Here is a 57,671-nt window from a genome sequence, read left to right as displayed (position 1 = left end):
GACGTCGGCGCCGAGATCGGCGAGCGTGCGGGTACAGATCGGGCCGGCCCAGCCCATCGAGAAGTCGATGACGCGGATGCCCTCGAGCGGCAGGCGCCTCGATCCGCTCCGCTCCGGCAGCGGCACGCGCCGCAGCGTCTCAGCCTGTTGCAGCTCACCGATGGCGGGAACCTTGCCGCCGCGGCGCGGCGGCGTGCCGGTCAATCGCTGCATGGAGCCAGCGGAAAATCCCCTCTCCTCGCCGACAGTGACGGGAACGATCGCGCCGCGCGCCTGCCTCTCCTCATCGGCGATCAGCTCGGCGACTTCAGGCACCGGCACAATCGGGATCTTTCGCTTCAGCCCTTCGGCAAACCATTCCTGTGCGGTGCGCTGCCTCAGGCGCGGCAGGAACTTGGCTTCGATCGCCTCGACATGCTGCAACCGGTCGACACCGAGGAACAGCTTTGGATCGTCGCGCAGCTCGAGCAGTCCCAGCATCTCGCAGAACGAGCGCCATTGCGCTGGTGTCACTGTGGTGACGCCGAGCCAGCCCTGCCTGGTCTCGTAGATGCCGACCGGAAAGGTCGGCCAGAAGCGGTTGACGCCGATCCGCCGCATGACATCCCCGCGGGAGAACGACTCGAACATGATGTATTCGGTCACCGCGATAGTGGATTCGAAGATGCTCAGGCGGCTCGCGCGCCCGCATCCATCCTGCATCCGACCCAGCGCCGACGATGACGCAGCGATAAAGCCCCAGAGCCCGGCCAGAATGCCGGTCTGAAAATCCGGCGCGTGCATCGGCGCCCCTTCGATCGGGCCCACCAACTTGATCAGGCCGGTCAGCGCGCGAACGGTCGAGTCGGTTGCGGCAAAACCGGCGTAAGGACCGACATCGCCGAACCAGTCAGCCTCGAGATGGATCAGGCCGGGATGCTTCTCCTTGATGGCGGCGAGATCCAGGGGCGGACAATCCGCCGCATCGATATCGCGGCCGTCGAGCAGGATGTCACATGACTCGATCAGTTCCGTCAGGCGAGAGGATGCGCTGGTATCCCAGCGATCGAGCACGACGCTCGACTTGTTGAAGTTGAGGAACGCAAACCAGGCGCTCTCTCCCTTCGGCGTCAGCGGCGCAGCGCGGCGAAGTGGATCGCCCGCCGACGGCTCGACCTTCAGCACATTGGCGCCGAAATCGGCGAACAAACGCGCGCAATAGCTGATCGCAGCCGCGCTCCCGATCTCGACAATCCGCAGATGCGACAACGCGTCCATCACGTTTCCTTAAGACCCCGCGTGGCCAGCGCGAACGACGCACCGGCTCATTTTTTGTTGCGAACATCAAACCTTGCGGGCGCGATGATGCAAGCGGAAACTTCTCCCGCGTTGCGGAATTCGCTTTGATGTGCTTGCGTTTAGCGACAGTCGAGTTGCGCTTCGAACCAGTTTTCAAGCGAAGCCGAAAGCGGCTGCCACGCGGAAAGAAAGCCAGAGAATTTTGCCGCGCTGCCGCGATAGATCGCGCGCAATTCCTGCTCGATCGCCGGAAGATCGACGCCGGTGACACGGCCGTCGCTGACGATCGTGCGTCCATCGACCACGACGTCCTTGAGCAGTGACGCATTGCCGCGCGCGAACAAAAGATCGATCGGACTGACCGGCAGGATCTGATTGCGGTCGAGGCGGTCGAGATCAAGCGTGACGAAATCGGCCGGCGCACCCGGCGAAAGCCCGCCGCTTCCTGGCGCGCCTGTGGTGCGGCGACCGTTGCGGATGGCAAGCGCGAAGAATTCGGCCGGCGTCCAGGTCCGCTTGAAGCCAACGCCGCCGTGCATCATCTGCACCAGCCGCATCTCGCGCAGCACGTCATCGTCCTCATCGAGCGCGAGCCCATCGACACCGACGGTGACCGCGCAGCCGCATCTGTGCGCGGCAGCGATCGGCGCGAGGCCCGAACGAAGATGCATGTTGGAACTGAAATTGGTGACGATGCGCGCACCGGAGGCAGCGATCATTTCCAGCTCATCAGGCCGTGCATGGATGCAATGCGCCAGCGTCAGGCGTTCGGAGAGAAAGCCGATGTCGCGGAGATAGCGGACGATGCCATCAGGAAAATGCTGGTCCGCCCAGGCACGCTGGTAGATCGTCTCCAGCAGATGCATGTGAATGCGGCGGCCGGTCAGCGCCGAATTCTCGGCGACGGCCTCCAGCAGCGGCCTGGAACACCATTGCACACCGGCCGGGCCGAGCTGCACGTCGATCTTCGGGCCGGCAATCGCCGCAGCAATTGCTTCGGTCAGTTCGATATAGGCCTTCGGCGACATCGGCGCGCGGACGAACAGGTCCTCGATCGTCTTGCGATCGTCACCGGACAGATTTGAGAGCACCGGCTCGGCATCGCCATAGACGACCGGATTCTGGTCACGCACGGCGATTGCAAAGGCGATGCGGATGCCGACGTCGGAGGCTGCGCGCGCGATCTGCTTGGCTTCCTCCACCAGCGGCATGGTTCCGCTCGGGCGGGTGTAATGCACCATCATCGCGGCGCAGCCGGCGCGCGCCGAGCGCGCCAGCGCCGAAGCCGCGGTGAGATAGGGATCGACCGGCGAGCCCAGTGCGGAGCGCAGCAGCCAGCTCTCCAGGGGCATGCCGAGCGCGCCGAAGGACGATGCGGTCGGCCGCGCATGATCGTGGGCGTTGACGAACGCAGGAAGCACGAAGGAGCGCGGCCCCGCCGGCGGCGCTCCCTCGTCGATGGAGGCGATGATGCCGTTGTCGTGCCGGAGCACGACATCATCAAGCACGCCGCGGTCAAGACCGGCGAAGAGGCTATGTGCCGGAACTTCGTTCGCCATGACCGCAGACTAACTCAGTTCGTGATGTAGACCAACTCCCGCTCGGCCCGCGGCGGCAGGAACTCGCGGCTGAAGATTTCGGATGGTGTCGGCGTGCGCGTAAGCTGATAGCCTTCGACGATGATACCGATGGCGCGGGCCATGCGGTCGTCCTTGATGTCGCCGACGCCGATCTCCTTCATTTCCGGCGAAACGATCAGCTTGTCGAAGGAATATTGCAGGCGACGCTTCTCGACGTCGACATTGATCAAATTGTCGAAATTCACCGCGGCCTTCATGCCGGCATTCTGGTCCTTCGCAACCGCGATCAGCCCCTTGTTGACGGCGCGGACGAGGCCGGCGACGGCCTTCGGATTGGAGGCGAGCAGTTTGCGCGAGACCATCACGCCGTTGGAATAGAGATCCATGCCGTAATCGCCGAACGAGAACCATTTGAAGTCCTTGTCAGGATCCTGGCGGTTCAGGACGAGGTTGAAGTAGCTGGTGATGTTGAAGACGAGCGCAGCGTCGATGTCGCCCTTGATCAGCATCGGCTCCTGCAGGTTCGGCGCCATGTTGGAGATCTTGATCTTCTCGCCGTCGAGCCCGTTCTTGTGCACGAATACCGGGAGCAGCCGCGTGGTCGGCGTGCCCTGCGCGCCGCCGAGGGTGTGGCCTTCGAAATCCTTGATGGTCTTGATGCCGCTCGTGTTCTTCGCGACGATCGCGAACGGCGGCTGGTTCCACATCATGTAGACCATCACAGGTGCATCCTGCGGCTTGGTCGCGGCATTCTGGATGATGGCGTTGACGTCGCCGAAGCCGGCATCGTAGGCGCCGGACATGATGCGCGTCACGGTCGCGCCCGAGCCTTCGCCCTGGTCGATGACGACGCTGAGGCCTTCCTCTTTGAAGTAGCCATGGTCCTTGGCGTAGAAGAAGGCGGCATCCGAGCCTTGCGTCTTCCAGCCGAGCGTGAACTTGATCGTGGTTTCCTCAGCCGACGCCGTCCCTGCGAACAGGGCCAATCCCAACAGCGCGGCGCTCACTTTCTTCAGCATGACGACCTCATGAACGGTGGTTGATGAAACTCTTTCTCAGGTGGCAATCACGTCGTTCTTGCGCGTGGCCCAGCCCGTGACCTGGCCTTCGATCAGCGAGAACACGACGTAGAGCGCAACGCCGAGGCCGGCGAGCACGAACAGTCCGGCGAACACCAGCGGCACGTTGAAATTGGAGGACGCCGTCATCATCACATTGCCGATGCCGCGGTTGGAGGCGACGGTCTCCGAGAGCACCGCGCCGACGAAGGCGTAGGAGATCGCGACCTTCAGCGAGGCGAAGAAGAACGGCATGGTGCGGGGCAGACCGACATTCCAGAGGATGTCGAATTTGCTGGCGCCAAGCGCCTTCAGCACGTCCTCCAGTTCGGGTTCGGTGGTGGCAAGCCCGGTGGCGATGTTGACGACGATCGGGAAGAAGCAGATCGAGAGCGCGGTGAGAACCGCCGGCACAGTGCCGGAGCCGAACCAGAGCACGAAGATCGGCACCACCGCGACCTTCGGGATCGAGGAAAAGCCAATCAAGAGCGGATAGGCCGTGTCATAAGCTGTCTTCGAGACGCCGATGAAGGCGCCGAGCACGACACCGAGCGCCACGCCAAGCACGAAGCCCAACATCGTGGTCGCCAGCGTCTGGATGATATGCGGCCACAGCACCGGAAAGCGCTCGAACAGCGTCACGAAGACCTGCGACGGGCGCGGCAGCACGAGGTCCGACATGCCGGTCATCAGGCAGAACAGTTCCCAGGCGACGAAGAACAGCACGATCAGCACCGCGGACCACGCCTTCTGCCTGATATCGAGTGCCGTCATCTCAGGCCGCTCCTTCCTGCACCGCGCTGCGCGCGTCGACGATCATCGCGCGCAGCTTCTGGTTCAGCGCGACGAAATCCGGCTCGAACGTCATCGCCACCGTGCGCGGCCGGGCAAAGCCGACATGGCTGTCGTCGAGGATGCGGCCGGGACGCGCGCTCATCACGCAGATTCGGCTGGCGAGAAAGCCGGCCTCGCGCAGATCGTGGGTGACCAGCAGCACGGTCGGCTTATGCGTCATCCAGAGCCCTTGCAGGATCGACCACAACTCCTCGCGCGTGAACTGGTCGAGCGCGCCAAACGGCTCATCGAGCAGCAGGAGGCGCGGCTCATGGATCAGCGCGCGGCACAGGTTGGCGCGCTGGAGCATGCCGCCGGAGAGCTGCCAGGGAAAACGGCCGCCAAATCCCTTGAGGCCGACCTGCTCCAACAGCGCGTTGGCCTTGTCGCGGAATTCGGTCTTGCGCAATTTCCGGAATTGCGAGCGGAACGGCTCGACGATCTTCAGCGGCAGCATGATGTTCCGCTCGATCGTCATCCACGGCAGCATGGTCGGGTTCTGGAATGCCATGCCGACCCGCATCGCGCGCGCCGCCACCTCGCGGCCGCCGACAATGACGACGCCGGTCGTGGGCTGCACCAGGCCGCTGACCAAGCGCAGGATCGTCGATTTGCCGCAGCCGGACGGACCGACCAGCGCGACGAACTCGCCTTCACTGACGTGCAGCGTCGTCTTCGATAGCGCCGGCACCGCGCGGTCGCCGCGGCCGAACGTCACCGAAGCGTCGGATAGTTCAATGGCGATCGGTGCGTTGCCGGAGGGAACCGGCTCGCCCGAGAATTCGGAATTTGCTTGCATGCGCATCACGAGGGAAAGTGCATGCAAGCCAGATGCCAGCGGAGCATTGCCGCGGAATCAACGAGATCAGGTAAATCAGAAACGCCTAGGCGGATTCAAATTAGGCAATTCGCCCATCAAAGTGCATGCAATTCGTGCGCACACTTATTGGACGTCCATGCTAAGAATGCGACCGCAAGCACTTACGGGATCAACCAATGTCGCCGCGCGCGGCCAGCAAGACTGCTGAGACTTCCGACAAGGTCAGCGTGATCTGCCGCGCGCTCCGCCGCGCCATCATCGAGCAGGCGCTCGAACCGGGCGCGAAGCTGCCAGAGGATTCGCTCGGCGAGCGCTTCGGCGTGAGCCGCACCATCGCGCGCCATGCGCTCGGACAATTGGCGGCAGAAGGCCTCATCGAACTACGCCGCAATCGCATCGCCGTAGTGGCGACGCCGAGCTGGCAGGATGCGCGCGACGCCTTCGACGTCCGCATTCAGCTCGAGCGCCTCGTGGTGCGCCACCTCGCCGGCAAGCTCACGAAGGCGCAGATCGCGGAATTGAATGCGCATGTCGATGCCGAGGACCGCGCCCGTGGCGGCTCGGACCCGGTCTCGATCAGGCTCGCGACCGAATTCCACATCCTGCTCGCGCACATGACGAACAGCCCGATCCTGATCCGTTATGTCAGCGAGATCGCCTATCGCTGCTGCCTGACGCTGTCGCTGTTCAGCCGCCCGCATTCCTCGGAATGCGCCATCAACGAGCATCGCGCGATCATCGCGGCGCTGGTCAGGGGCGACGAGGAGAAGGTGATGAGCCTGATGCACAGCCATTTGGACTCGGTGGCGGGCCGTGCGCTGGTTGCTCCGGTCCCGCAGCGCGGCCGCGACCTGCTCGACATTCTTGCGCCCTACGCCGAAGAGGCCGAGGGCGGCCGCGTCGTCAAACTGCCGAAGGCGGCGCGCGGACGCTAGTGACGATGCGAACTGCCTTCGATCTCATCTTCCGCAATGCGCGCACGCGAAATGCGAGCACGCCGGTCGATATCGGCGTCGCCGGCGGCCTGATCGCCGCGATCGAGCCGCGCCTCGTCTGCGAGACGGCGGAAATCGATGTCGGCGGCAAGCTCGTGCTGTCAGGCTTCGTCGACACCCATATCCATCTCGACAAAGCGTGCCTGCTCGGCCGCTGCGCCCATGACCATGGCACCGTCAGCGAAGCCATCCGCGCCGTGGCGGCGATGAAGCGCGACTTCACCGTCGAGGACATCCATGCCCGCGGCGCGCGCGTGATCGAGCGTGCGATCACCTTCGGCACCACGCGGATGCGCACGCATGTCGAGATCGATCCGCGCATCGGCCTGCGCGGCTTCGAGGCGGTCAAGGCGTTGAAGCGTGATTATGACTGGGCGATTGATATTTCCCCGTGCGTGTTCCCGCAGGAAGGGCTGACCAACGATCCCGGCGCTGAGGAATTGCTGATCGCGGCGCTGCGCGACGGCGGCGAGGCGATCGGCGGCTGTCCCTATGTGGACACCGACCCGAACGCGCATATCGAGAGGATCTTCGATCTGGCGCAGGAGTTCGACGTCGACGTCGACCTGCATCTCGACTTCGACCTCGATCCATCCTGGTGGCACATGGAAGAAGTCTGCCGCCAGACCGAACGCCGGAACTATCAAGGTCGCGTCGCCATCGGCCATGCGACCAAACTATCGGCGCTGCCACCGGATCGGTTGAAGGCGGCGACCGAACGGCTGGCCAAGGCTGGCGTGGCGGTGACCGTGCTGCCCGCGACGGACCTCTATCTGTTGGGGCGGGACACGACGCACAATGCGCCGCGCGGGCTCACGGTGGCTCACAAGCTCGTCGCCGACGGCGTGCTCTGCTCGGTGGCGACCAACAATGTGCAGAATCCGTTCACGCCGTTCGGCGATGCCTCCCTGCTGCGGATGGCTAATTTCTACGCCAACATCGCCCATGCCGCTGTCACCGAGTTCGACGCCTGCCTCGATCTGGTGACGGACCTCCCTGCCCGCCTGATGAACCTGCGGGACTATGGCATCAGCGTCGGCAATCCCGCCGACATCATCGTGCTCGACACCGATAGCGGCCGTGGCGCAATTGCGGAATTGCCCGAGGTGCTCATGGGCTTCAAGAGCGGACGCCGGACCTTCGAGCGGCAGCGGCCGATGCTGTTTCCGCCAAGGAGCTAGTCGCGACCTGCCGATCTGGATTGCCGCTGATGTGATTGACGCGCCGGCCGTTCCATTGTTGTTATCGGTCTCAACGAAACAACGGCGCCGGGCAGGAAATCATGAGCAAATCGTCCAACATCAGAAGCATCGAAACGCTCGCCTGCGATGCCGGCTGGCGGAATTACCACTTCGTCAAGGTGACGACCGAAGACGGCATCGTCGGCTGGAGCGAGTTCGACGAAGGCTTCGGCGCGCCCGGCCTCACCGCCGCGATCGAGCGGCTGGCGACGCGGATCATCGGCAAGAACGCGCTGCAGCATGAACGCATCTACGCGGAACTGTTCTCCGCGACCCGGCCGGCCGCCGGCGGCGTGGTGGCGCTGGCGCTGGGCGCGATCGAGAACGCGCTGCTCGACGTCAAGGCAAAGGCGCTCGGCGTGCCTTGTTACGAGTTGCTCGGCGGCAAGATCCGCGACCGCATCCGGGTCTACTGGTCGCATTGCGCGACCTGGCGCATCAACCATCCCGACTGGTACAAGCCGGCCATCACCGATCTCGACGGCGTGAAGGCGATCGGCCGCGAGGTGCGCGAGAAGCGCTTCACCGCGATGAAGACCAACATCTTCGTGTATACCGACGGTAAGCCGCAGGGCTGGCGACCGGGCTTCGGCTCGCCGTTCGAGCCCGAGATCAATGTCGACCGCACCGTGCTGCGCAATCTCTGCATGCACCTGGAGGCGATCCGCGACGGCGCCGGATCCGATGTCGATCTGCTGCTCGACCTCAACTTCAACGCCAAGACTGAAGGCTATCTCAAGATCCTGCGGGCGATCGAGAAGATGGACATGTTCTGGGTCGAGATCGACACCTTCAACCCGCAGGCGCTCGGCTACATCCGCCGTCAGAGCCCGCATCCGATCTCCTCCTGCGAGACGCTATTGGGCCTGCGCGAGTTCCTGCCCTACTTCACCGAGCAGGCGATGGACGTCGCGATCATCGACACGCCCTGGAACGGTGTGTGGCAGTCGATGAAGATCGCGAACGCCGCCGAACATTTCGAGGTCAACGTCGCCCCGCATAATTTCTACGGCCACCTCTGCACCATGATGAACGCGCATTTCTCGGCGGCGGTGCCGAATCTGCGGATCATGGAAACCGATATCGACCGGCTCGCCTGGGACCATGAGCTGTTCACGCATGTGCCTGAAATCGTCGACGGCCACCTCGTGATTCCGGACCGGCCGGGCTGGGGCACCGAGCCGAACGAAGAAGGCCTGCGCGCGCATCCGCCAAAGAGCAAGGGCGGATTGCTGAATTACGGGCAGGCTGCCAGGAAGTAACTGTCGTCCCGGCTCAAGGCCGGGACGACAGCGAATGTGTGGCTTCGTTCGGGATCACTTATCCCCCGGCGCGTTAACGAATGCGCTTTCGATCACGTCGCCGATCGGTTGCCAGATGTTGCCGTCGAACTGCACCAGGCGCATCTGCTTGATCGGGCGGAAATCGGTCGGGCTGGTGTTGATCGCGATGCCAGGCAGCGCGACCGGGTTGAGATAGTTCTTCAAGGACGCGGCCTGGCGCATGATGTTCTCGCGCGACAGGTCATCGCCGCACTGGGTCAGCACCTGGACCATCGTCTCGGCCGCGGCGTAGCCGAAGATGGCGTAGCTGTCCTCCTTGTCGCCATCGGGAAAGTATTTGTCCATGAAGGCCGACCATGCCTTGATCGGCGGGTCCTCCTTCCATGCAGCATCGTCAGCGTCCTTCAGGAAGGATGTCGAGATCACGCCGAGCGCATTCTGCAGCCCTGCCGGCCGCAGCGCGCTGGCGATCGAGGCCGAGGCATTGTCGAGGATGAAGACCGGATGCCAATCCAGGTCCGCGGCAATGCGGATGGCGCGGGCGGCGATTGCCGGCGCTCCGTTGAACACCAATATGTCGGCCCCGGAATCCTTCAATATCTCGATCTGCACCTGGATCGAGGTATCGGAGGCATCAAAGGCGAGATCGGCGACGATCATGCCGGCGGTATCACCGAGTCCTTCCTGCAATCCCCTGAACAGGTCGCGCCCGAACTGATCGTTTTGCCAGAGCACGGCGATCTTGCTGTCGGGATAGGATGCCTGGATGTAATTCGCATAGATCCGGCCCTCGGCACGGAAGGTCGGCTGCCAGCCCATGCTCCACGGATATTTCTTCGGATTTGCCCATTCCTCATCGCCGGAAGCGACGAACAATTGCGGGATCTTCTTGTCGTTGAGATAGGCCCGGGTCGCCAGATTGCTCGGCGTGCCGAACGAGCCGAACATCAGCAGCACGTTCTCCTTCTCGACCAGTTCGCGCGTCTGCTGAAGTGCCGTGTGCGGATTGGAGCTGTCGTCGACAGAGATGAACTTGATCTTCCGTCCGTTGATGCCGCCGCGCTCGTTGACCATGTCGAAATAGGCGGCTTCCGCCCTGCCGATGGTCGCAAAGGCCGCCAGCGGTCCGGTGTAGGGCATGACGTTGCCGATGCGGATGTCGTTGGCCGCGGCGCCTCCTTCGGACGCTTGCTGTGCACTGGACGGCGCCCACGCAAGAAGCACCGCGGCGATGAGGGACAGTGACAGTCTTGCTCTTCTTCGTTGTGTCAACATTGCCTCAAACCTGCTCTGAAAGCACAGCCTGCAGCACCTTCACGAGAACACAACAATACCGCGCAAATATGATCAGAGAAGTGAAAATGGTGCATTGCGGCGATGAGCGCCGTTGCGGATCGTCAACGCAATGCAATATCCAGCCAGCCCAAGGCGTTGACGGACACGCGGTCGGCGGTGTCGATCAGCACCGTCGTGGTTTCGGCTTCGATGATCGCGGGACCGGTGAGCGACTGGCCGGGACGAAGATCATCCAGCCCATAGACCGGCACCTCGCGCCATCCGCCGAACCAGGCCTGGCGTCGGCTCCGTGGCGAGCACGGCTCTTCCGAGACCATCGCCTTCGGCCCTTCGGCGCGCCGTGCCACCTCGCCTACGGCCGCGACGCGGGCGTTGACGAACACGACTTCCTGGCCGGGTGAGGCATAGGTGTAGAGCTCCTCGTGGCGTCGGTGAAAGCGCTGCTCGATCTGGTCGACGACATCATTCGCGTCCAGATCGAGATCACCAAGCGGCACGTCGATCTCGAACACCTGCTCGCCATAGCGCATCTCGGCGGAGCGCTCGATGCTGACGGGACCCTTGAACCAGGAGCGGAGCCGACCGGCGGCCTGCTCTTCGAGCTGGGAATATAGTTCGCGCACTTCGCCGGCGGTGATGCGCGCACCGGCGCCATAGTGCGTGCGGCTGACCTCGTAGCGGAGATCGCTGGTCAGCATGCCCCAGGCCGACAGCACCGACGCCACCGTCGGCACGATGATGCGCCTGATCTCGAGTTCGCGCGCGACTTCCGCCGCGTGCAGGCCGGCGGCACCGCCAAAACTGAGCAGCGCGAATTTCCGGGGATCGACGCCGCGGCGCAGCGTCATCAGGCGGATGCCGTCGGCCATCTTCAGGTTGATCATCTTGTAGATGCCGGCGGCAGCCTCCAGCCGCGACAATTCCAGGGCGACCGCGATCCTGTCGATCGCCGCTTCCGAGGCCGCACGGTCGAGCGGACGCTTGCCGCCCATGAAAGCGCCGGCATCGAGGTAACCAAGGACGACGTTGGCATCCGTGACGGTGGCAGCCGTGCCGCCATTGCCGTAGCAGGCCGGGCCCGGCACCGAACCGGCGCTCTCCGGCCCTACCCGCAAGGTGCGGCTGCCATCGACGCTCGCGATCGAGCCGCCGCCGGCCGCGATGCTCGCAATGTCGAGGCTGCGTAGCGCGATGCGCTGGCCGGCCAGCATGCCGTCGGCCGAGAGCGAGGCCTGTCCGGCTGCGATCAGCGAGATATCGGTGCTGGTGCCGCCCATGTCGAACGGCACGAGATCCGGAATTCCCAGGAGGTCCGCGCAACGGCGACTGCCGGAAATGCCGCCGGCCGGCCCCGACAGCACGGTGCCCGCGGCAAGCCGCGAGGCTTCCTCGACCGGCGCCATGCCGCCATGCGACAGCACCACAAACAGCGTGCCCCTGAAGCCGGCCTCCATGAGCCGCTGCTCGAGACTTGTCAGGTAGCGCCGCACGATCGGCTCGACATAGGCGTTCACGATCGTGGTCGAGACGCGCTCATATTCCTTGATCTGCGGCAGCACATCGCTCGAGCGCGAGATATTGATCCCGGGCAGTTCTTTCGCGAGCCGCTCGACGGCCGCGAGCTCATGCGCGGGATTGAGATAGGAGTGCAGGAAGCAGACCGCGACCGAAGTAGCGCCCGAGCTTTTCACCGCAGAGATCGCGCCGCCGAGCGATGCGGCATCGAGCGGGATCGACGCGCTGCCATCTGCCTTTAGCCGCTCGCGCACCCCGAGGCGGCGCTCGCGCGGGACCAGCGGCTCCGGCGGCGGCGTCCGCAGATCGTAGCGATCAGGCTTCAATCCTTCGCGCATCTCGACGACGTCGCGATGGCCTTCGGTGGTGAGCAGCGCAACCCTGGCGCCTTTGCGCTCAAGCAGTGCGTTGGTCGCAACCGTCGTGCCATGAACCAGACGATCAGTATTCGCCAGCATGTCCGCACGCGAGACGTTCAGGCGCCGTGCCAGTTCTTCCAGGCCCGCCATCACGCCGATCGATTGATCCGACGGCGTGGATGGCGATTTCGCGAACACCGTGCGCCCCGCTTCATCCGTGGCGACCAGGTCCGTGTAGGTACCGCCGACGTCAACTCCGATCGTGTACATGGTCATGGCACGATCCGGTTGCCGCGAGCTGACTTCACCTCTCCCGCTTGCGGGAGAGGTCGGCGCACCCGGATCGGCGCTTCGCGCCGTCCGAGTACAAGCTCCGCGCCGGGTGAGGGCTCTCTCTGCACGTTCGAACAGCGTGAATCGCGGAAACACCCCCACCCCGGCCCTCCCCCGCAAGCGGGAGAGGGAGCGCAGCTTCGTCTTGGCGCTATTCGATATAATCTCATCATCGGCTATCTACGCTGCTCCACGGGGACATCGACCAGACCCTGCTCGATATCGCGCTGGCGCGCCTCGGCCGATCGCTTTGCCGGCGGTCCCCAGCCGCCGCCACCGGAGGAACGGATTTCCAGGCAATCACCGGGACGGAGATCGATCCCGACCTCTTTGGTCTTGAGCACGCGCGGCTCACGGCCCTCGGACAGCAGGCGATAGCGATGCGGTTTTCCATCTTCACCGCCGAGCATCCCGCAGGGGCCGTAGCGGACGCCCTCGCCAGCGGTGTTGCCCTTTGCGGGCTTCTCGGTTTCCAGCACCATGTCCAGGGAAACGCCGAGGCCGCCACGAAACTGGCCATCGCCAGCCGAGCCGGGGCGGAATTCGTGGTGGCGAAAATGGAACGGAAAGCGCACTTCGGCGACCTCGATGCTGCCGAACTTGAGCCCGCCGACGGCGTGCCACTCGCCGATCGACGACCAGCCGTCGCCACCGCATGAGGCGCCGCCACCGGGGCGGGCCTGAAACATGTGCCAGATGAAGTTGCGCCCGGTGCGAGGGTCCTCGCCCTGGATTGCGATGCGGAAGCGGCGACCCCAGCCGGCCATCGCACGCTCCGGACAGGAGGCCGACAGCGCCTTGATGATCGCCTCGACGATCTCGTTGGAGGGATGGCTGGTGCACAGTGTCACCGGCCGGCCCGGATCAGCCCAGACCACGGTGCCCTGTTTCGCGATCACCTTCAGCGGTCGCAGCGCGCCGGTGTTCTTCGGGATGTCGGCGTCGATCAGATAGGCAAAGGCCATTGCCACCGCTGCCTGCATATTGGCATGCGAGGAATTCACGAAGCTCGTCGACTGCGGGTCGGAATCGGACAGGTCAACCTCGATGTCGCTGCCCCTCTTGGTCACCTTTGCCGCGATGCGGATGTCGCTGCGGCCGTGGCCGTCATCGTCGAGGAACGCTTCGCCATGAAAGACGCCGTCCTTCCAGGTGGCAACGACAGCGCGGGTCTGCTGCTCGGTGGCGTCGAGGATGGCTTCGATGGCGGCTTCGACCACGGGTGCGCCGAACTCGCCGAACAGTCGCGCGACGCGGCGCTCGCCGAGATGGGCGGCGCCCAGCATCGCGGCAAGGTCGCCGCGGAATTCCCTGGGGTTGCGGATGTTCAGCGCCAACAGATCAAGCAGGTCCTCGCGCAGCTTGCCGGCCTCGCAGAGCTTGATCGGAGGGATGCGCAGCCCTTCCTGAAAGATCTCGGTGGCATCAGGGTTGTAGGCGCCATGGGTGGCGCCGCCGATGTCGCTCTGATGGGCGCGGACGATGGTCCAGAGCAGGCGCTTGCCGCCGTCGAAGACCGGCACGAAGGCGGTGAGATCGGGAAGATGGCTGCCGCCGTGATAGGGATCGTTGAGCAGGATGACGTCGCCCGGCTCAACGTCCTTGAAGCGCTCTTCGACCGCAAGCGTGGCCCAGGGCAACGCGCCGACATGGACCGGGATGTGATCGGCCTGTGCGATCAGCCGCCCGCTGGTGTCGCAGATCGCGAGCGAAAAATCGCGGCTGGAATTGAGAATCTGCGAATAGGAGGTGCGAAGCATGGCTTCGCCCATCTCCCTCACGATGGAACTCAGCCGATGCTGGACGACGGACCGGGTGATGGGATCGATCTTGCCGGACATGCCGCCTACTTTATCCCGGCAACCGACGACGTATAGATCAAAAACACAACCGTGCCGGCCAGCAGGGCTGCGGCCATGAACACCATCACCGCCGGCAATCCATAGAGCGCCGCGACCACGCCGGTTACGGATTGCATCAATGCCGCGCCGAGGAAAAAGGCGAGATTGATCGCCGAAAGCGCCTTGCCGGCGCTCTGGGCGTCAACGAGCTGCCTGGTCATGCCATAGAGCAGCGGCTGCGCCGAGACGGCAAGACCGATCAGGACGAACAGGACGAGATCATATTGCGGCGGCATGACGGCGGCGCCGAACAGACTGGATACCGGGTAACCCGGCGCGCCCAGGGCCATCAGCAGAAGCAACAGCGCCGATGCGAAATGGGTTGCCGCAACAACGGTGCGCCGGTGGCCGAACCTGCGATCGACCATACCGATGCAGACCGGCCCGACGATCAGCGCCAGCGTGAACAGTCCGAGTTGGTTGCCGGCTTCGATGCGCGTGAGCCCCTTGACGTCCATCAGCCACGGCCCGCCCCACAATCCCCTGAGCACCAGCGACGCCGCGAGCGAGACCAGCGACAGGGCAACCAGGCCCCGGAGTTGATGGGACAGGCCAAGGCGCAAGACTTCCATCATTTGCGACAGCGGCGAGGAATCATCCTTGTGCTCGGCCGGCTGCTTCGGTACCAGCACAAGCACCGCGAGCAGCACCGCAACGCCGCCAATGGCCGATATCCAAAACCCCGCCCGCCAGCCGAAACGGTCGACCACGAAGGCCAAAGGGCTCGACGACAGCAGCATGCCGATGTTGCCGATCGACAGGATGGCGCCTGACCACAGACCAAACTGCGCCGGCGAAAGCTGTTTCGCAGCCAGCGTCATCGGGCACATCAGCATGCCCGATGTCGCGATCCCCAGCACGAGCTGGCCAACGAGGAAGCTCTCCGGTCCGGTCGCAAACGCTGAAGCCATCGATCCGAAGATGGTTCCAACCAGCAGGCTCAGGGAAACCGGGCGAACGCCGAAGCGGTCCATCGCGGCGCCGACGGGGACCTGCGACGCGGCAAACGCAAAATGATAGATCGAGGTCAGACTCGCGAGCGTCTGCGGCGGCGTCGCGAAATCGGCGGCCATCAGGTCGAGGCTGATGGCCGGGATCGTCCGCAGCAGGGTGGACAGCATATGGCCGCAAGCCAGGGCCAACAGAGCAAAAATCAGCGTGCGGGTACCGAATCCCGCATCATCTTTGGTAACGCCGCCCACGACTCGTATCGTCTCCGAGGAATTTCGGGACGGCGTATCACCAATAGCGCGCGAACGCCAATCTGTGCCCAGGTATTAGGCAGTTCAAATCATGATCCGATTAATGAAATCGGATCGTGATCTCATCTCTTTGTTTGCGCACGCTCTTTTCGGAGAACCGGTCTCCACTTTTCCGGATCATGCTCTAATGCTTATGGAACACCAGCGTCCGCACTTCGATGCTTTCGCGGGGCTCGGCATCGGCCGGCGTCGTGGGATCGATGAAGGCGGTATGCGGCGCGAAACGCGTGCGGCCGTCGGCTTCGGAATCGTAGCACTTGAGCAGCAGCGCCTCGTCCGGCGTCATCTCCGGGAAATAGAACCAGCGGTGGTTCGCATTGTATTTCACCGAATAGGTCTCGCCCCGACGGTTGGGATAGATCAGATCGGAGGCGATGAGATCGCCGGGCGTCACCGACTGGCCGTCGCACATCGCCAGCGGCGCATCGCGCAGCGGCCCGCGGATCGGCCTCCAGAGGTTGATCACCTGCACCCGGCCCTTGACGAGTTCATTGGCCTCATCAGGCAGATGTTCGAACACGCGGTTGCGGCCGGATAGATCGGTCTGGTCGACATGGACGCGCGTCGCCGGCTGGCGCGGCGTGCCGTCGCGCACATCAGGAGCGCCCTCGACGCGCTTGCGTACGGTGTGGTCGAAGATGACGACTCGATCGGCCTTCAGCGTCGCCTTCAGGAATGCTTCGACAGCGGGATAGTAGACGCGCCTGATTTCGTTGTCGTCGTAGTAATTCCTCACCGCGGTCGGATGCTTAACCAACGCGAAGCCTTCGCGATCGAGTGAAAACCGGTCGGCGATCAGGCGGCCGTCGAAGATCGGAACGTTGTGGGGTTCGGGGAGCGCCGTCGACTTGGGCTCGCCGGGCGGCGGATCAAGGGCGTAGGTGCGTGGCTTGCCCGCGACCGGGGCGAGGTAGTTGAGCTCGGCAGTGACGAAGGGAAGCGACTCTATCTTGGTTTCATGCAGGCCCATGGTGGTCTCCCGGACTCCCTATTGTTCGGTCTGTTTCATTTTGGCCGGGTGAACCGCTCCGGCAAGGGAGGCCGAGAAATAGCAACGTTGACATTCCCGCGAGGATCAAACATGGAAAATCCTTTCGGCGCTCTCGACCCGCCAAGCGGATTTTTCCAACGATCACGCTTTTGGGAGCTACGCTCTCTCTCCCGCTTGCACCTGTGTCATTGCGAGCGAAGCGAAGCAGTCCATCTTTCGCTCGTGGCGGCATGGCTTGCTTTGCTTCGCTGGCAATGACGTGTTTTACTCAATCACATCGCGTCACACGCCGGCCCGGGTTCACAAACCGGTACCCTTGCCGATCGCAGTCGCGAACGAGCGGTCGACGATCTCGGCGGCGTTGAGCTGCTGCTTGATCAAGCCCCAGCGGTGATAGAGATCGATGGTCTTCTGCTCGTCGCTCACGACGCCGTCATCGATTGGCGCAATCTGGATCTTCGCCCGCGCCAGCCAGTTCAGCGGCACCGAGGTCGGGATGTTCATCAGCTTGCCCCAGGTCTCGGCATAGCCGGCCACATTGTTCTGGGACCACGCCCGTGCCGCGGCGAGGCGGCGGACGAAATCCTGCAGTTGCTCATGCTTGTCCTTGATCGCATTGGGCGTTGCGACCTGGAAGCCGAGGCCGGGCGTGATGCCTTCGGCGGTGATCACGCGGCGCGACTTGAACAGCACCTCTTCCTGGCTGACATAGGGCTCCCAGGTCGACCAGGCGTCCACCGACCCTTGCGAGTAGGCGACCTTGGCGTCCGACGGCGCGAGGAAGACGATCTGCACGTCGCTCGCCTGCCATCCCCTGGATTCGAGCGCGGCCAGGATCAACTGGTGACCGATCGAGCCGCGGCCGGTCGCGATCTTCTTGCCGCGCAGGTCGTCGAAACTCTTGATCGCGGATTTCTCGGGCACCACGATCGCAAGCCCGTCGCGCGACTGCCGCACGGCAGCGATTGCCTTCACCGGCACGCCCGCCGCGGCGGCAAAGGTGAAGGGCGCATCGCCGACCAGGCCGGTGTCGATCGCGCCGGCGCTGAGCGCTTCCAACAGCGGCGCGGCTGCCGCGAACTCCTTCCACTCGATCTTGTAGGGCACGTCCTTGAGCACGCCGGCGGCTTCCATCACCGCCTGCGAGTTGCCCTTCTGATCACCGACACGCAACGTGGTTTGTGCGGCCGCGGCGCCCATGCCCCCGAGTGCGAGAACAATCGCGAGAACAAACCGGATCATTCGGCGGCAATCCCACGCGTCGCATCGCGCGCGGCAATCAGCTTGCGCGTCAGCGGGATCAGCGCCCGGCCATAATCGATCGCATCGATCAGCGGATCGAAGCCGCGGATCAGGAAGTGGCTGACGCCGAGGTCGTAATAATCGCCGAACACCTCGGCGACCTGCTCGGGCGTACCGACCAGCGCTGTAGTGTTGCTGTTGGCGCCGGTCAGCTTGGCGATCTCGGTCCACAGCCGCTTGTCGATGCGTGTGCCCTGGTCAGCGAGCGCGAGCAGCCGCTTCGCGCCCGCGGTGGCATGACCGTCGGCCGGCTTGCGGTAGCCGGTCTGGTCCTGCAGTTCGGTGGCACGCGCGAGGATCGCCTCTGCCTTGGCCCACGCCTTCTCCTCGGTGTCGGCGAGGATCGGCCGCACCGAGAGGCTGAAGCGCGGCGCCGGCCGGCCGTGCCTGGCGGCAGCGGTGCGCACGCGCGCGGTGACGTCGCGTACCTGCGCATACGACTCGCCCCACAGCGCGAAGGTGTCGGCGTGCTTGCCCGCGACCTCGATCGCGGCATCCGAACCGCCGCCGACGAAGGTGTAGATGCCGCCCTTCTGATGCGGCTTGATCTGCGAAAAGCCCCGCTCGACCTGGTAGTACTTGCCACGATAGTCGAACGGCTTCTCACTGGTCCATTCCTGGCGGACGATGTCGAGAAATTCGCCGGTGCGCGCGTAGCGCTCGTCCTTGTCGTCGAGCGTATTGCCGTCCTGGCGCAGTTCGGTGGCGTTGCCGCCGGTGATGACGTGCAGCGAGACACGATCGGGATAGAACTGGTCGAGCGTGGCAAGCTGGCGCGCCAAGAGCGTCGGCGCGGTGAAGCCCGGCCGCTGCGCGATCATCACTTTCAGCTTCCTGGTAATGCCGAGCACGTGCTGGGCGACCTGCAGCGCATCCGGCGTCGTCGAGTGAAACGCCAGCAGCGCGCGATCGAAGCCGGCAAGCTCATGCGCCTTGGCAACCGTCTCGATATAGGGCGGATCGAGCACGGGACCGGAGCGGACGATGGTCTCGGACGCATTGTTGTTGGTGATGAAGCCGATGAACTCGACGGACATAGGGAAGCTCCGATCTTGTTGGCTGTTGTTGTTCAGATGCCCAGCGCCAGGCGTCCGGCGGAGATGCGGGTGGAGTCATCCTGCGGGGTGTGGACGCGGCCGCACAGCACATCGCGAAAATGCCGCTCCAGCGGATTGTGTCGCGACAGGCCGTGATTGCTGGCAAGTGACAGCGCCTCCTCCACCACAGCGACGGCGTTGTTGGTCACCGTCAGCTTGACGATATTGGACTCGGTCACACTGAGCAGCAAGCCAGCATCGAACTCGCCGGCAAAACTGTCGATCAGGCGCGCGTTGACCGCAAGCCGGGCCTCGATGCCGCCAAGGATTTCCTGGGCCCGCGGCAATGTCGCGAGCGGGGCGCCGAGGTTGGCCGGAACACGTTCGCGCAGGAACTTGACCAGCCAGTCGCGCGCGGCGCGGGCGACACCGTCATAGATGGCGGCCATGAAGATGGTCTGGATGGTCGACTGCGTCACGTCAGGTGCGGTCCATTCCTCCGGCTTGCGAACGTCGACCTCGTAATCGAGCGGGAACACGACGTCCTCGAAGATCACGTCGTGACTGCCGCTGGCGCGGAGGCCGAGATGGTTCCAGGTCTCCTCGATCCTCGTTCCGGGCAACCCCGCGGGGACCAGGAACTGACCGACGCGGGTTTCCGCCTCGTCGGTCCTGGCCCACACCAGATACCATTTCAGGATCGGCGCGCCGGTCGAATAGATCTTGCGGCCGCTCAGCCGCCAGCCGGTCTCGGTGCGGCGTGCAATCGTCGCCGGCAGGCCGCCGCGCGCAGGCGATCCGAGCTCAGGCTCGACACGTAGCGCATTGATCAAGGCCACGCCTTCGACTGTCTCCTTGGCAAGCTTGCGCGACAGACGCACGGGCCAGCGCGGGCTGCGCGCCATCACCAGATGGTTGATGTAGTGCATCGACAGCACGAGTGCGGTCGACGGATCGGCCTTGCCGATGATGCCAAGGATGCGCGCGGTGTCGCGGGCGCCCGCCCCTGCCCCGCCGAATGCCGCCGGGACGGTCAGCGCGAGGAGACCGGCTTTCGCGAGGTCGTCGAAATTCTGGAACGGAAAACTGGCGTCGCGGTCGTGTGCCGGCGCCCGCTCGGCAATGACCTCGGCGAGCTTCGAGGCGCGCGCGACATGGTCCGGCGCTTCTGACAGCGGCTGTTCTTTCGCCGCCGTCGTCACCATGTCGCATCGAGCCCAAGCAGGCCCAGAATCTGCCGGCGCAGATCGGCGAGATAGGGATCGCCGCGATGGCGCGGATATGGCCGATCCACCCTGATGTCAGCCTTGACGCGCGCCGGGCGGTCGCTGAGCACGATAACGCGGTTGGCGAGGAACAGCGCTTCCTCCGCATCATGGGTGACGAGCAGCGTGGTGAAGCCCTTGCGCTGCCAGAGCGAGACGAGCTCAGCCTGCATCGTGATCCGTGTCAGCGAATCCAATTTACCGAGCGGCTCGTCGAGAATGAGCACCTTCGGATCGTTCACCAGGGCACGCGCCAGCGCGACGCGCTGTGCCATGCCGCCGGAAAGCTGGTGCGGATAGGCCTTCCTGAAGGCGGAGAGGCCGACGAGATCGATCGCCGCATCGACCCGCTGCCGCTGGCTCTTCAGGATGCCCTGCGCCTCCAGCCCGAGCGCGACATTGTCCCAGACCGAGCGCCAGGGAAACAGCGTCGGATCCTGGAACACGACGACGCGCGACGGGTGTGGTCCCGCGATACGGATCTCGTCCTCACGCAACACGCCGCTGCGTGGCTTCTCAAGTCCGGCGACCAGCCGGAGCAGCGTGGACTTGCCGCAGCCCGACGGGCCGAGCAGCGCGACGAATTCGCCGGGCTCGATCGCCAGGGTGACGTCGTCCAGCACCGGCAACACGGCGCCATCGATATCGAAGGCATGATTGACGTGCTCGATATCGAGCGCAGCGCCGACCGCAGGATAGGCGATAGCTTCGGCCAAGGCAGCGGTTACCATTTGACGACGCCTTTCTGCCAGCCCAGCAGCCGATCGCGCGTCTTGAACAGCAGCGTGATCGCGCCGGAGCAGAGCAGCGACATCACGATCAGCGCGGCATACATGTTGGCATAGGCGGCCCAGCCCTGCGCCCACTGCAGGTACCAGCCAAGTCCGGCCTTGACGCCGATCATCTCGGCCACGACCAGCACCGCGAACGAGGCGCCGAGCCCCATGAACAGGCCGACGAAAACGTGCGGCAGCGCTGCGGGGATCGCCACCTTCAGCACCAGGAAGGACGGCTTTGCCCCCAGCGTGCGTGCGACGTCGTAATAAGCATTTGGCACGCTCGCAACGCCCGACCACGTCAGGACTGTCACCGGGAAGCCGGTGGCGAGCGCGATCAGGAAGGTGCTCGCGCTCCAGCTCGAGGGGAAAGTGAAAAAGGCGATCGGCAGCCAGGCGGTGGCCGGCAACGGCCCGATGAAGCGCAGCACCGGATGCACCCAGTAGCCGACCTTCTGCGACCAGCCGATCGATACCCCAGTCAGGAAGCCGATGGCCGCGCCGATAAGATAACCGCCGAGCTGCAGCTTCACCGACGCGATGACGCTGTCGAGCAGTTTCGGCAGATCGTCGGTATAGACTTCCAGGATCGCTTGCGGCGGCGGGAAGAACGGCAGCGGCAACCAGCCAAATTTTGCCGTGGCGATCTCCCACAGTGTGAAGAAGGCGCCGAGCGCAAGGAGCCACGGGGCGCGGCGGCGCAGCCCTGCCCCGGCGCTACCCAGGAAGTCGGCGCCAAGCGTGCCGAACAGCGCGAAGGCCGCAACCACGAAGGCGCCGATGCCGAGCGATTGCGTGCGCGACCAATCGCCGAGATCCGGCCAATAGAGGCAGGCCGAACCGAATGCCAGCCAGGTCAGAGTTGCGCCCACGCCGGCACCATAGTCACCGCTGCGAAGTTTCTCGGACCAGCCCCGGCCGATATGCGCTGCAGCCTGTCCGGCTGCAGCAGGGGTATCAGACACTGAATACGTCGACATAAATGCGTTCCGCGAATTTCGCCGTGTCTGTGCTCTGCTTGAACACCGAGACGGTCTTCAGGTCGTCGGCATAGCCCTTCAGCTCCTGCTTCAGCGCTGCGCCGACGGGGTGGTGATGATGGGTGTGATAGCGCGCCATCGCTTCGAGATCGGCGAGCGAAGCGGCCTTCGGCGCATAGGGCTGGAACGACTTCGCAGCCTTGTCCGGATTCTGCGAGGTGAACATCGCGGCGTCGAGCAGCGCCTGGGTGATCGCGCGCGCGACATGCGGCTCGTTGCGCACGAGAGAGCCGCGGAGGCCGACGATGCAGCAGGTCTTGTCGCGATATTCGCCGTCGAGATTGGAGGCGACTTCCTTGTACTGACTGTCGTTCAGCCAGAGATAGGCGAGCGGATCGGAGGCGAGGAAGGCCTGCACCTCGCCCTTCTCGACCGCGACGTTGAGGAGATTGCCGGGATAGGCGCGCCAGTCGACGTCCTTGTTCGGATCGATGCCCTGCTTGGCAAGCTGGATCGAGAAGAAATTCTTGTCGGGACCCGCGAGATCGCCGACGGCGACGATCTTGCCCTTGAGGTCGGCAAGCTTGTCGACGCCGGAGCCTGCGCGCGTCAGCACGCGCATGCAGCCGCCATGGGTGCCGGCGGCGATCTTGACGTCGAAGCCCTGCTCCAGCGGCTTGAGCCAGCGCAGCGCCATGCCGAGCCCGGCATCGCTCTTGCCGGTGGCGATCGCCTCGAGCAACTGATCCGTCGAGCCGCTGTAATTGACGAGCTCGATGTCGAGGTTCTGCTTCTGGAAGAAGCCGTAGTCGATCGCGACCGGCAGCGGCGCCAGGCACACCGAACCCGCGTTCCATGACAGCTTCAATTTGCGCGGCGCGCCGGTCAGCGGCGGCGCGTCGGATGCGGTCTTGCAGATGGGAAATTCGGAGAAGTCGATCGCCGGTACCACACCACGCGCGGAAAATGCCCGCGCGCCGAACGCCCCGATCGGCGCCGCAAGCGCTGCTGCCGCGCCGGCCCGCAACAGCGTGCGCCGATCCATCGCCAATCTATTCTTCTCTTCAATCGACATGTTCACCCCTAACGTTCGACATGGCTCCGCCGTCCGCGCGAGCCGCCTGGCCCGTGCGCGTTCCGTTCGGAGCTATTGTTGTAAGAAGGCCGATTTCTCCGGCGTCGCTGTCGCACTCAAAGCAACGCATAAAACCGCACTCAAAGCAACGCACAAATGATGCGGTGCGATCGTGTCATCGTCAATGAAATGGAATTTCGAATCTTAAGTGCGCGAAGGGGATTATCTCCACAATCCCTGCGGCGGACGATGAAACGATTTCGTCGTGACGCGATCGTCGGCAGCGTACGTTCCTCGCCAATTGCGCGGAGATTGGCGACGTCTTGTAACGCCGCACGTAGCGCTTTCTCCGCAGAGGAGACCAACGAGACGTTCTTTGTCGCAAGCGTCGCGAATACAGATTTCCGTTTCGTTGACTGCGAGAGCTTCACTCATAGACTTGATGGAACGCTCATGTGCTTTCCACGCAATGGGCGAGAGAAATCAGAAAAAGAGATGGACATGAGCAGACCCACTCACCTTCACTCCGTCACGCGCAAGATCGCGACTGCACTCGTCGCTACAGCAATCACGCTTTCTTCCGTCTTTGCAGCGCTCGCCGACGACACGATCGTGCTGCGCGTCGGAGACCAGAAGGGCGGCAACCGTTCGCTGCTCGATATCTCGGGTTTCGGAAAGGATCTGCCTTACAAGATCGAGTGGTCGGAATTTCCTGCGGCGGCACCAATCCTCGAAGCCTTGAACGCGGGCGCGCTCGATGTCGGCTATACCGGCGACCTCTCCTTTCTTTCGGTCTATGCGTCGGGCGCACCGATCAAGGCAATCGGCGGCACCCGCTCCGACGCCAGGACGCAAGCCCTCCTGGTGCGCCAGGATTCACCGATCAAGAGCGCGGCTGATCTCAGGGGCAAGCGGCTCGCCGGCACGCGTGGCGGCTGGGGGCAATTCCTGATCGACGCGACGCTCGAGAAGTCCGGCTACAAGCTCGAGGACGCAACCTTTGCGCCGCTTGGTCCCGTCGACGCCAAGATCGCGCTGCTCGCCGGATCGATCGATGCCTGGGCGGTGTGGGAGCCCTATGTTTCGTTTGCGACGCTAAAGGACAAGGCGCGGGTCGTTGCCGACGGCCAGGGCCTGACCCCGACCATCACCTTCATCGTCGCCTCGGACAATGCCATCGCCACCAAGCGCGCCGCGGTGCAGGACCTGCTGCAGCGGCTGAACAAGGCACGGCTGTGGTCGCTGGATCATCTCGCCGAATATGCGAAGAACACCGCCGAACTGACCAAGCTTCCCGAAGACGTGCTGCTGAGCGCCTACACGGCGCAGAAGACCAGTCCGATCGCGATCGACGAGAACGTGGTCAAGGAAGTGCAGGAAGCCTCCGACCGCGCCACGCGATACGGCATCCTCTCGAAGACACTCGACGTCAGCAAAGCTGTCGATCGCAGCTTCACGACCGCGGCGAGTCTAAATTGATCGTCTCTCGAAAGGGAGGTTGGTGCCACCTCAATGGACGCTGCGCCCTCTCTCCCGCTTGCGGGAGAGGGCGGGGTGAGGGTGTCTCCACGATGGGGCTCTTCGTGTGAAGGGAGCCCTCGCCCGGCGCTATGCGCCGACCTCTCCCGCAAGCGGGAGAGGTGGAAAAAAGAGAGGAGACGTGCGGTGCCCGGCCCTCTTCATCTCGCGCTCATCGTCGCGGGCCATCTGGCGTGCATGGCCTTGCTCGTGGGGCTTTCGCTTTGATGGCTTGCTCGCACGAGCTGATTGACGCGCCCTGCGCTGCGGAGGGAATGGGGATCAGACCTTACGCGAACGCCGGGCGCACCTCATAGCAAAAAGGCCCCCGCTTCCGGAGGCCTCTTGCCTTAGACCGCGTCTTTGGCAGCCTTGACCGGGCGAGCCCGGACGACCTTGCGGGCCGGCTTGGCCTTGAACACCGTCTCTTCGCCGGTGAAGGGGTTGGTGCCCTTGCGCGCCTTGGTCGCGGGCTTCTTGATCACCACGAACTTCGCGAAGCCGGGGACGAGGAACACGCCGTTCTTCTTCAGCTCCTTATGACCGACATCGGTGAGGGTATCCATCACGTTCTTGACGTCGCGCTTGGAGAGTTCGGTGGTGGTCGCGATCTTCTCGATCAGTTGCGACTTCGACAATTGGGTAGCCATGGTTGCTCCATTGATTCTGGAAACGGCACGTTATGGCCGAAACCGGCTAAAAAAACAGGATTTTCAGCATTCTTCACAGCTATATCGCCGCTGATACGTCGGAATCCTGCATTTTTCCCGGGTTTTTTCGCTGGTCGAGGCCCTCCGTCGCCCCAGAGAGCCTTTCTATACGCCCGCGAGCCGGCCGTTCGACACCCCGCTGGCCCCTATTTTTCCGCTGCAGATTCGCAGTTGGTGATTCGCGGCCCCCGCCCAAGGCCGCCTCATTGAGCCGCAGCCGATAGCGCCTGTCCGGTGTGAAGTCAGGAGAATGATCGTTCGGATTGTGCGGCAATTAAGAAAATGACCCGGGTTCCCCACCCAGCATAACATCGGCTAAAGACGGACTGCGGCCCCATGCCGCGCGCTGCCCGTCGCCACTTCTGGAGACCTTGTATGGATTTGACCCGCCTCGAGATCAACCGCCGCACCGCGCTTCTGACCTCGGCCGCCATCGCCGCCAACGTCATCAACCCGATGCGGGCATTTGCGCAGGAGACCCCGCGCAAGGGCGGCGTGTTCAACGTCCACTACGGCGCCGAGCAGCGCCAGCTCAATCCGAGCCTGCAGGCCTCGACCGGCGTCTACATCATCGGCGGCAAGATCCAGGAGAACCTGGTCGACCTCGACGCCAACGGCAAGCCGGTCGGCGTGCTCGCCGAGAGCTGGGAAGCCACCCCCGACGGCAAGACCGTCACCTTCAAATTGCGCAAGGGCATCACCTGGCACGACGGCAAGCCGTTCACCTCTGACGACGTCGCGTTCACCGCTATGAACATGTGGAAGAATATCCTGAACTACGGCTCGACCCTGCAGCTGTTCCTGACCGCCGTCGACACGCCCGATCCGCAGACCGCGATCTTCCGCTACGAGCGGCCGATGCCGCTCAATCTCCTGCTGCGCGCCCTGCCCGACCTCGGCTACGTCTCCGCCAAGCACCTCTACGAGAACGGCGACATCCGCCAGAACCCGACCAACCTGGCGCCGGTCGGCACCGGACCGTTCAAATTCGTTAAATACGAGCGCGGGCAATACATCATCGCCGACCGCAATCCCGACTACTGGCGCCCGAACGCCCCTTATCTCGACCGCATCGTCTGGAAGGTGATCACCGACCGCGCCGCCGCAGCCGCGCAGATGGAAGCCGGCGAGTTGCAGTACAGCCCGTTCTCGGGGCTCACGATCTCGGACATGGCGCGGCTCGGCAAGGACAAGCGCTTCATCGTCTCCACCAAGGGCAATGAGGGCAACGCGCGCACCAATACGATCGAGTTCAACTTCCGCCGCAAGGAACTTTCCGACATCCGCGTCCGCCGCGCGATCGCCCATGCGATCAACGTGCCGTTTTTCATCGACAACTTCCTCGGCGATTTCGCCAAGCTCGGCACCGGCCCGATCCCCTCGACCTCGACCGACTTCTATCCCGGTCCAGACACGCCGCAATATCCTTACGACAAGGCCAAAGCGGTCGCGCTGCTCAATGAAGCCGGCTACAAGCCGGGCCCCGGCGGCACGCGCTTCTCGCTGAAGCTATTGCCCGCGCCGTGGGGCGAGGACATCTCGCTGTGGTCGACCTTCGTCCAGCAGTCGCTGCAGGAAGTCGGCATTCCCGTCGAGATCGTGCGCAATGACGGCGGCGGGTTCTTGAAGCAGGTCTATGACGAGCACGCCTTCGACCTCGCCACCGGCTGGCACCAGTACCGCAACGATCCCGCGGTCTCGACCACGGTTTGGTATCGTTCCGGCCAGCCAAAGGGCGCGCCCTGGACCAACCAGTGGGGCTGGGAAGACAAGACGGTCGACAAGACCATCGACGATGCGGCCACCGAGGTCGATCCGGTCAAGCGCAAGGCGCTCTATGCCGAGTTCGTCAAGGAAGTGAACACGGAACTGCCGGTCTGGATGCCGATCGAGCAGATCTTCGTCACCGTCATCACGGCGAAAGCCCGCAACCACTCCAACACGCCCCGCTGGGGCTCGACGAGCTGGCACGATCTTTGGCTTTCCGCGTAACACCTTATCCGTCAAGATAAGCGCATGCGCATCTTGAGCCTTGCGGGGCGGCGGCTCGCCGCCTCGATCCCGACACTTATCCTGATCCTGATCGGCGTCTTCCTGCTGCTGCAGATGGCGCCGGGCGACACCGTCGACGCGCTGATGGCCCAGATGGGGGGTGGCGACGCCGCGACCGCGACCGAGTTGCGCAAGTTCTACGGGCTCGACCTGTCGGTGCCGATGCAGCTTGCGAACTATCTCTGGCGCTTGGTGCGGCTCGATCTCGGCTTCTCCTCGATCTACGGCAAGCCGGTGGCGTCCGTAATCCTGGAGCGGCTGCCGCCGACGATCCTGTTGATGACGGCGTCGCTGTCCTTTGCATTCTTCTTTGGTCTCGTGTTCGGCGTGATCGCGGCGCGCGGCGTCAACCGCTGGCCGGATACGCTGATCTCGACGCTCGGATTGATCTTCTACGCGACGCCCTCGTTCTGGTTCGGCCTGATGGCGATCGTGGTGTTCTCGGTCTACCTGCAATGGCTGCCGTCGGGTGGTTTCGAGGATATCGGCACGGTGCAGACCGGCATCTGGCGCGTGCTCGACATCGCACGACACCTCGTGCTGCCCACCTTGACGCTCGGGCTGATCTTCCTTGCCATTTACCTCCGCATTATGCGCGCCTCGATGCTGGAGGTGCTCAACCTCGATTTCGTCCGCACCGCCCGCGCCAAGGGCCTGGACGAGACCCATGTCGTGACGCGGCATGTGCTGCGCAATGCGCTGCTGCCGATGGTGACGCTGATCGGGCTGCAGGCCGGCACCATGCTCGGCGGTTCGGTGGTGGTCGAAAGCGTGTTCTCGCTGCCCGGGCTTGGGCGGCTGGCCTACGAGTCCGTGGTGCAGCGCGACCTCAACACGCTGCTCGGCATCGTGTTCGTCTCGGCCCTGCTCGTGATCGTGGTCAACTTCGTGACCGACCTCCTCTATGCGCGGCTTGATCCACGCATCTCGGCGGATGGCTGACATGGACGCGCTGAAACGCTATTTCCGCAGCCCCGCAGCGGTGATCGGCCTGATCCTGCTGCTCGTCGTGATCGCGATGGCGATCAGCGCCGGCTGGCTCTATCCGCGCGATCCACTGTCGCTCGCAGGGCGCCCGCTGATCTGGCCGTTCGCCAATCCACGCTTCCTGCTCGGCACCGACAATTCCGGGCGCGATATCGCCGCCCAGATCTTCTACGGCGCGCGGATTTCGCTTCTGATCGGCGGCGTCGCCACCGCGATCGCGATCCTGATCGGGATCCTGGTCGGCGCCTTCGCCGGCTATTACGGCGGCTGGGTCGACAATGTCCTGATGCGGATCACGGAGGCATTCCAGACCCTGCCGAATTTCGTGCTGTTGCTGGTGCTGGTCGCGGTGTTCGGCTCGACGCTCACCACCGTTACCATCGCGGTCGGCGTCGTATCCTGGCCGGCGCCGGCGCGATTGACCCGCGCCGAGTTCCTCTCGTTGCGTAACCGCGAATTCGTCCAGGCCGGCAAGACGCTGGGGATGCGGGACATCAAGATTATCCTCGGCGAGATCCTCCCGAACGCGCTGCCGCCAGTTATCGTCTATGCCAGCGTGGTGATGGCGGTCGCGATCCTCCTGGAGAGCGCGCTTGCCTTCCTCAGGCTGTCCGATCCCAATGTCGCTTCGTGGGGCAATTTGATCGGGCTCGGCCGCGATGTGCTGCGGGTGCAGTGGTACGTCTCGGCGATCCCCGGGATCGCCATTCTCGTCACCGTGCTCGCGGTATCGCTGGTCGGCCAGGGGCTCAACGACGCCCTCAATCCGAGGCTGAAGAGCCGATGAGCGAGGCCATCCTTTCGCTCGAGAACTTAAGCGTGCGCCTGCCAGAGGGCGCCGACCGGCCCCATGCGCTGTCGGACGTTTCGCTGTCGATCGCCTCGAACGAGATTCTCTGCGTGGTCGGCGAATCCGGTTCCGGCAAGTCGATGATGGCGAACGCCATCATGCGGCTGTTGCCGAACGAGGTCAAAATCGAGAGTGGCAGGATGCTGTTCGAGGGCCGCGATCTCTGCGCCGCCGATACGGCCGAGATGCGCGAGGTGCGCGGCGCCGGCATCGCCATGATCTTCCAGGAGCCGATGACCGCGCTCAATCCGCTGCGCACCATCGGCGACCAGATCGGCGAGATGTTCTCGATCCACACGGAACTATCGAAAGCAGAGATCAACGCGCGCGTGCTGGCGCTGCTCGCCGACGTGCGTATTCCTGATCCCAAGCTCGCCGCGAAGGCCTATCCGCATGAGCTCTCCGGCGGCCAGCGCCAGCGCGCCATGATCGCCATGGCGCTGGCGCTCGATCCAAAGCTCCTGATCGCGGACGAGCCGACCACGGCCCTCGACGTCACCACGCAGGCGCAGATATTGAAGCTGATCCGCGACCTGCAGCAGCGCAAGAAAACGGCGGTGCTGTTCATCACCCACGATTTCGGCGTCGTCGCGGAGATCACCGATCGGGTCGTGGTGATGCAGCATGGCAGGATCGTCGAACAAGGCACGGCTCACCAGGTGCTGAGCCATCCGGCACACCCCTACACCAGGCAGCTCATTGCCGCCGTACCACCGCTGAAAGCACCGCCGCCACGGCCGCTGTCGAGCGAGAACATCCTGACGATTGCCAACGTCTCAAAAACCTATCGCACCGGCGGCTTCCTCGGGCGCGGCGCGCGCGTCACGGCTGCGGTCAAGGATACTTCTCTCGATCTGCCCAAGGGAGCAACGCTCGGCATCGTCGGTGAATCCGGCTCGGGCAAGTCGACCCTGGCGCGCTGCATCGTGCGCCTGATTGATCCCGATTGCGGATCGATCGTGCTCAATGGCAAGGACTGGGCAAAGCTGTCGCGCGAGGAAGTCCGCCACCAGACCCGGCATATCCAGATGGTGTTCCAGGACCCGTTCGCCTCGCTCAACCCGCGCCGCAAGGCCGCCGAGCTGGTCGCGCAAGGACCGATCGTCCACGGCACGCCGCGCGCCACGGCAATTGCCGAAGCCAGGAAATTGTTCGAGCTGGTCGGGCTTGATCCGTCCGCCGGCGACCGCCACCCGCATGAATTCTCCGGCGGGCAGCGCCAGCGCATCGGGCTCGCGCGTGCGCTGGCGTTGAAGCCTGACGTGCTGGTCGCGGACGAGCCGGTCTCGGCGCTCGACGTTTCCGTGCAGGCGCAGGTGCTGAAGCTCCTGGCCGACCTGCGCCAGCGGCTCGGCCTCTCCATCATCTTCATCACCCACGATCTGCGCGTCGCCGCACAGATCTGCGACCTCGTCGCCGTCATGAAGGATGGCGCGGTCGTCGAGCAGGGATTGGCCGCCGAGGTGTTCGGCAACCCGAAGCATCCCTACACCCGGGCGCTGCTCGATTCGATCCCCGGCGGCGAGTTCGCGCGCGAGCACGAAACGATGAGTATGTAGGCGCGCGGTGCAGCCGAAGATTTCTGGCTGCAGACAGAGCGGCTGAGGAATTCAGCCGCCCTGTCCGTGACTGTCGGAACGACGGAAAGCCAACTAGGCCGCGCGCCGTTCGATGGTCTGAGCCATGCGCTTTGCGGTATCGTCCGCCGCCTTGAGCGACATGTCGGCCATTCGTCGGCCGCTTTCCAAAGCATTCTCCATGGTTTCTCGCACAAAGTCACTTTGGACGGCGACGACATCCTGAGGAGTTCGGCAGCGCCACAATTCATTCATGCGGTTCATACTGCACTCGATCTGGTGCCGGACGAATGCGAGGTACTCTTGCGACATCCCACTCATCCCCTTGGCGATTGCGGTGGTGGAATGAAGTGCGCTGGCCGCGCTGTGAGCCGACCTTTCGGCTGCACGTTGCGCTTCCTCCGATACCCCCAGTGCACGGCCAAGTTGATCGGTAGAGCGACCCATGACTGTCGTCGTCATGTCCAGGCCGAACCGCAAGGCGTTCTGTACCGCCTCGGCATTTTGTCGCAGCAGATCGGCGCTGGCCCGAGCCATCTCTTGACTGACCTCAGCCGCGGTTTCTCCGATCCGACTGGTCTGCTCCGCAGTTCTCTCGCTTACACGTCGAACTGCATCTTCGGCGGCTTGGGTAGACTTATCCTCTTGGCGTGGATTTGCCATCTTTATCGCCTCCATTATTGATTGCAGTTGGATGATTATAGTAGTCGGGATTCCCGTGCGATTTGGCTCGCTGAACAGAGGTGGAATCCTTCGCAACCAAACGCGGTGGGTTTAGAACCGTTCCGGCATTTCCCAAGCTTTCGGGATGCTCAGGCGCTCGTTCCAAACCTCGATTTTTCGGACCCCGGAACTCGGGGCATCGGCCGGGCGATTGCGGTCTGTTCGGTCAGGGTTTCGAACAGTTGTGGCAAGCCGCCTGTGACTTCGGCTGACACCTGCGCGACATTCCGACCATATTCGAGTTACGTCAGGAATGCTCTCTTGACGGATACCGCGCTCGGCATGGCTTGGTATCCTGGAACGCCCTTACCGAACTGATCTCCAGTCGCCACGGCGCTTCATGCTCTAGATCTCCCGCGCATCGCGGCGGCGGTAGACCAATAGCATCAACGGCGCGAACTTTCGCAGCAGTCCATGCACAGCAATCGGCTGCGGTTCGGTGAAAGGCAGCGCCAGTTCCTTCAGCGGCACGCCGCGCACCGCCTTGGCAAACTCGGCGCCGATCGCGATCGTCAGCGCCACCGCGCGGCCGTTGCAGCCGGTCCAACCGTAGGCGTCGGGACCGAGCTGGTGGAAACGCGGCAGGAAATCGGTGGTCATGCCGACATAGCCGTTCCAGACGTGGTCGAAGGACACTTCTCCGATCTGTGGCCACAGGCGCTGCAGCCGTTCGGCCACCCTTGCCTTCAGCCGCGCGACCTTGTCACCCGGGCCGATGACGGCGCCGCCGGTGACGAGCCGATTGCGCGCGTCGTAGCGCGCGAAATAGAGCTCGCCATGGGTATCGGACATCGCCTGCCGTCCCGGAATGATTGACTTGCGGACATTGTCTGACAACGGCTGCGTCGCCATCTGCCACGACAGCACCGGCATCACCTCGGTCGCGATCTTCGGCACCAGTGATTTCACGACCTCTCCGCTATAGGCATTGGTCGCGACCACCAGCGCGCGGCCAGAGACCTCGCCCTTGGCGGTCTTCACCACCCAGCGGTCATTCCGGCGCTCGAAACTCTCGACCGGAGAGCGGGCAAAGATGCGGCCGCCGAGATTGAGCACAGCGCGTGTAAGCTCCCGCGCCAGCGCCAGCGGATTGATGTGGCCGCCGCTCCTGTTCCAGAAGCCGCCGTGCCACGCATCCGAGCCCAGCATGTCGCGGACTTGCTCGCGCGACAGCAACTCGACGGGCGCGCCGAATTTCGACCATTGCCGCACCCGCCGCTCCGCGATCTTGATGCGGCCGGGCGAATGCACCGGCTGCACCCAACCGGTCTGCTCCTGCTCGGCCTGGATATCGTATCGATTGACGACGTCGAACAGTGTCGAGGCGCTGTCGCGCAGCAGGCCGACAAAGCGCTCGCCGGCTGCGTGATGCTTGGCGACGATGTCCTCCGGATCGGGCCGCGACAAGGTCGGGATCACCTGGCCGTTGTTGCGCCCCGAAGCGCCCCAGCCCGGCTCCATCGCTTCGACGACAGCCACGTCCACCCCGGCCTCGCGCAAATGCAGCGCGGTCGACAGTCCCGTGAAACCGCCGCCGATCACGACCACGTCGGCCTGCTGGGTGCCGGTCAATTCGGCCAGATCAGGCGAGGCGGGCGTCACCGCCGCCCATAGGGAATCGGGCCAGCGGATATCAGTGCTTTCCATCATCCATCTCTTCACGATCGCTGCTCGGGCGCCGCATCAATGGGAACGTCGGCTTGCGGGCGCCGGATCGATCTGTTTAGTGTAGTACGCCATCTATCCATGCCGGGGAAACAACAGAGTGTCACTCAAGAACGTCATCGGAATCGATCACGCCGTGATCATGGTGAAGGATCTCGACCGGGCCGCCGACAACTGGAAGCATCTCGGCTTCACCATTTCGCCGCGCGGCACGCATAGCGCGCATATGGGATCTGGCAACTACACCATCATGCTCGACCCCGACTATATCGAACTGCTCGGCGTGCTCACCCCGACCGAGCACAACGCGCCGGCGCGGGCGTTCCTGGAGAAGCGCGGCGAAGGCATCGAGCGCATTGCATTCACCGCGGTCGATTCGGCTGCGGGCGCCGAGGAGATTCGCGCACGTGGTTACGCGCCGATCGGCCCGACCGATTTCGAACGGCCGGTGACGATGCCTGATGGCTCGCTGTCGGCGGCCAAATTCCGCACATTCCAGTGGCCGACCGCGGAGGCGCCTGGCGGCGTGCGCATCTTCGCCTGCCAGCACAAGACCCGCGAGACGGTGTGGATCCCCGAATTGATGACGCATGCCAACGGCGCGAAACGCCTGCGGCAAGTGCTGATCGTGACACCCGAGCCGGCCAAGGATGCTGCGCATCTGTCCAAGATGATCGATGTCGCAGTAAGGAACGAAGCCGACGGCGCTGCCGCCGTGCCATCAGGCTCGGACCGCGCCGACTTCGTGTTCGTGACCAAGGATCAACTCGGCAAACGCTATCCCGGCGTGTCGCTGGCCGCGCTGCCCGAGCGCGGCGGCGCTGGCCTGGTGATCGCAGCCGATCTTGCCGCCGCCGAAAAGGCGCTGGGCTCGGCAGGCGTGCAGAGCGCGGGTGCGATCTGCGTACCGCCGGCGGCAGGCAACGGGACGCTGCTTGCCTTCGTCAAGGCATAACTGACATCTGGCTCGCGCGACAATTGTAGTGTGTTGTCGCGCACATTAGGGCTAGGCAGAGCCCGCGCAAACGTTACTATCTCTCCCAAACAAAAAACGAGCAGGGAGAGAAATATGACGGATCACCAGATCACGCGCCGGCAGCTTTTGGCCGGCACGGCTGCGGCCGGCGCGCTCAGCCTCACCGGATTTCCGGCGCGCGCCGATATTGACTGGAAGAAATACAACGGCACCAAGCTCGAGGTGATCCTCGCCAAGGGACCGCGCGGCGACAATCTGCAAAAATACATCAAGGAGTTCACCGCACTCACCGGCATCCAGGTCGAGTCGGAGCAGATCCCCGAGCAGCAGCAGCGCCAGAAATGTGTCATCGAGCTCGCCTCGGGCAAGCCGAGCTTTGATGTCGTCCACCTCAGCTACCACGTGCAGAAGCGGCAGTTCGAGAAGGCGGGCTGGCTCGCCGATATCTCCGGCTATCTGAAGGACCCGAATCTCACGCCGCCCGACCTGGTCGAAAGCGACTTCTCCGCCGCCGGGCAGCAGTACGCCAAGAACGACAAGGGCCAGATGCTCTCGCTGCCGTGGTCGGTCGACTACTTCATCCTCTATTACAACAAGGAGCTGTTCCAGAAGAAAGGCGTCGAAGTGCCGAAGACGCTGGACGAGATGGTGGTGGCCGCCGAGAAGCTCACCGATCCCAAGGAAGGCACTTTTGGCTTTGTCGGACGCGGCCTGCGCAACGCCAACATGGCGATGTGGACCAACTTCTACCTGAACTACGGCGGCGAATTCCTCGACGCCAAGGGCAACATCCTGACAGACGGGCCCGAGGCGATCGAAGCGACCAAGTTGTACCAGCGGCTGTTGACCAAATCGGCTCCTCCCGGCGTCGCCGGCTTCAACTGGATGGAGTCGATGGCGTCGTTCACGCAAGGCAGGTCCGCGATGTGGATCGACGCCGACGGCTGGGCGCCGCCGCTGGAAGATCCGACCGCATCGCGCGTCGTTGGCAAGGTCGGCTACACCCTCGTGCCCGCTGGGCCCAAGGGCGCTTTTTCCTCGACCTATGGCGACGGCGTCGGCATCGCCGCGGCAAGCAAGAACAAGGAAGCCGCCTACCTCCTCTGCCAATGGGTCGTTTCCAGGACGCAAGCCGCGCGATTGCTGCAGGCCGGCGGCGGCGTGCCGTTCCGCAGTTCGATCGTGAACGACCCAGAAGTCGCCAAGGGCGTGAAGACCCAGGAATGGCTGAAGTCGGTTGTCGACTCCGCCAAGATCAGCAAGCTCGGACTGCCCGTCATCATTCCCGTCGCCGAATTCCGTGACATCGTCGGCGCGGCGCTGACCGCGACACTCTCCGGCGCCGATCCCGCGACCGAACTGAAGAAAGCGCACGAGCAATTCCGGCCCATCCTGGAACGCAGCGAAAAAGCGTGAGCACGATTACGGAAACGACTCCGGCCGCGGCGGAAAGCGCCGCCGCGCCGGAGCAGCAATGGCATCGCCCAACTTACTGGCCTTTCGTGTTGCCGGCGCTCATCGTCGTGCTGGCCGTGATCGTGTTTCCCTGGCTGTTCACGATCTGGATGAGCTTCAACGAATGGAAGGTCGGCTCGCCCACGACGTTCGTCGGGTTCGCCAACTATCTGCGCTTGCCGAACGACCCGCGTTTCGTCGAGGCTGTCGGACACACCATCTTCTACACGGCGCTGTCGGTGATCTTTCCGCTGATCTTCGGCACGCTCGCGGCAGTGGTGTTCCACCAGCGCTTTGCCGGGCGCGGCTTCCTGCGCGGCGTCTTCATCATGCCGATGATGGCCACGCCCGTGGCGATCGCGCTGGTCTGGACCATGATGTTCCACCCGCAGCTCGGCGTGCTCAACTATTTGCTGTCGCTGGTCGGCCTGCCGCCGCAGCTCTGGGTGTTCAATCCGGCGACCGTCATTCCGTCGCTGGTGCTGGTCGAGACCTGGCAATGGACGCCGCTGGTCATGCTGATCGTGCTCGGCGGCCTCGCCGCTATCCCGACCGAGCCCTACGAGAGCGCGGAGATCGACGGCGCCGGGTTCTGGCAGATGTTCCGCTACATCACGCTGCCGCTGATCATGCCGTTCCTGTTCATCGCCGGCATGATCCGCATGATCGACGCGGTGAAGAGTTTCGATATCATCTTCGCGATCACGCAAGGCGGGCCCGGCTCGGCCTCGGAGACCATCAACCTCTATCTCTACAGCGTCGCCTTTGTCTATTACGACCTCGGCTACGGCTCGGCGATTGCCGTGGTGTTCTTCCTGCTGATCGTGCTGCTCGCCGCGATGCTGCTTTACTTGCGCAAGCGGATGCTATGGACGGAGATCGGAGGTGGCGCATGAGCCCGCGCCAACTCCTCGGCCGGATCGGCCTCTGGCTCTCGGTGTTCATCATCGTGTCGCCGGCGATCCTGTTCTTCCTCTGGATGATCTCGCTGTCGCTGAAGTACGAGATCGACAATGCGGCCTATCCGCCGGTGTTCATCCCCGAGCAATTCGCCTGGAAGAACTATGCCGACGTGCTCGCCTCCAACCGCTTCCTGACCTATTTCGTCAACAGCCTGATCGTCACCGGCGGCGCGACACTGCTCGCGATGCTGGTCGGCGTGCCCGCCGGCTATGGCATCGCGCGGATGGCGGCGCATAAATCCGCGATCGTGATCCTGATCGCGCGCATCACACCGGGGCTGTCGTATCTGATCCCGCTGTTCCTCTTGTTCCAGTGGCTGGGGCTGCTCGGCACTCTGGTGCCGCAGATCATCATCCATCTCGTGGTCACCGTGCCGATCGTGATCTGGATCATGATCGGCTATTTCGAGACCACGCCTTTGGAATTGGAGGAAGCCGCACGGATCGATGGCGCCACGCGCTGGCAGGTGTTCCGTCACGTCGCGCTGCCGATCGCGCGCCCGGGACTTGCGGTCGCCTTCATCCTCGCAGTGATCTTCTCCTGGAACAATTTCGTGTTCGGCATCGTGCTGGCGGGACGCGAGACGCGCACCTTGCCGGTTGCCGTCTACAACATGATCTCGTTCGACCAGTTGAGCTGGGGCCCGCTCGCCGCCGCCGCGCTGCTCGTGACTTTCCCGGTGCTGCTGCTCACGGTGTTCGCCCAGCGCCAGATCGTCGCCGGACTCACCGCGGGCGCTGTAAAGGGCGGATAAGGAACGATGTTGAGTGCGGCTCTCTTCACCTCGCCCCGCGTGCGGGGAGAGGTCGGATCGCATCGTAAGATGCGATCCGGGTGAGGGGGAGCCTCCGCGAGTCCGTCTCTCACCGTGTTCGCGGAGATAGCCCCTCCCCCCGCAAGAGCGGGGAGAGGGAGTTACCCTACTCCGCCGGCGCCGCGATCGGGATCTCCGGATGCGAGCTGTAGGCCACGCTGCCGACAGACTTGCTGAGCGCGAACAATCCACCCGCCATCACGAGATAAGCGAACGTCACGCCGGGCGTGACGCCAAGGCCGCCTCCGATGCCGACCGCTTCGCCATGCATGAAACCAAAATAGGTCATGACGGCGCCGGCCAACGCGAAGGCTGATGCCTTCAGGAAGTCGCGTTCGATGATGAAGACGGCGATCGCGCCGAGCACGAGGCCGGCCAAGATCGAGCCTCCTCCCATCACCTCGAGCCCGTGATAGATCACGCCCTGTTGCGGCAGCGCGGCGATCGCAGCCGTCTTGACCTCGCCGACCTTGTCGGCCGCAAGCCCGCCGACGCTCTGAGCCGCCGTCATGGTCGACGCCAGCATGGTGTCGATCTGCAGCTTGGCCCAGGCGGCAAGATGCGGCGTGAATGCCAGCACGATCGCGGGCGCGTGCCTCGCGGGCGTGGTCTGGAACGCCTGCGCGCCGATCAGCATGCCGATATAGAGCAGGATCGGCGAGATCGCGACCACCGGCACCAGCGCCAGCAGCACCGAGATGATGCCGAACCACGACAGCAGCACGACCATGATTCCGGTCGCGGCCGAATAGCCGATCCGTCCACCCATCGCCTTCCAGCCGGGATGGCCGATATAAACGGCGTTGATGAAGGGATTGCCCATCAGGCAGCCGATCAGGCTCACGACGCCATCGGCGGTCAAAACGCGCGTGGTCGGATATTCGTCGCCGGCGGCCTCCGCACTCTCGACGTTATCCATGGCCTCGACGAGATCATAGATGCCGAATGGAATCGCCGTGACGAGAATGATCCCCAGGAACTCGAAACCGGAAAACACGTAGCCGACGGCCGGGACCGGCACCGAGAAGCCGAAATTCGTAAAGGCATCGCCGACGCCTTTCAGGCTCAGGCCGCCGAGCCCGAGTCCGAACAGGTTCGAGCCCCATGCGATGATCATGCCCGCCGCAATCGCAACGAGGCCGGCGGGAATGCCGCGCGGATATTTCACGCCGCCGAACCAGCTCACCAGGATGATGGCGAAACAGATGAGCCCGATCTGCGGTGTCATGTACATTTCGAGCGCCGGCCGCATCGCGATGAAGGTGACGGACACGCCGGCGAGCGTGCCGAGCAGCGCCGCGCGCGGCGTGATCTTCCGGATATACGGCGCGATGAAACCGCCGATCATCAGAATGAAGCTCTGGAAGAACACCCAGACCAGGCCGGCGGACCAGCCCTTGATGGGATCGCCGGTCTTGAGCGTGATCGGCAGCATGATCACGAAAGTGACGATGAACATATGCGGGACGCTGACGCCCGATGGCAACGCGCAGACGTCGCTCCGGCCGGTCCGCTGCGCCAGCCGGTAGGCGAGGAAAGCGTAATAGAAAGTGGAGAGGCACATCATCAGGCCGAGCGCCGGCAGGATGCGGCCGAAGACAAGAGAGTCCGGCATCTTCAGGACGAAGCGCAACAGGCCGGTGAGGACCAGCATGTTGACGAGGATGTTGGTGCCGAAGCCGAAAAACGCGTTCCAGTCGCCCGATGTCCACAGTGCCGGCTTGAACTCGGACCTGCCGGCCGTCTCCGTCATGCTGGTGTTCATGGTAATATCCTAAGCCAATGTTTTCGAAGTCTCCAACGCCTCCAGTACTGCGGCTGAGCTTGTGACCCAGCCGAAGATGCCGCCTTGGGCCTTGATCATCTTCAGGCCCATCTCGTGAAATTCGGGGAAGTAGGATGCGCAGCCGTCGGAGATGACGACGCAGCGATAGCCGCGGTCATTGGCCTCGCGCACGGTGGTGTTGACGCACACTTCGGTGGTGACGCCGCACACCAGCAGATTCTCGATGCCGTATTTCTGCAGCACATCACTCATCTCGGTGGCGTAGAACGCGCCCTTGCCGGGCTTGTCGATCACGATCTCACTGTCGAGTGGATAGAGCTCGGGAATGATGTCGTGGCCGGCCTCGCCGCGGATGAGGATGCGGCCCATCGGACCGGGATCGCCGATGCGCAAGGATGGCGCGCCGCGTTCGACCTTGGCGGGCGGCGCGTCGGAAAGATCTGGCAGATGTCCTTCGCGGGTATGGATCACCAGCATGCCGGTGTCGCGGGCCGCCGACAGCACCGAGCCGATCGGCTTCACGGCGCGCGCTAGCCGGCTGACGTCATTGCCGAGCGTTTCGCCGAAGCCGCCGGGCTCCATGAAATCGCGCTGCATGTCGATGATGACGAGCGCGGTCTTGGTCCAGTCGAGCTCGATCGGCTCCGGCTCCGCGACAATCTTCCCCACTGGATCGCTTGAGTTCGCCATGACGTGCGTGCCCCGAACGAGAGAACTCTTGAGCGGGGTTAAGCAAGCGCCGTGCCATTGTGTACAATTCGGAATCGCGCATCGCCGGAACGAAATCCGTCGCGATTTCAATCCACTGATCGTTTGATGACGCGCTGATTATTCTCTGTGCGAAGCTTTTTCGACGCGCATCTGCTCATTCATTGAGCGGCTTTTTCTTTGCATTCGAGTTGTGCAGCGTCGCCGGACGTACGTTCATCTGAAGAAATGAACGAGCCCGATGCTGATGGCGAGCAGCACCAACAGCGACAGCGTGACCGCGGCTGTCACGCGTCCTCCCACGGTCGCAATGACGCGAATATCGACGCCGAGGCCAAGGGCCGCCATCGACAGCACGGTGAGCAGGACCGCCGTCTTTGTCACCAGGGGGACCACGGCATCTGGAACGAGTTCGAACGATCGCAGCGCGGCCAGGACCAAAAAGCCGATGATGAACCAGGGCACCAGCTTGAACGGACTGATCGCGGCCGCCTTCTCTTGCTGGCGACGGCTGGCCACGAACAAGGAAAGCCCGATCACGATCGGGCCCAGCATCAGCACGCGCACCAGTTTCACCAGCGTCCCGATCTGCGTGCTGACGATGCCGGCAGGCACGGTGGCCGCAAGCACCTGTGGAACGGCATAGACCGTAAGTCCGGCCAGGATGCCGTATTGCGTCGCCGACAATCCCAGGAGCGGGATCAGCAAGGGCAATCCCAGCACCATCAGCACGCCGAGAATCGCCGTAAACGAGATCGACGAGGCGATGTCGTCGCTGTGGGCGTCGATCACGGGGGCAACCGCCGCAATCGCCGAATTTCCACAGATCGAATTGCCGCAGGCGATCAGGATCGACAGCTTGGTCGGTAGGCCGAGCATGCGGCTGACGCCAAAACTGAGCGCCAGCATGATCGCAACCGTGCCCGCGATCGCGCCGATCAGCGCCAGGCCCGAGGCCGCGATCGCGGCGAAGCTGATCGAGGCCCCCAGCAGCACGACGGCGACTTCGAGCAGTTGCTTGGCGCTGAAGGCGATCCCCGAGCGCCATCGCTCGGACGGATTCCAGGCGGTGCGGATCGCCATCCCCAGCAGGATCGCGATCACCAGGGCTTCCACATAGGGATGGTCGAACGCCCGTTCTTCCAGATGCTGGACACCGACCGCGACGAGCGTGATCACGCCGCATAGCGCGATGCCGGGAAGAAGCGAAAAGGTGCGCGCAACGGTACTGGGGCGCCGCGCTGTTTCCTTGATGCTATTGGTATTGTCCGCCACGGTGGCACTCCCTATCGGGAATAATTTATGCGCCTACCATGATGTTTTGGCTAATATATTCTACGGTTTCCCCAGTAACGAGAAGTTATATTCCGGGGATCGGCGCATGCGTCGCTTCAGGCGGGCCTGTCGCCGGCAACCCAGCCGATCTCGGCTGGAACCTTATGTGAACGATCGAACGTCAGAGGGCTGCGAACAGGCCCTGCGCCCAGGCGACGGCGTGGTCGAAATTGAAGACGCCGGCCTCAAAGTAGGCGGCGCGCGCGATCACGATGCCAGCAACAAGCAGCCAGAATGCACCGGTGCCCGCACGCAGCAGCCACGAGGACGCACGCCCGGGTGCTCTAACGCTCTCGGCCGCTATCGGCTCGCCAAACGCATCAAATCCGGGATTGCTCATGGTCGCTTCCATTGAAACAGGCCCTAAATGTCGTCAATTGCGGCCCGGAAGCAATGGTAGCGAAATGTCTTTTGCGGGAGCGACTTGGAAGCATGTTCCCCGTTATAGATGCAGGAAAGAATTTTCGTCTCCCGCCACCGGCCGCACTGACTTCGAGGCGATCACAGCGCCTGGAAAATGGCCTTTCGATGCGGGCAGAAATCCGATTTGCTCTCACCAGATCCCGCGAACGATCAGCACAGGAACAGGGAGTTCGACATGAACGGACTTGGCGGCCTCAACAAATCACCCAATGGCGTCGTGATCGGGCTCGTTCAACTGCAATTGCCCGTTGTGGTGACCAAAGCCGATCTGGCGAAGCAGACCGAGAAGATCGTCTGGATGGTCGGCAAGGCGCGGCGCAACCTGTCGACCATGGATCTCGTCGTGTTTCCCGAATATTCGCTGCATGGCCTGTCGATGGACACCAATCCCGAGATCATGTGCCAGCTCGACGGGCCGGAGGTTGCCGCTTTCAAGCAGGCCTGCGTCGACAACAAGATCTGGGGCTGCTTCTCCATCATGGAGTACAACCCCGATGGCAATCCTTACAATTCAGGCCTGATCATCGACGACCACGGCGAGATCAAGCTCTATTATCGCAAATTCCATCCCTGGATTCCGGTTGAGCCGTGGGAGCCCGGCGACATCGGCATTCCCGTGATCGAGGGGCCGAAGGGCGCCAAGATCGCGCTCATCATCTGCCATGACGGCATGTTCCCGGAAATGGCGCGCGAATGTGCCTACAAGGGCGCCGAGATCATGATCCGCACCGCCGGCTACACCGCGCCGATCCGCGAGAGCTGGCGCTTCACCAACCAGGCCAACGCGTTCCAGAACCTGATGGTAACAGCCAATGTCTGCATGTGCGGGTCCGACGGCTCGTTCGATTCCATGGGCGAAGGCATGATCGTCAATTTCGACGGCACCATCATCGCGCATGGCACCACCGGCCGCGCCGACGAGATCATCACCGCCGAGGTGCGCCCTGACCTGGTACGTGAGGCGCGCATCAACTGGGGTGTCGAGAACAACATCTACCAGCTCTGGCACCGCGGCTATGTCGCGGTGAAGGGCGGCGCGATGGATTGTCCCTACACCTTCATGCAGGACATGGTGTCGGGTCGCTTCCGCCTGCCTTGGGAGGATCAGGTCAAGATCACCGACGGCACCTCCTGCGGCTTCCCCGCTCCGACGCGCATGTTCGGCAAAACGGCGAAAGCGGCGGAGTGATCGGACTTGTAGGATGGGTAGAGCGCAGCGAAACCCATCACCTTCGCCGCGGTCACAAATATTGATGGGTTTCGCTGCGCTCTACCCATCCTACGATGTTACGGCGATATCTCGCCCGCCCGAAAGTTCTCGATCAGACGCAGCAGGACCCGCGCGCCCGCATCAGCGTCGGCAAGGTCGACATGCTCGTCGGGATGGTGGCTGATGCCGCCGCGGCAGCGGACGAAGAGCATGGCGACGTCGGCGACATCGATCATCGCCATGCCGTCATGCCCCGCCCCGCTTGGCAGCTCGAACACGGGATATCCCTCGCCGGCCACTGCCTCGGCCACCTGCGCTTTGAGCCAAGACGCGCAGGGCACGGTGCGGTTCTCATGGGTGACATCGAGTTGCAGCGAGAGCCCGCGGCGCCTTGCGATGGCCTCGATTTCGCGGACGATCTCGGCGACCGCGCGTTTGCGATGCGTATCGGTGGGCGCGCGGACGTCGATGGTGAAGGAGACGAATCCGGGGATCACGTTGGTGGCGCCGGGCCTCGCATCGATATAGCCGACAGTGCCGACGAGACCGCCATCGTCGGTCTTGCAGAATTCCTCAATCGCCGTGATGCATTCGGCAGCGCCCGCCAGCGCATCGCGGCGCGACACCATCGGCACGGTGCCGGCATGGCCGGCCATGCCCGTGAGCTTTGCCGCAAGCCGCGTGGCGCCGGCGATCGCGGTCACCACGCCGACGGGCAGGTCTTTCTCTTCCAGCACCGGCCCCTGCTCGATATGCAGTTCGACATAGGCGAGCAGTTCGCTGCGGACGCGCGCGGCGGCGCCGATATGATCAGGATCGAGCCCGAAGGCGATCATCGCCTCGCGCATGGAGATGCCGGCGTGGTCGCGCGCGTTCAGCACGCTTTCGTCGAAGGTGCCGGCGACTGCGCGGCTGCCGAGCAGGGTCGAAGCAAAGCGGACACCCTCCTCATCGGCAAAGCCGGTCACCTCGATCGCGAAGGGCAATCGGCGGCCGCGCCGGTTGAGATCGGCGACGCAGGAGATCGCGGTGATCAGGCCGAGCGGTCCGTCCCATTTGCCGGCGTCGCGCACGGTGTCGTAATGCGAGCCCAGCATCAGGCACGGTAGGCCGGGCCTGTCGCCCTCGTAACGTCCGCAGACATTGCCGATGGCGTCGAGATGAGCGCTCATCCCGGCCTCGCGCATCCAGGACAGAAGAAGATCGGCCGCCTTGCGGTGCTCGGGCGTCAGATAGATTCGCGCCAGGTGCTCAGGCGTCTCCGATATCGCCGCAAGCAGGTCGATGCGGGCAACGATCGCCTCGCCAAGCAAGGTTGGTCTGGTCCCGGCTCCCGCCGCGTCTGTCTTGCTCATGCTTTTCCAGTGCAGCGCCGCTTTCGATTCCCGCATCCAGGTCGATACAAGTTCAATGCCAGTGCCCTTTCGCGCGATCAACGTCCCCAGCGATGCTTAACAGCCTTGCATACAATGATCTGACTACGCTCAATAATTAGGCCAGCACACTGCCGCTCAAAGTTTGAGCGAAACGCAACATTGAATAATATCCAAGTAATTTCAAGCGATTGATATTTCATGCTCGCCAAATAGGCTCTGGCACGAAGCTTGCGACATCCTGTCTGAGCTCCGCCGTTGGCGCGGACGCGAAACGACCGGCGGCCGGACCGCCCCAGGGGAGCAGGCAATGGATTTCAGCAGGATTTCACGACGGCATTTGTTGCAAGGCGGCGCCGCGCTGGCGCTGGGCGGCACGATCGGCGCGCGCACCGCGCAGGCGGCCGAGACCACCATCGGCTTCATCTATGTCGGATCGCGCGACGACTACGGCTACAACCAGGCGCACGCGCAAGGCGCGGCGGCGCTGAAGAAACTTCCCGGCATCAAGGTGGTCGAGGAAGAGAAGGTGCCGGAGACCGATGCAGTCGAGAAGACCATGGAGTCCATGATCAATCTTGACGGCTCCACACTGCTGTTTCCGACCTCGTTCGGATATTTCAGTCCACACGTGGTCAAGATAGCGAACAAATATCCGAAGATCCGCTTCGAACATTGCGGCGGTCTGTGGACCGAGAAAGACCCGAAGAACGCCGGCAGCTATTTCGGTTATATCGACGAGGCGCAGTTCATTTCCGGCATCGTTGCGGGCTATTCGACCAAGAGCGGCAAGCTCGGCTTCGTCGCCGCCAAGCCAATCCCGCAGGTGCTGCGCAACATCAACGCCTTCACCCTCGGCGCCAAGCTCGCCAACCCCAAGGCAACCACGCAAGTGATATTCACCGGCGACTGGTCGATGCCGGTCAAGGAAGCCGAGGCCACCAACAGCCTGATCGACCAGGGCGTCGACGTGCTAACCTGCCATGTCGACGGCCCCAAGACCATGGTCGAGAACGCCGCACGCCGCGGCGCTTTCGTCTGCGGCTATCACGTCAACCAGTCCCCACTCGCGCCAAAGGCCTATCTCACCGGCGCCGAATGGAATTGGGAAGCGCTCTATCCGAAATTCCTGAAGATGATCACCTCGGGCGAATCGATCCCGAACTTCTATCGTGGCGGCCTGAAGGAAGAGATCGTCAAATGTTCGCCCTATGGCGAAGCGGTCTCGGCCGAAGCACGCAAGCATGCCGACGAGATGAAGGCGAAGCTTGTTCTCGGCGAATACACCATCTTCAAGGGACCGATCCTCGACAACAAGGGCAAGACGGTGATCGCGGCCAGTGTCGAGCGCGGCCAGAAGGATCCCGAGCTCGAAAAGATGGACTATCTGATCGAAGGCGTGATCGGAGCGACTTCGTGACAACAGACACGGCTGACTCGGCCGAGGCGGTCGGGGTCGCCCCGGCCGCCGATCCGGGTTTCCTGCAGCGCTACGGCGCCACCATCGAATACATCCTGATCCCGGGGGCGGCCCTGATCGGCGCGCTCGCGGCCTTCGGCGTGTTCGTCGCGCTGTACGGCAAGAATCCGCTCGATCTCTATTTCTACATGTACCAGGGCGCGTTCGGCACCTGGTTCTCCTGGCAGAACACGCTGACCCGCGCAGCGCCCGTGATCCTGACTGCGCTGTGCACGGCGCTGCCGGCGCAGCTCGGCATGGTGATCATCGGCGGCGAAGGCGCGCTGCTGATCGGCGCGCTGGCAGCCACCAGCGCCGCGCTCGCGATGCAATGGGCGCCGCCGCTGGTGGTGCAGATCGCGATGGTCATTGCCGGCGTGATCGGCGGTGGATTGTGGATCACGCTGTCGGGCGCGCTCCGGCAGTATCGCGGCGTCAACGAGACGATCTCGAGCCTGCTGCTGGTCTATATCGCGCTTGCGATCCTCAACCATCTCGTCGAAGGCGTGATGCGCGATCCCGCCAGTCTCAACAAGCCCTCGACCCGCGAGATAGGCGCAGCCAACATGATCGGCACCATCCCTGGCACCGATGTGCATTGGGGCCTGGTGTTCGGCCTTGTCTGTGCGATCGCCTCCTACGTCCTGATCTATCACACCACCTTCGGCTTTGCTGCGCGTGTCGCCGGCGGCAATATCCGCGCCGCCAAGATCGTCGGCCTCGGCGTCGGCAAACTGATCATGACGATCTGCTTTCTTGCCGGCGGTTGCGCCGGCCTTGCCGGCATGATCGAGGTCGCCGCCGTCCAGGGACGCACCAACGCCAATCTCGCCGCCGGTTACGGCTTCACCGGCATCCTGGTCGCCTTCCTGTCGCGGCAGAATCCGCTCGCGGTGATTCCGGTTGCGGTCCTGCTCGGCGGCATCAGCGCCAGCGGCGGCCTGTTGCAGCGGCGGCTCGGACTGCCCGACGCTTCCGTGCTGGTGCTGCAGGGCATCATCTTCGTGTTTGTGCTCGCGAGCGACGCGGTCTACGGCCGCATCGGCTTCCTGAGAGGAAAGTCCTGACATGGCAGACGCATCGATCGGATTGTGGACCGTTCCGCTCGCCGTGCTCGGCGGCGCCATCCGCGTCTCGACGCCGTTCCTGTTCGTCAGCTTAGGGGAATGCATCACTGAGCGCAGCGGCCGCATCAATCTCGGCCTCGAGGGCACGCTGGTGATGGGCGCGATGAGCGCCTACGGCGTCTCCTATCTCACCGGCTCGCCCTGGCTCGGGGTACTTGCCGCCGGCATCACCGGCGCGCTGCTCGGTGCGCTCCACGCCGGCATTTGCTCATTGCCGCGCGTGAACGACGTCGCGGTCGGAATCGCGCTGATGCTGTTCGGCATCGGCCTCGCCTTCTTCCTCGGCAAGCCCTTGATCGAGCCGACGGCGCCGCGGCTGCCAGCCATCGATTTCGGCTGGTGGAGCGACATTCCGCAGGTCCGCGCCGCACTCCGCATCAACGTTCTGTTCCTGATCGGGGTCGCGATCGCACCCATTCTCTATTGGGCGTTCAAGGCCACGCGCTGGGGGCTTTTGATCCGCACCGCCGGCGAGAGCTCGGACGCGGCACGCGCGATGGGCCATTCGGTGCTGCTGATCCGGCTCCGCGCCACCATGGTCGGCGGCTTCCTCGCCGGGATCGGCGGCTCGTTCCTGTCGCTGTTCTATCCTGGAAGCTGGAACGAAGGCCTATCCTCAGGACAGGGCATCACCGCGGTCGCGCTCGTGATCTTCGCGCGCTGGGATCCCCTGCTCTGCCTGTGGGCCTCGCTCGCCTTTGGCGGCGCGGCAGCGCTGGGACCGGCGCTGCAATCGGTCGGCGTCACCTCGGGCTACCACCTGTTCAATGCCGCGCCGTACATCCTGACGCTCGCGATCATGATCATCACCTGCTCGCCGAAGCGCACGCTGACCGGCGCGCCCGCCGAGCTTTCCATCACTCGCTAATCACGCGCACAGCCGAGGTCATCCATGTCCGAGCGCACTATCAAGTCCGAGCCCTACGCCTGGCCCTACAATGGCGATCTGCGCCCGGAAAACACCGCGCTCGTCATCATCGACATGCAGATCGATTTCTGTGGCGTCGGCGGCTATGTCGACAAGATGGGCTACGATCTCTCGCTGACGCGGGCGCCGATCGAGCCGATCAAGCGTCTGCTCGCGGTGATGCGAAGCCAAGGCTATCACATCATCCACACTCGCGAGGGGCACCGGCCCGATCTCGCCGATCTTCCCGCCAACAAGCGCTGGCGCTCGCGCCAGATCGGCGCCGGCATTGGCGATCCCGGCCCTTGCGGCCGCATCCTGGTGCGCGGCGAGCCCGGCTGGGAGATCATCCCGGATCTTGCCCCGCTGCCTGGCGAGCCGACCATCGACAAGCCCGGCAAGGGCTCGTTCTGTGCGACCGACCTGGAGCTGATGCTCCGCCTGCGCGGCATCGAAAATATCGTGCTGACCGGCATCACCACCGACGTTTGCGTCCACACCACGATGCGCGAGGCCAATGACCGCGGCTTCGAATGCGTGCTGATCGAGGATTGCTGCGGCGCGACCGACAAGGGCAATCACGACCATGCGCTGAAGATGATCAAGATGCAGGGCGGCGTGTTCGGCGCGGTGGCGAAATCCGGCGACCTGATCGGAGCGATCTCGTGATCATCGGCGAGCCACCCGCCCCGACTGGCGCCTTCGGCGTCGACGCGATCGCCATGACCATGCGCTTCGGCGATTTCCTGGCGCTCGACAATGTCGAGCTGAAGGTGCGTCCCGGCTCCTTCCACGCGCTGCTCGGCGAGAACGGTGCGGGGAAGAGCACGCTCGTCAAATGCATCATGGGCTATTACCACGCGACCCAGGGCGACATCCTGATCGGTGGGCGTGAGCAGAAGATCGGCAACCCGAAGGACGCGCACGCGCTCGGGCTCGGCATGGTCTACCAGCATTTCACCCTGGTGCCGGCGATGACGGTCGCCGAAAACCTGGTGCTGGCGCGCGACGACGTTCCTGTTGTGGTGGACTGGAGCAGGGAGAAGAAGGAGCTCGAGGCGTTCCTGGCGCGGATGCCGTTCAAGGTGCCGCTGGACGCCAAGGTCTCCGATATCTCCGCCGGCGAGCGGCAGAAGTGCGAGATCCTGAAGCAGCTCTACCTGAAGCGGCGCTTCCTGATCCTGGACGAGCCGACCTCGGTGCTGACGCCTGGCGAGGCCGACGAGGTCTTGGGCATGTTGCGCGCGATGGTCGTATCAGGTGAATTGACCATCCTGATGATTACCCACAAATTCCGTGAGGTGATGGCCTTTGCCGATGAGGTGACCATCCTTCGGCGCGGAAAACTCGCCGGCCAGGGCCGCGTCGCCGAGCTGACGCCGGACGACATGGCGCGCACCATGATCGGCGCCGAACAACTGACCGTACAGCCGCCGCGCGTCGGTGAGGTCGGCGAGGCGCGGCTGGAGCTGGACAGGATCACCGCGCTGGACGATGCCGGCGCAGTCGCCGTCCAGAATGTTTCACTCACGGTCCGCGGCGGCGAGATCGTCGGCATCGCCGGCGTCTCCGGCAACGGCCAGCGGCAGCTCGTGGAAGTCCTCGCCGGCCAGCGCGAAGCCGAGAACGGCCAAATCCGCATCCGCGGCGAGCGCTATTCGGCGACACGCGAGGAGATGCGGCGGCACAAGTTGTCGGTATTGCCGGAAGAGCCGTTGAAGAACGCCTGCGTCGGCGGCATGAGCGTGGCCGACAACATCGCCTTCCGCGACTTCGACCGCGCGCCTTTTGCCAAGGGCGGCTGGTGGCTCAACGGTGCGGCCTTCCGCAAGAATGCCGAACGCAAGATCGGCCTCTACAAGATCAAGACGCGTACGCCGGATACGCCGATCTCCGCGCTCTCAGGCGGCAACGTGCAGCGCGCGGTGCTGGCACGCGAGCTCGGCGGCGAGGTCGAGGTGCTGATCGCGGCCAATCCCTGCTTCGGGCTCGATTTCGCAGCGGTGGCGCAGATCCATGCCGAGATCATGGCGGCGCGCAACCGCGGCGCGGCGGTGCTTCTCGTCAGCGAAGACCTTGACGAACTGCTCGAACTTTCCGACCGTCTGGTCGTGATGTTCCATGGTGAGTTCGTCCACGAGGCCCGCGCCAGCGAGGCCGATCTCACCGAGATCGGGCGGCACATGGCGGGACATTGATGACGGATATTTCTGCGCTGACTCAGGAAGAAGCTGACCTGCATTTCCTGCGGCGGTCCTTCGAGGTCGCTCGCCGCTCCGTCACCCACGGCAACCATCCGTTCGGCTCCGTTCTCGTCGACCGCAATCGCAATGTGCTGATGGAGATGGAGAACGGCTATATGCCATCCCGTGACGGCACCGCGCATGCCGAGCGCTTGCTCGCAACAAAAGCCTGTACGACGCTGGCGCCTGACGTCCTCGAGCACGCCACGCTCTATTCGTCCGCAGAGCCCTGCGCGATGTGCTCGGGCGCGATCTACTGGGCCGGCATCGGGCGGCTGGTCTATGGCTTGAGCGAACATCGCCTGCGCGAGATCACCGGCAATCATCCGGAGAACCCGACGCTCGACCTGCCCTGCCGCGAAGTCTTCCGGACCGGGCAGCGACCGACCGATGTCGTAGGGCCGCTGATCGAGGAAGAAGCAGCGGAGCTCCACGCCGGCCTCTGGCGGAAATAGCGCGAAGCACTGCCTCGCTTGCGGCTTGTCGACGCCGCCTGGAAAAAAAAAATGGCGCCACGAGGTCATCGCGGCGCCCAGTTCACCTGGAGAACGGATAGGTGCTTTAGAACTTCACGGTGATACCGCCGTAGACCGTCGACTCGGTGCAGCTGTTGGTGCTGAACGTCACGCCGGCCGCGTTGGTCAGGGTGCAGACGCCGGGCGCTGCGTTATGGTCGAGGCCGAACTTGTTCTGCCAGTAGCGGTAAGCAACCCAGAGATCGACGAAGTGGGTATACTTCGGTCCCCAGACCGCCTTGCTGGCGTCGAAGGTCAGACGGATCGGCTCGCTGTTGAACTCAACGGCGGTAGCGGTGCTGAACGGTCCGGTGCCGAAGCCAACCAGCGGGTTGTTCTGGTCACCCTTCTTGCCGTACCAGGCAGCGCGGCCGCTGATCGAGAAGAACTGCATGCTCTCCGGCAGGAAGCCGAGGTCCATATAATAGTTGGTTTCGACCGCCCAGGTCGGATTGAAGCTGGTGTTGCCGTCCGGAAGGCAGGTGGCGCCTGGCGCCGGATACGGAATGCCGGGACCGAACAGTCCGCACTGGTTGAAGGCGTTGTGGTTCGAGAACTCCCAGGACGCCAATGGCGACACGTTGAAATAGCCCTTGTAGGGCAGCGCGAATTCGAACTGCAGGCCGGCCACGACCTGTCGCTTGGCCGGAGCCAGGAAGGTGTTCTCGCTGTTGGCGTCCATACCGACTTCTAAGGAGACGTTGGTGAGCGGTCCGACGTTGAAGGCCTTGGTGTTGAAGATCTGGTTGAAGCCGAAGGTCGAGCGGAACAGACCATAGATTTCGGTGGCGCCGGCGCAATCGGCTGGCGCGCCAGTGATCAGCACGCCGGCATTGGAGCACGGCGAAGCAGGATCGTTTTGACCCGACTTGAACATCGAGATCGTGAAGAAGTTGGTGCCGTAGGTCCAGATGTCGAAGTGGGTGAACGAGTAGACCTGCTTGGCCGTCGTGCCGTTGATCGTACCGTTCGGCTGAATGGAGTAAGCGCCGGGATCGGTGCCCTTGGGCATCCAGGAGAAGGTCACGCGATTATCGATCAGCAGGAAGAACGGTAAATCAGGCGCTGGCTTCGGCGCTTTGACCGCCAGGTCGGCCGCACTGGCGAACCCGGCGGGCGCAAGAGTGGCAAGTGACAGTGCCGCGGCTGCCAGGTTTCGGCGAAGACTGAGCATATTTGTGTGTACCCCCAAGTTGACGTGCGAAAGTTCGAGGCCCTTCGCAAACGACCCTTGCGCCGTTCCCGTGAAGTGAGAAGCCTCAAGTTTTTCCACAGCGTGCTGCAAGTTTCGGCACGTAAAGACTGCAACGTCAGTGTTTTAGGGAGTGGCAAGCGGCGCCGCGCAAACGCGAAAGCAACCTCCGCGCGTGTTGCGCATTTTCCGCTTTTCCCTATTTCTATTGGTCTTCTGCGGCGTTTGAGCGCAGAGCCTTGCGGCGCCGTGCGATCGTTGCGCGTGATTGTACGCAGTCGAAACTTGGCTGCTCAACTTTTTGTCAGCGCTGCTTAGACGGACTCGAATTGTCTCGATCGTCGCAAATTTGCAACAGCGATCGAATGATGTCCGCGCGAAGAAGAAAGAGCAAACGCAGTCAGTAGCACAGCTCACGTCATTCTCAGTGTCGTCCCCGCGAAGGCGGAGACCCATAACCACAGGGAGGTGTTGTGGCAGGAGCAAGCGGTTGTAGCGGAGCACACAACACAGGCCTGTGGTTATCAGGCTCAAGGCTACGCCAAGGGGCTTCGCCGCGGCGCGCAAGCCCGGGACGACGCCGTCATTGCGAGCGCAGCGAAGCAATCCATAGCGCCACAAGCGGAGACGTGGATTGCTTCGCTTCGCTCGCAATGACGGAGAGAGCGGACTGCGATCTCAGCCTGCCTGCATCGCGTGGGCGGCGGCGGTGTGGCGGCGGATCAGGTCGGCGACGTCCAGGCCGGGGATGGCGCCGTCGATCACGGCCCACTTGCCGCCGACCATTACGCGGTCGGCGCGGTGCGCGCCGCACAGCACCAGCGCGGCGAGCGGGTCGCCATGGCCCGAGAAGCGCAACTCGTCGAGCTTGAACAGAGCGAGATCGGCGGCCTTGCCGACGGCGATCTCGCCGAGCTCGGGGCGGCCGACACAAGCGGCGGAGCCCCTGGTCGCCCAGCGCAGCGCATCCTTGTGGCTGACGCGGTCGACGCCGTAGCGGGCGCGCTGCACCAGGAAGGCCGCGCGCACCTCCTGCATCAGATTGGATTCGTCGTTGGAGGCCGAGCCGTCGACGCCAAGGCCAATTCCGACACCGGCCTGCTCCATCTCGCAGACCGGGCAGCAGCCTGATGCCAGCGCCTGGTTGCTGCAGGCGCAGTGGCTGATGGTGGTCCCGGCCTCGCCGAGCCGCTTGATTTCATCGGCGTTGAAATGGATGCCATGCGCGAGCCAGGTGCGCCCGTTGAGCCAGCCGCATTGCTCGAGATAATCGAGCGGCCGGCAGCGGTGCATCTGTTCGCAGAATCTGTTTTCGTCCTCGGTTTCGGCCAGATGGGTGTGCAGGCGGACATCGAGCTTGTCGGCAAGCTCGGCGGTCTTCTGCATCAGCGAGGTCGTCACCGAGAACGGCGAGCATGGCGCGAGCGCGATCTGGACCATCGCCTGCTCGCCGCGCTCGTGATGTTTTGCGACCACGCGCGCGCTGTCGGCCAGAATAGTATCCTCATCCTGCACGACGCTATCCGGCGGCAGACCGCCGTCGCGCACGGACAGATTCATTGAGCCGCGCGTGAGCAGCACGCGCAAGCCGAGGCGCTTTGCGACGGCCACCTCGATATCGACGGCTTCCTCGAGCCCAGCGGGAAACACATAGTGGTGATCGGTCGTGGTGGTGCAGCCGGACAGCAGCAGTTCCGACATTGCAACGGTCACCCCGAGCTGAAGCGATTCCGGTGTCAGCCGCGCCCACACCGGATAAAGTGCCTTGAGCCAGGGAAACAGCTCGCGGTCGAGCGCGGCCGGAAGTGCCCGCGTGAGGGTCTGGTAGAAGTGATGATGGGTGTTGATCAGTCCCGGCAGCACAACATGTTCGGCTGCGTCGAACACCGTTACCGACGTAGCCGCCGGTTCCTTGCCGCGGCCGACCAATTCGACGATCTTGCCACCCTGGACCACGACGCCGCGTTCGGCGCCTTCGGCCAGAATGGAAAGCGGATCCTTGATCCAGATCAGCTGCGTTTGGTCCATAATCCCACCATCTCTCGAGAGGCACCGGTGCCTTCTTGTGCATGATCTTTTCGGAAAACCGGTATCCACTTTTCCGGATCATGCTTGTTCAATGCAAGGACCGTCCCAATTATGGCCAACAATTGGCGTCGGTCTTGCAAGGATTCTTAAGTGAACAAGACTCTTAAGCGAGGATGCATCCTGTTGAAAGCGTCGGCGTATCGATGGACTTGAACACGATTACGGAAGTCGCCCATCCGAAATCCCGGGCGCAACTGCCCGTTTGGACGGCAGGCGATGCTTGGCTGGCGGGCGGCACATGGCTGTTCTCGGAGCCACAGGCGCATCTGAGGCGGCTGATCGATCTCACTGAGCTGAAATGGCCGGCGCTGACGATCGGCGACGACAACTTCACCATCGCCGCCACCTGCACGGTGGCGCAGCTTGACGGCTTTGCCTGCCCTCCGGACTGGATCGCCTCGCCGCTGATCAACCAGTGCTGCCGCTCGTTCCTCGCCTCCTTCAAGATCTGGAAGACCGCGACCGTTGGCGGCAATATCTGCATGTCGCTGCCAGCGGGACCGATGATCTCGCTGACTTCTGCGCTCGACGGCATCGCCACGATCTGGCAGGCCGATGGCGGCGAGCGGACGATTCCCGTCATGGACTTTATCACCGGCAATCAGCAGAACCTGCTTCGACCCGGCGACCTGCTGCGGCAGATCGATATTCCGCTTGCGTCGCTGCGGCGACGTTCGGCGTTCCGCCAGATCTCGCTGACGCCGGTCGGCCGCTCTGCAACGCTCTTGATTGGAAGCATCGATAGCGACAGCGGCTTCGCGCTGACCGTGACCGCCGCGACGATACGGCCGATCAGGCTCGCCTTCGCCTCCATCCCGGAGCAGGAGGAATTGCGCGAGACGATCCTGCAGCGCATCCCGGACAATCTCTATCACACCGACATCCACGGCAAACCGATCTGGCGCAAGCACATGACGCTGCGGCTCGCGGAAGAGATCCGCGCTGAACTCAAGGCGCAGCCATGACCTTCGACATCAACGGCAAGACATTCGCGAAAACGCCCCGGGCCGGACAATGCCTGCGCACCTTCCTGCGCGACCTCGGGCATTTCGGCGTCAAGAAAGGCTGCGACGCCGGCGATTGCGGCGCCTGCACCGTGCTGCTCGACGGCGAGCCGGTGCATAGCTGCCTGATCCCGGCGTTCCGCGCCGAAGGACATGCCGTCACCACCATCGAGGGATTTGCGCCCGATGGCGGCACCCATCCGCTGCAGCAGGCCTTCCTCGACGCGCAGGGATTCCAGTGCGGCTTCTGCACCGCCGGCATGATCCTGACCTGCGCATCGCTGAACCAGGCGCAGCGGCAGGACCTCGGCGTCTCGCTGAAGGGCAATATCTGCCGCTGCACCGGCTATCGCTCGATCGAAGACGCGCTCGACGGCAAGAGAAACATAGAAGACGCCGACGCCGGCACCGCCTTCGGCCGCAGCCTGCCGGCGCCGGCCGGACCACTGGTGGTGCGCGGAGCGGCGCCCTACACTTTCGATACGAAGATCGATGGCCTGCTGCACGTCAAGCTGCTGCGCTCGCCGCATCCGCACGCCAAGATCGTCTCGATCGACAAGAGCGCGGCGCTCGCGGTATCCGGCGTCCACGCCGTGCTGACCCATGAGGACGCACCAAAGCTTCTGTTCTCGACCGCGCGGCATGAGAAGGACTGGATGGACCCCGAGGATACGCGCGTCCTCGACGACGTCGTCCGCTTCATCGGCCAGAAGGTCGCCGCCGTCGTGGCAGAGACCGAGGCTGCCGCCGAAGAGGGCTGCCGCCGCCTCCAGGTCGACTATGAGCTGCTGCCCGCCGTGTTCGATCCGGCGGAGGCGATCGCGCCGGGCGCCCCGGCCCTTCATGGCGACAAGACGGTCGAACGTCGCATCACCAACCCCGCGCGCAACCTCGTCGCGGAGACGCATGGCGAATATGGCGATGTCGCGAAAGGATTGGCGGAAGCTGCCGTCACCTATGAGGGGACGTTCACCACCCAGCGCGTCCAGCATGCCGCGCTGGAGACCCATGGCGGGCTCGCCTGGATCGACGCCAATGGCATCCTCAACGTCCGTTCCAGCACGCAGGTGCCATTCCTGACCCGGCGAGGACTGTCGCAGATCTTCGATCTGCCACCGGAGCGGATCAGGGTGTTCTGCGAACGCGTCGGCGGCGGCTTTGGCGGCAAGCAGGAGATGTTCGTCGAGGACATCCTTGCATTGGCCGCGCTCAAGACCGGACGCCCCGTCAAGCTCGAATTCACCCGCGAGGAGCAGTTCATCGCCACCTCGACGCGGCATCCGATGCGCGTCAAGGTGAAGGCCGGTGCCGACAACGACGGCAAACTGACCGCGCTGCAGCTCGATGTGCTCTCCAACACCGGCGCCTATGGCAATCATGCCGGCCCGGTGATGTTTCATGCGGTGGCGGAATCGGTCAGCGTCTACAACTGTCCGAACAAGAGGGTCGACGGCGTCGTCGCCTACACCAACACGCTGCCGGCCGGCGCCTTCCGCGGCTACGGCCTGCCGCAAGGCCTGTTTGCCGTGGAAGCGGCGATTGACGAGCTCGCAAAACAGCTCAGCATCAACCCGTTCGAGTTTCGCCGCCGCAATGTCGTGAAACCCGGCGATCCCATGCTGTCGCCGCCGCCTTCGCAATATCACGACGTGCTCTATGGCTCCTACGGCCTCGACCAGTGTCTCGACCTGGTCGAGCGCGCGATGAGTGCGGAAACGCCGCGGCATGGACTGGCGCCTGAGTGGCTGGTCGGCGACGGCATGGCGCTGACGATGATCGACACCGTCCCGCCGGCGGGGCACCTCTCCGATTCCAAGATCGCGCTGCGTGAGGATGGCGGCTTCGACCTGACCGTCGGCACCGCCGAATTCGGCAACGGCACCAGCACGGTGCATCGCCAGATCGCGGCGAGCGCACTGGCGACGACGGTCGATCGCATCGTCCTGAAGCAATCCGACACCGCGCATGGCGGCCACGATACCGGCGCCTATGGCAGCGCCGGCATCTTCGTCGCCGGACGCGCGACGCAACACGCAGCGGAAAATCTCGCTGCCGCGATCAAGGCGCTCGCGGCCGAGATGACTGAGGGCGACGCCGGTTCATGCGTGCTGGACAACGAAACCGTCGTCTGCGGCAAGCGGCGCCTGTCCTTCGCCGAGTTGGCGAAAGCAGCGAAGGCGCGTGGCGGCGTGCTGGAAGCCAGCGGCAGCGCGGATGGTACGCCGCGCTCGGTCTCCTTCAACGTGCAGGGCTTCCGCGTCGCCGTGAACAAGGCCACCGGCGAAGTCAGGATCCTGAAGAGCGTGCAGGCGGCCGACGCCGGCCGCGTCGCCAACCCCATGCAATGCCGCGGGCAGATCGAAGGCGGCGTCGCGCAAGCGCTCGGCGCCGCGCTTTATGAAGAGCTCGTGATCGACGATGGCGGACGGGTGATCAATCCGAGGTTCCGCGACTATCACCTGCCTTCCTATGCCGATGTGCCGCGCACCGAAGTCTTCTTCGCGGAGACGTCGGATGCGGTCGGGCCGATGGGCGCGAAATCGATGAGCGAGAGCCCATACAATCCCGTCGCCGCCGCACTCGGCAACGCGATCGCCAACGCCACCGGCATCCGCTTCACCAGCGTGCCTTTCAAGCCGGACCGCCTGTTCCCGGCGCTGCACGAGAAGTATGGGGAGACAAAAACCTGATACGGTTTCGTTGGCTCGGTCATGCGGCGAATTCAGTTCACCTCCCCCGCTTGCGGGCAGGGCTATCGCATATGGCTGAGGAGCTGCATGAGGAAAGCATCGTCCCAGCCGGCACGTTTGATCTTGAGACGGATGGATTT

The 57,671-nt window shown here is 63.7% G+C and carries 47 protein-coding genes (1 of these 47 running past the window's edge); 21 read left to right on the top strand and 26 right to left on the bottom strand.

Going from position 1 to position 57,671, the window contains the following annotated elements:
• From K288_RS0110375 to K288_RS0110355, 5 genes are all read right to left on the bottom strand, one after another.
• Positions 1 to 1,257: the 5' portion of a CoA transferase gene (locus K288_RS0110375; protein WP_027579487.1), read on the bottom strand. It extends 1,170 nt beyond the left edge of the window; the window shows 1,257 of its 2,427 coding nt (coding positions 1-1,257); its start codon is at positions 1,255 to 1,257; its stop codon lies beyond the left edge, outside the window.
• Positions 1,258 to 1,397: 140 nt separating this feature from the next.
• Positions 1,398 to 2,837 carry an amidohydrolase family protein gene (locus K288_RS0110370; protein WP_027579486.1) on the bottom strand — a complete coding sequence of 480 codons (1,440 nt, stop codon included), beginning with the start codon at positions 2,835 to 2,837 and terminating at the stop codon, positions 1,398 to 1,400.
• A 14-nt stretch (positions 2,838 to 2,851) separates the two neighbouring features.
• A complete protein-coding gene (locus K288_RS0110365; protein ID WP_027579485.1) occupies positions 2,852 to 3,877 on the bottom strand; it encodes an ABC transporter substrate-binding protein in 1,026 nt (341 codons plus the stop codon).
• A 36-nt stretch (positions 3,878 to 3,913) separates the two neighbouring features.
• The gene (locus K288_RS0110360; RefSeq protein ID WP_027579484.1) at positions 3,914 to 4,690 is read right to left on the bottom strand and encodes an ABC transporter permease; all 777 of its coding nucleotides are present in this window, start codon (positions 4,688 to 4,690) and stop codon (positions 3,914 to 3,916) included.
• 1 nt (position 4,691) lies between these two features.
• Positions 4,692 to 5,549, bottom strand: coding sequence for an ABC transporter ATP-binding protein (locus K288_RS0110355; protein ID WP_051334467.1), 858 nt, complete (start codon positions 5,547 to 5,549; stop codon positions 4,692 to 4,694).
• Positions 5,550 to 5,746: 197 nt separating this feature from the next.
• Between K288_RS0110355 and K288_RS0110350 the strand changes: the two genes are divergently transcribed.
• The 3 genes from K288_RS0110350 (at position 5,747) to K288_RS0110340 (ending at position 9,068) form a co-directional block, all read left to right on the top strand.
• Entirely contained in the window at positions 5,747 to 6,505 is a 759-nt protein-coding gene (locus K288_RS0110350) for a GntR family transcriptional regulator (RefSeq protein WP_027579482.1), read from the top strand.
• Positions 6,505 to 7,746 (top strand): amidohydrolase family protein, encoded by a 1,242-nt coding sequence (locus K288_RS0110345; protein WP_027579481.1) that lies wholly within the window; start codon positions 6,505 to 6,507, stop codon positions 7,744 to 7,746. Before K288_RS0110350 ends, K288_RS0110345 begins: the two co-directional genes overlap by 1 nt.
• A 101-nt stretch (positions 7,747 to 7,847) precedes the next feature.
• Complete coding sequence (locus K288_RS0110340) at positions 7,848 to 9,068, top strand: mandelate racemase/muconate lactonizing enzyme family protein (protein ID WP_027579480.1); 1,221 nt, start codon at positions 7,848 to 7,850, stop codon at positions 9,066 to 9,068.
• 54 nt (positions 9,069 to 9,122) lie between these two features.
• On the opposite strand, the gene K288_RS0110335 is transcribed toward K288_RS0110340, so the two are convergent.
• From K288_RS0110335 to K288_RS0110285, 11 genes are all read right to left on the bottom strand, one after another.
• The gene (locus K288_RS0110335) at positions 9,123 to 10,364 is read right to left on the bottom strand and encodes an ABC transporter substrate-binding protein (protein WP_051334464.1); all 1,242 of its coding nucleotides are present in this window, start codon (positions 10,362 to 10,364) and stop codon (positions 9,123 to 9,125) included.
• Between the two features lie 122 nt (positions 10,365 to 10,486).
• On the bottom strand, positions 10,487 to 12,535 hold the full coding sequence (locus K288_RS0110330; protein ID WP_043159581.1) for a hydantoinase/oxoprolinase family protein: 2,049 nt from the start codon (positions 12,533 to 12,535) through the stop codon (positions 10,487 to 10,489).
• Between the two features lie 233 nt (positions 12,536 to 12,768).
• On the bottom strand, positions 12,769 to 14,433 hold the full coding sequence (locus K288_RS0110325) for a hydantoinase B/oxoprolinase family protein (RefSeq protein ID WP_027579477.1): 1,665 nt from the start codon (positions 14,431 to 14,433) through the stop codon (positions 12,769 to 12,771).
• A gap of 5 nt (positions 14,434 to 14,438) precedes the next feature.
• A complete protein-coding gene (locus K288_RS0110320; protein ID WP_043159579.1) occupies positions 14,439 to 15,695 on the bottom strand; it encodes an MFS transporter in 1,257 nt (418 codons plus the stop codon).
• Between the two features lie 184 nt (positions 15,696 to 15,879).
• Positions 15,880 to 16,725: a CmcJ/NvfI family oxidoreductase gene (locus K288_RS0110315; protein ID WP_027579475.1), complete on the bottom strand. Its 846-nt coding sequence runs from the start codon at positions 16,723 to 16,725 to the stop codon at positions 15,880 to 15,882.
• 321 nt (positions 16,726 to 17,046) lie between these two features.
• Positions 17,047 to 17,988 carry an ABC transporter substrate-binding protein gene (locus tag K288_RS0110310; RefSeq protein WP_027579474.1) on the bottom strand — a complete coding sequence of 314 codons (942 nt, stop codon included), beginning with the start codon at positions 17,986 to 17,988 and terminating at the stop codon, positions 17,047 to 17,049.
• The gene (locus K288_RS0110305; protein ID WP_027579473.1) at positions 17,985 to 19,085 is read right to left on the bottom strand and encodes an LLM class flavin-dependent oxidoreductase; all 1,101 of its coding nucleotides are present in this window, start codon (positions 19,083 to 19,085) and stop codon (positions 17,985 to 17,987) included. The genes K288_RS0110310 and K288_RS0110305 overlap by 4 nt, the downstream gene beginning before the upstream one ends.
• A gap of 32 nt (positions 19,086 to 19,117) precedes the next feature.
• Positions 19,118 to 20,290, bottom strand: a complete 1,173-nt coding sequence (locus K288_RS0110300) for an acyl-CoA dehydrogenase family protein (protein WP_027579472.1) — start codon at positions 20,288 to 20,290, stop codon at positions 19,118 to 19,120.
• Complete coding sequence (locus K288_RS0110295; RefSeq protein WP_027579471.1) at positions 20,284 to 21,081, bottom strand: ABC transporter ATP-binding protein; 798 nt, start codon at positions 21,079 to 21,081, stop codon at positions 20,284 to 20,286. Before K288_RS0110295 ends, K288_RS0110300 begins: the two co-directional genes overlap by 7 nt.
• Positions 21,075 to 22,106, bottom strand: a complete 1,032-nt coding sequence (locus K288_RS0110290; RefSeq protein WP_027579470.1) for an ABC transporter permease subunit — start codon at positions 22,104 to 22,106, stop codon at positions 21,075 to 21,077. Before K288_RS0110290 ends, K288_RS0110295 begins: the two co-directional genes overlap by 7 nt.
• Positions 22,084 to 23,181, bottom strand: coding sequence for an ABC transporter substrate-binding protein (locus tag K288_RS0110285; RefSeq protein ID WP_027579469.1), 1,098 nt, complete (start codon positions 23,179 to 23,181; stop codon positions 22,084 to 22,086). Before K288_RS0110285 ends, K288_RS0110290 begins: the two co-directional genes overlap by 23 nt.
• A gap of 501 nt (positions 23,182 to 23,682) precedes the next feature.
• On the opposite strand from K288_RS0110285, the gene K288_RS0110280 reads away from it, so the two are divergent.
• Complete coding sequence (locus K288_RS0110280; RefSeq protein WP_027579468.1) at positions 23,683 to 24,660, top strand: ABC transporter substrate-binding protein; 978 nt, start codon at positions 23,683 to 23,685, stop codon at positions 24,658 to 24,660.
• Positions 24,661 to 25,049: 389 nt separating this feature from the next.
• On the opposite strand, the gene K288_RS0110275 is transcribed toward K288_RS0110280, so the two are convergent.
• On the bottom strand, positions 25,050 to 25,349 hold the full coding sequence (locus K288_RS0110275; RefSeq protein WP_027579467.1) for an HU family DNA-binding protein: 300 nt from the start codon (positions 25,347 to 25,349) through the stop codon (positions 25,050 to 25,052).
• Between the two features lie 435 nt (positions 25,350 to 25,784).
• Between K288_RS0110275 and K288_RS0110270 the strand changes: the two genes are divergently transcribed.
• Genes K288_RS0110270 through K288_RS0110255 form a run of 4 tightly spaced genes read left to right on the top strand, consistent with a single transcriptional unit; the run spans position 25,785 to position 30,857 of the window.
• Positions 25,785 to 27,401, top strand: a complete 1,617-nt coding sequence (locus tag K288_RS0110270) for an ABC transporter substrate-binding protein (RefSeq protein WP_027579466.1) — start codon at positions 25,785 to 25,787, stop codon at positions 27,399 to 27,401.
• Positions 27,402 to 27,425: 24 nt separating this feature from the next.
• Positions 27,426 to 28,403: an ABC transporter permease gene (locus K288_RS0110265; RefSeq protein WP_027579465.1), complete on the top strand. Its 978-nt coding sequence runs from the start codon at positions 27,426 to 27,428 to the stop codon at positions 28,401 to 28,403.
• 1 nt (position 28,404) lies between these two features.
• On the top strand, positions 28,405 to 29,235 hold the full coding sequence (locus tag K288_RS0110260; RefSeq protein WP_027579464.1) for an ABC transporter permease: 831 nt from the start codon (positions 28,405 to 28,407) through the stop codon (positions 29,233 to 29,235).
• Entirely contained in the window at positions 29,232 to 30,857 is a 1,626-nt protein-coding gene (locus K288_RS0110255) for an ABC transporter ATP-binding protein (RefSeq protein WP_027579463.1), read from the top strand. The genes K288_RS0110260 and K288_RS0110255 overlap by 4 nt, the downstream gene beginning before the upstream one ends.
• A gap of 93 nt (positions 30,858 to 30,950) precedes the next feature.
• On the opposite strand, the gene K288_RS0110250 is transcribed toward K288_RS0110255, so the two are convergent.
• Positions 30,951 to 31,538 carry a phasin family protein gene (locus tag K288_RS0110250; RefSeq protein ID WP_027579462.1) on the bottom strand — a complete coding sequence of 196 codons (588 nt, stop codon included), beginning with the start codon at positions 31,536 to 31,538 and terminating at the stop codon, positions 30,951 to 30,953.
• A 405-nt stretch (positions 31,539 to 31,943) separates the two neighbouring features.
• The gene (locus tag K288_RS0110245) at positions 31,944 to 33,245 is read right to left on the bottom strand and encodes an FAD-dependent oxidoreductase (RefSeq protein ID WP_027579461.1); all 1,302 of its coding nucleotides are present in this window, start codon (positions 33,243 to 33,245) and stop codon (positions 31,944 to 31,946) included.
• 118 nt (positions 33,246 to 33,363) lie between these two features.
• Between K288_RS0110245 and K288_RS0110240 the strand changes: the two genes are divergently transcribed.
• From K288_RS0110240 to K288_RS0110225, 4 genes are all read left to right on the top strand, one after another.
• Positions 33,364 to 34,218 (top strand): VOC family protein, encoded by an 855-nt coding sequence (locus tag K288_RS0110240; protein ID WP_027579460.1) that lies wholly within the window; start codon positions 33,364 to 33,366, stop codon positions 34,216 to 34,218.
• A gap of 114 nt (positions 34,219 to 34,332) precedes the next feature.
• Positions 34,333 to 35,655, top strand: a complete 1,323-nt coding sequence (locus tag K288_RS0110235) for a sugar ABC transporter substrate-binding protein (protein ID WP_027579459.1) — start codon at positions 34,333 to 34,335, stop codon at positions 35,653 to 35,655.
• Positions 35,652 to 36,590, top strand: coding sequence for a sugar ABC transporter permease (locus K288_RS0110230; RefSeq protein WP_027579458.1), 939 nt, complete (start codon positions 35,652 to 35,654; stop codon positions 36,588 to 36,590). Before K288_RS0110235 ends, K288_RS0110230 begins: the two co-directional genes overlap by 4 nt.
• Positions 36,587 to 37,411, top strand: a complete 825-nt coding sequence (locus K288_RS0110225; RefSeq protein ID WP_027579457.1) for a carbohydrate ABC transporter permease — start codon at positions 36,587 to 36,589, stop codon at positions 37,409 to 37,411. The genes K288_RS0110230 and K288_RS0110225 overlap by 4 nt, the downstream gene beginning before the upstream one ends.
• Positions 37,412 to 37,577: 166 nt before the next feature.
• Here the strand turns inward: K288_RS0110225 and K288_RS0110220 are convergent, their stop codons facing one another.
• From K288_RS0110220 to K288_RS0110205, 4 genes are all read right to left on the bottom strand, one after another.
• On the bottom strand, positions 37,578 to 39,236 hold the full coding sequence (locus tag K288_RS0110220; RefSeq protein WP_027579456.1) for a hypothetical protein: 1,659 nt from the start codon (positions 39,234 to 39,236) through the stop codon (positions 37,578 to 37,580).
• Between the two features lie 9 nt (positions 39,237 to 39,245).
• Positions 39,246 to 39,947 carry an isochorismatase family cysteine hydrolase gene (locus K288_RS0110215; protein ID WP_027579455.1) on the bottom strand — a complete coding sequence of 234 codons (702 nt, stop codon included), beginning with the start codon at positions 39,945 to 39,947 and terminating at the stop codon, positions 39,246 to 39,248.
• A 234-nt stretch (positions 39,948 to 40,181) separates the two neighbouring features.
• On the bottom strand, positions 40,182 to 41,240 hold the full coding sequence (locus tag K288_RS0110210; RefSeq protein WP_043159578.1) for a putative sulfate exporter family transporter: 1,059 nt from the start codon (positions 41,238 to 41,240) through the stop codon (positions 40,182 to 40,184).
• A gap of 181 nt (positions 41,241 to 41,421) precedes the next feature.
• Positions 41,422 to 41,640: a hypothetical protein gene (locus tag K288_RS0110205; protein ID WP_027579453.1), complete on the bottom strand. Its 219-nt coding sequence runs from the start codon at positions 41,638 to 41,640 to the stop codon at positions 41,422 to 41,424.
• A 258-nt stretch (positions 41,641 to 41,898) separates the two neighbouring features.
• Here K288_RS0110205 and K288_RS0110200 point away from each other — a divergent pair, with 258 nt between their 5' ends.
• Complete coding sequence (locus tag K288_RS0110200; RefSeq protein ID WP_027579452.1) at positions 41,899 to 42,912, top strand: formamidase; 1,014 nt, start codon at positions 41,899 to 41,901, stop codon at positions 42,910 to 42,912.
• A gap of 98 nt (positions 42,913 to 43,010) precedes the next feature.
• On the opposite strand, the gene K288_RS0110195 is transcribed toward K288_RS0110200, so the two are convergent.
• The gene (locus K288_RS0110195; protein ID WP_027579451.1) at positions 43,011 to 44,288 is read right to left on the bottom strand and encodes an allantoate amidohydrolase; all 1,278 of its coding nucleotides are present in this window, start codon (positions 44,286 to 44,288) and stop codon (positions 43,011 to 43,013) included.
• Between the two features lie 328 nt (positions 44,289 to 44,616).
• Between K288_RS0110195 and K288_RS0110190 the strand changes: the two genes are divergently transcribed.
• The 6 genes from K288_RS0110190 to K288_RS0110165 are packed head-to-tail and all read left to right on the top strand — an operon-like array spanning position 44,617 to position 50,497.
• Positions 44,617 to 45,726 carry a BMP family ABC transporter substrate-binding protein gene (locus tag K288_RS0110190; RefSeq protein WP_027579450.1) on the top strand — a complete coding sequence of 370 codons (1,110 nt, stop codon included), beginning with the start codon at positions 44,617 to 44,619 and terminating at the stop codon, positions 45,724 to 45,726.
• Entirely contained in the window at positions 45,723 to 46,832 is a 1,110-nt protein-coding gene (locus K288_RS0110185) for an ABC transporter permease (RefSeq protein WP_027579449.1), read from the top strand. The genes K288_RS0110190 and K288_RS0110185 overlap by 4 nt, the downstream gene beginning before the upstream one ends.
• A 1-nt stretch (position 46,833) precedes the next feature.
• Positions 46,834 to 47,760, top strand: a complete 927-nt coding sequence (locus tag K288_RS0110180) for an ABC transporter permease (RefSeq protein WP_027579448.1) — start codon at positions 46,834 to 46,836, stop codon at positions 47,758 to 47,760.
• Between the two features lie 24 nt (positions 47,761 to 47,784).
• A complete protein-coding gene (locus K288_RS0110175; RefSeq protein ID WP_027579447.1) occupies positions 47,785 to 48,468 on the top strand; it encodes an isochorismatase family cysteine hydrolase in 684 nt (227 codons plus the stop codon).
• Positions 48,465 to 49,997, top strand: coding sequence for an ABC transporter ATP-binding protein (locus K288_RS0110170; RefSeq protein ID WP_027579446.1), 1,533 nt, complete (start codon positions 48,465 to 48,467; stop codon positions 49,995 to 49,997). The genes K288_RS0110175 and K288_RS0110170 overlap by 4 nt, the downstream gene beginning before the upstream one ends.
• On the top strand, positions 49,997 to 50,497 hold the full coding sequence (locus K288_RS0110165; protein WP_043159576.1) for a nucleoside deaminase: 501 nt from the start codon (positions 49,997 to 49,999) through the stop codon (positions 50,495 to 50,497). Before K288_RS0110170 ends, K288_RS0110165 begins: the two co-directional genes overlap by 1 nt.
• Positions 50,498 to 50,603: 106 nt before the next feature.
• Here K288_RS0110165 and K288_RS0110160 read toward each other — a convergent pair whose 3' ends face one another.
• Both K288_RS0110160 and K288_RS0110155 read right to left on the bottom strand, forming a co-directional pair.
• Positions 50,604 to 51,731, bottom strand: a complete 1,128-nt coding sequence (locus tag K288_RS0110160; protein WP_043159575.1) for a hypothetical protein — start codon at positions 51,729 to 51,731, stop codon at positions 50,604 to 50,606.
• A 696-nt stretch (positions 51,732 to 52,427) separates the two neighbouring features.
• Entirely contained in the window at positions 52,428 to 53,777 is a 1,350-nt protein-coding gene (locus K288_RS0110155; protein WP_027579443.1) for an 8-oxoguanine deaminase, read from the bottom strand.
• Positions 53,778 to 53,980: 203 nt separating this feature from the next.
• Between K288_RS0110155 and K288_RS0110150 the strand changes: the two genes are divergently transcribed.
• Together K288_RS0110150 and K288_RS0110145 are read left to right on the top strand one after the other, a co-directional pair.
• Positions 53,981 to 54,802 (top strand): FAD binding domain-containing protein, encoded by an 822-nt coding sequence (locus K288_RS0110150; RefSeq protein WP_027579442.1) that lies wholly within the window; start codon positions 53,981 to 53,983, stop codon positions 54,800 to 54,802.
• On the top strand, positions 54,799 to 57,531 hold the full coding sequence (locus tag K288_RS0110145) for a molybdopterin-dependent oxidoreductase (protein WP_027579441.1): 2,733 nt from the start codon (positions 54,799 to 54,801) through the stop codon (positions 57,529 to 57,531). Before K288_RS0110150 ends, K288_RS0110145 begins: the two co-directional genes overlap by 4 nt.
• Positions 57,532 to 57,671 lie beyond the last annotated feature (140 nt).

The sequence above is a fragment of the Bradyrhizobium sp. Ai1a-2 genome (assembly GCF_000426245.1).
Lineage (GTDB): Bacteria > Pseudomonadota > Alphaproteobacteria > Rhizobiales > Xanthobacteraceae > Bradyrhizobium.
The sequence above is the reverse complement of the archived record's forward strand: the minus strand, read 5'-3'. Positions and strand labels throughout refer to the sequence as shown.

Bases quoted from the DNA above. Each gene is read 5' to 3' on its own strand.
- K288_RS0110205 (WP_027579453.1), bottom strand. From the start codon at position 41,640: ATGAGCAATCCCGGATTTGATGCGTTTGGCGAGCCGATAGCGGCCGAG.
- K288_RS0110350 (WP_027579482.1), top strand. From the start codon at position 5,747: ATGTCGCCGCGCGCGGCCAGCAAGACTGCTGAGACTTCCGACAAGGTC.
- K288_RS0110165 (WP_043159576.1), top strand. From the start codon at position 49,997: ATGACGGATATTTCTGCGCTGACTCAGGAAGAAGCTGACCTGCATTTC.
- K288_RS0110145 (WP_027579441.1), top strand. From the start codon at position 54,799: ATGACCTTCGACATCAACGGCAAGACATTCGCGAAAACGCCCCGGGCC.
- K288_RS0110235 (WP_027579459.1), top strand. From the start codon at position 34,333: ATGACGGATCACCAGATCACGCGCCGGCAGCTTTTGGCCGGCACGGCT.
- K288_RS0110355 (WP_051334467.1), bottom strand. From the start codon at position 5,549: ATGCAAGCAAATTCCGAATTCTCGGGCGAGCCGGTTCCCTCCGGCAAC.
- K288_RS0110200 (WP_027579452.1), top strand. From the start codon at position 41,899: ATGAACGGACTTGGCGGCCTCAACAAATCACCCAATGGCGTCGTGATC.
- K288_RS0110340 (WP_027579480.1), top strand. From the start codon at position 7,848: ATGAGCAAATCGTCCAACATCAGAAGCATCGAAACGCTCGCCTGCGAT.
- K288_RS0110360 (WP_027579484.1), bottom strand. From the start codon at position 4,690: ATGACGGCACTCGATATCAGGCAGAAGGCGTGGTCCGCGGTGCTGATC.
- K288_RS0110195 (WP_027579451.1), bottom strand. From the start codon at position 44,288: ATGAGCAAGACAGACGCGGCGGGAGCCGGGACCAGACCAACCTTGCTT.
- K288_RS0110220 (WP_027579456.1), bottom strand. From the start codon at position 39,236: ATGAACACCAGCATGACGGAGACGGCCGGCAGGTCCGAGTTCAAGCCG.
- K288_RS0110255 (WP_027579463.1), top strand. From the start codon at position 29,232: ATGAGCGAGGCCATCCTTTCGCTCGAGAACTTAAGCGTGCGCCTGCCA.
- K288_RS0110250 (WP_027579462.1), bottom strand. From the start codon at position 31,538: ATGGCAAATCCACGCCAAGAGGATAAGTCTACCCAAGCCGCCGAAGAT.
- K288_RS0110155 (WP_027579443.1), bottom strand. From the start codon at position 53,777: ATGGACCAAACGCAGCTGATCTGGATCAAGGATCCGCTTTCCATTCTG.
- K288_RS0110190 (WP_027579450.1), top strand. From the start codon at position 44,617: ATGGATTTCAGCAGGATTTCACGACGGCATTTGTTGCAAGGCGGCGCC.
- K288_RS0110265 (WP_027579465.1), top strand. From the start codon at position 27,426: ATGCGCATCTTGAGCCTTGCGGGGCGGCGGCTCGCCGCCTCGATCCCG.
- K288_RS0110225 (WP_027579457.1), top strand. From the start codon at position 36,587: ATGAGCCCGCGCCAACTCCTCGGCCGGATCGGCCTCTGGCTCTCGGTG.
- K288_RS0110280 (WP_027579468.1), top strand. From the start codon at position 23,683: ATGAGCAGACCCACTCACCTTCACTCCGTCACGCGCAAGATCGCGACT.
- K288_RS0110215 (WP_027579455.1), bottom strand. From the start codon at position 39,947: ATGGCGAACTCAAGCGATCCAGTGGGGAAGATTGTCGCGGAGCCGGAG.
- K288_RS0110330 (WP_043159581.1), bottom strand. From the start codon at position 12,535: ATGACCATGTACACGATCGGAGTTGACGTCGGCGGTACCTACACGGAC.
- K288_RS0110180 (WP_027579448.1), top strand. From the start codon at position 46,834: ATGGCAGACGCATCGATCGGATTGTGGACCGTTCCGCTCGCCGTGCTC.
- K288_RS0110290 (WP_027579470.1), bottom strand. From the start codon at position 22,106: ATGTCGACGTATTCAGTGTCTGATACCCCTGCTGCAGCCGGACAGGCT.
- K288_RS0110295 (WP_027579471.1), bottom strand. From the start codon at position 21,081: ATGGTAACCGCTGCCTTGGCCGAAGCTATCGCCTATCCTGCGGTCGGC.
- K288_RS0110245 (WP_027579461.1), bottom strand. From the start codon at position 33,245: ATGGAAAGCACTGATATCCGCTGGCCCGATTCCCTATGGGCGGCGGTG.
- K288_RS0110260 (WP_027579464.1), top strand. From the start codon at position 28,405: ATGGACGCGCTGAAACGCTATTTCCGCAGCCCCGCAGCGGTGATCGGC.
- K288_RS0110335 (WP_051334464.1), bottom strand. From the start codon at position 10,364: ATGTTGACACAACGAAGAAGAGCAAGACTGTCACTGTCCCTCATCGCC.
- K288_RS0110300 (WP_027579472.1), bottom strand. From the start codon at position 20,290: ATGGTGACGACGGCGGCGAAAGAACAGCCGCTGTCAGAAGCGCCGGAC.
- K288_RS0110175 (WP_027579447.1), top strand. From the start codon at position 47,785: ATGTCCGAGCGCACTATCAAGTCCGAGCCCTACGCCTGGCCCTACAAT.
- K288_RS0110325 (WP_027579477.1), bottom strand. From the start codon at position 14,433: ATGTCCGGCAAGATCGATCCCATCACCCGGTCCGTCGTCCAGCATCGG.
- K288_RS0110370 (WP_027579486.1), bottom strand. From the start codon at position 2,837: ATGGCGAACGAAGTTCCGGCACATAGCCTCTTCGCCGGTCTTGACCGC.
- K288_RS0110285 (WP_027579469.1), bottom strand. From the start codon at position 23,181: ATGTCGATTGAAGAGAAGAATAGATTGGCGATGGATCGGCGCACGCTG.
- K288_RS0110305 (WP_027579473.1), bottom strand. From the start codon at position 19,085: ATGTCCGTCGAGTTCATCGGCTTCATCACCAACAACAATGCGTCCGAG.
- K288_RS0110365 (WP_027579485.1), bottom strand. From the start codon at position 3,877: ATGCTGAAGAAAGTGAGCGCCGCGCTGTTGGGATTGGCCCTGTTCGCA.
- K288_RS0110150 (WP_027579442.1), top strand. From the start codon at position 53,981: ATGGACTTGAACACGATTACGGAAGTCGCCCATCCGAAATCCCGGGCG.
- K288_RS0110275 (WP_027579467.1), bottom strand. From the start codon at position 25,349: ATGGCTACCCAATTGTCGAAGTCGCAACTGATCGAGAAGATCGCGACC.
- K288_RS0110160 (WP_043159575.1), bottom strand. From the start codon at position 51,731: ATGCTCAGTCTTCGCCGAAACCTGGCAGCCGCGGCACTGTCACTTGCC.
- K288_RS0110310 (WP_027579474.1), bottom strand. From the start codon at position 17,988: ATGATCCGGTTTGTTCTCGCGATTGTTCTCGCACTCGGGGGCATGGGC.
- K288_RS0110315 (WP_027579475.1), bottom strand. From the start codon at position 16,725: ATGGGCCTGCATGAAACCAAGATAGAGTCGCTTCCCTTCGTCACTGCC.
- K288_RS0110270 (WP_027579466.1), top strand. From the start codon at position 25,785: ATGGATTTGACCCGCCTCGAGATCAACCGCCGCACCGCGCTTCTGACC.